The organism is Sphingopyxis sp. SCN 67-31 (genome assembly GCF_001725095.1).
Window position 1 is genome coordinate 1 of record NZ_MEFH01000052.1, and the last position, 57,180, is coordinate 57,180.

At 68.6% G+C, this 57,180-nt stretch carries 50 protein-coding genes (1 of these 50 only partly in view); 41 read left to right on the forward strand and 9 right to left on the reverse strand.

Annotation, left to right across the window (positions count from 1 at the left end):
- Positions 1–236: 236 nt before the first annotated feature.
- Positions 237–683: a VOC family protein gene (locus ABS88_RS07185; RefSeq protein WP_067112222.1), complete on the reverse strand. Its 447-nt coding sequence runs from the start codon at positions 681–683 to the stop codon at positions 237–239.
- A 28-nt stretch (positions 684–711) separates the two neighbouring features.
- Positions 712–1,515: an aspartate dehydrogenase gene (locus ABS88_RS07190; RefSeq protein ID WP_076076787.1), complete on the reverse strand. Its 804-nt coding sequence runs from the start codon at positions 1,513–1,515 to the stop codon at positions 712–714.
- 266 nt (positions 1,516–1,781) lie between these two features.
- Here ABS88_RS07190 and ABS88_RS07195 point away from each other — a divergent pair, with 266 nt between their 5' ends.
- The 13 genes from ABS88_RS07195 to ahpF all read left to right on the forward strand — a co-directional run bounded on the left by ABS88_RS07195 (position 1,782) and on the right by ahpF (position 13,436).
- Positions 1,782–2,609 carry a sulfite exporter TauE/SafE family protein gene (locus ABS88_RS07195; RefSeq protein WP_286749521.1) on the forward strand — a complete coding sequence of 276 codons (828 nt, stop codon included), beginning with the start codon at positions 1,782–1,784 and terminating at the stop codon, positions 2,607–2,609.
- A gap of 129 nt (positions 2,610–2,738) precedes the next feature.
- Positions 2,739–3,653 (forward strand): fumarylacetoacetate hydrolase family protein, encoded by a 915-nt coding sequence (locus ABS88_RS07200; protein WP_076076785.1) that lies wholly within the window; start codon positions 2,739–2,741, stop codon positions 3,651–3,653.
- Positions 3,650–4,702, forward strand: a complete 1,053-nt coding sequence (locus ABS88_RS07205; RefSeq protein ID WP_076076782.1) for an ABC transporter substrate-binding protein — start codon at positions 3,650–3,652, stop codon at positions 4,700–4,702. The genes ABS88_RS07200 and ABS88_RS07205 overlap by 4 nt, the downstream gene beginning before the upstream one ends.
- Positions 4,699–5,256: a VOC family protein gene (locus ABS88_RS07210; protein WP_076076779.1), complete on the forward strand. Its 558-nt coding sequence runs from the start codon at positions 4,699–4,701 to the stop codon at positions 5,254–5,256. The genes ABS88_RS07205 and ABS88_RS07210 overlap by 4 nt, the downstream gene beginning before the upstream one ends.
- Positions 5,253–6,008 (forward strand): ABC transporter permease, encoded by a 756-nt coding sequence (locus ABS88_RS07215; protein WP_076076777.1) that lies wholly within the window; start codon positions 5,253–5,255, stop codon positions 6,006–6,008. The genes ABS88_RS07210 and ABS88_RS07215 overlap by 4 nt, the downstream gene beginning before the upstream one ends.
- Positions 5,975–6,754: an ABC transporter ATP-binding protein gene (locus ABS88_RS07220; protein WP_255211505.1), complete on the forward strand. Its 780-nt coding sequence runs from the start codon at positions 5,975–5,977 to the stop codon at positions 6,752–6,754. The genes ABS88_RS07215 and ABS88_RS07220 overlap by 34 nt, the downstream gene beginning before the upstream one ends.
- Positions 6,754–7,581 carry an alpha/beta fold hydrolase gene (locus tag ABS88_RS07225; protein ID WP_076076774.1) on the forward strand — a complete coding sequence of 276 codons (828 nt, stop codon included), beginning with the start codon at positions 6,754–6,756 and terminating at the stop codon, positions 7,579–7,581. Before ABS88_RS07220 ends, ABS88_RS07225 begins: the two co-directional genes overlap by 1 nt.
- Entirely contained in the window at positions 7,578–9,050 is a 1,473-nt protein-coding gene (locus ABS88_RS07230) for a 2-hydroxymuconic semialdehyde dehydrogenase (RefSeq protein WP_076076771.1), read from the forward strand. Before ABS88_RS07225 ends, ABS88_RS07230 begins: the two co-directional genes overlap by 4 nt.
- A 9-nt stretch (positions 9,051–9,059) precedes the next feature.
- On the forward strand, positions 9,060–9,839 hold the full coding sequence (locus ABS88_RS07235) for a 2-keto-4-pentenoate hydratase (protein ID WP_083675151.1): 780 nt from the start codon (positions 9,060–9,062) through the stop codon (positions 9,837–9,839).
- Positions 9,836–10,282: a RidA family protein gene (locus tag ABS88_RS07240; protein ID WP_067185885.1), complete on the forward strand. Its 447-nt coding sequence runs from the start codon at positions 9,836–9,838 to the stop codon at positions 10,280–10,282. The genes ABS88_RS07235 and ABS88_RS07240 overlap by 4 nt, the downstream gene beginning before the upstream one ends.
- 5 nt (positions 10,283–10,287) lie before the next feature.
- Entirely contained in the window at positions 10,288–10,830 is a 543-nt protein-coding gene (locus ABS88_RS07245; RefSeq protein WP_076076770.1) for a 3-hydroxyanthranilate 3,4-dioxygenase, read from the forward strand.
- A 323-nt stretch (positions 10,831–11,153) separates the two neighbouring features.
- Positions 11,154–11,717 carry an alkyl hydroperoxide reductase subunit C gene (ahpC, locus tag ABS88_RS07250; protein ID WP_076076768.1) on the forward strand — a complete coding sequence of 188 codons (564 nt, stop codon included), beginning with the start codon at positions 11,154–11,156 and terminating at the stop codon, positions 11,715–11,717.
- Between the two features lie 135 nt (positions 11,718–11,852).
- Entirely contained in the window at positions 11,853–13,436 is a 1,584-nt protein-coding gene (gene ahpF / locus ABS88_RS07255) for an alkyl hydroperoxide reductase subunit F (RefSeq protein WP_076076767.1), read from the forward strand.
- 81 nt (positions 13,437–13,517) lie between these two features.
- Here the strand turns inward: ahpF and glpD are convergent, their stop codons facing one another.
- Complete coding sequence (glpD, locus tag ABS88_RS07260; protein WP_076076765.1) at positions 13,518–15,044, reverse strand: glycerol-3-phosphate dehydrogenase; 1,527 nt, start codon at positions 15,042–15,044, stop codon at positions 13,518–13,520.
- A gap of 412 nt (positions 15,045–15,456) precedes the next feature.
- Between glpD and zwf the strand changes: the two genes are divergently transcribed.
- From zwf to ABS88_RS07310, 10 genes are all read left to right on the forward strand, one after another.
- Positions 15,457–16,872, forward strand: coding sequence for a glucose-6-phosphate dehydrogenase (gene zwf, locus ABS88_RS07265; RefSeq protein WP_234002677.1), 1,416 nt, complete (start codon positions 15,457–15,459; stop codon positions 16,870–16,872).
- A gap of 195 nt (positions 16,873–17,067) precedes the next feature.
- Positions 17,068–18,909, forward strand: a complete 1,842-nt coding sequence (gene edd, locus ABS88_RS07270; RefSeq protein ID WP_104960371.1) for a phosphogluconate dehydratase — start codon at positions 17,068–17,070, stop codon at positions 18,907–18,909.
- 105 nt (positions 18,910–19,014) lie between these two features.
- Positions 19,015–19,635: a bifunctional 4-hydroxy-2-oxoglutarate aldolase/2-dehydro-3-deoxy-phosphogluconate aldolase gene (gene eda / locus ABS88_RS07275; RefSeq protein ID WP_104959848.1), complete on the forward strand. Its 621-nt coding sequence runs from the start codon at positions 19,015–19,017 to the stop codon at positions 19,633–19,635.
- 106 nt (positions 19,636–19,741) lie between these two features.
- Entirely contained in the window at positions 19,742–21,310 is a 1,569-nt protein-coding gene (locus ABS88_RS07280) for an HAD-IB family hydrolase (protein WP_104959847.1), read from the forward strand.
- Between the two features lie 127 nt (positions 21,311–21,437).
- Positions 21,438–23,792 carry a glycerol-3-phosphate 1-O-acyltransferase gene (locus ABS88_RS07285; RefSeq protein ID WP_076076761.1) on the forward strand — a complete coding sequence of 785 codons (2,355 nt, stop codon included), beginning with the start codon at positions 21,438–21,440 and terminating at the stop codon, positions 23,790–23,792.
- A 121-nt stretch (positions 23,793–23,913) separates the two neighbouring features.
- Positions 23,914–25,467: a wax ester/triacylglycerol synthase family O-acyltransferase gene (locus tag ABS88_RS07290; RefSeq protein ID WP_104959846.1), complete on the forward strand. Its 1,554-nt coding sequence runs from the start codon at positions 23,914–23,916 to the stop codon at positions 25,465–25,467.
- Between the two features lie 17 nt (positions 25,468–25,484).
- On the forward strand, positions 25,485–26,933 hold the full coding sequence (locus tag ABS88_RS07295) for a DUF3336 domain-containing protein (protein ID WP_076076759.1): 1,449 nt from the start codon (positions 25,485–25,487) through the stop codon (positions 26,931–26,933).
- A 1-nt stretch (position 26,934) separates the two neighbouring features.
- Positions 26,935–27,780, forward strand: a complete 846-nt coding sequence (locus ABS88_RS07300) for an alpha/beta hydrolase (protein ID WP_104959845.1) — start codon at positions 26,935–26,937, stop codon at positions 27,778–27,780.
- A 36-nt stretch (positions 27,781–27,816) separates the two neighbouring features.
- A complete protein-coding gene (locus tag ABS88_RS07305; RefSeq protein WP_104959844.1) occupies positions 27,817–28,749 on the forward strand; it encodes an alpha/beta fold hydrolase in 933 nt (310 codons plus the stop codon).
- Between the two features lie 43 nt (positions 28,750–28,792).
- Positions 28,793–29,794 (forward strand): NAD(P)H-dependent glycerol-3-phosphate dehydrogenase, encoded by a 1,002-nt coding sequence (locus tag ABS88_RS07310; RefSeq protein WP_067185864.1) that lies wholly within the window; start codon positions 28,793–28,795, stop codon positions 29,792–29,794.
- Positions 29,795–30,031: 237 nt separating this feature from the next.
- On the opposite strand, the gene ABS88_RS07315 is transcribed toward ABS88_RS07310, so the two are convergent.
- The gene (locus ABS88_RS07315) at positions 30,032–30,598 is read right to left on the reverse strand and encodes a TlpA family protein disulfide reductase (RefSeq protein WP_076078106.1); all 567 of its coding nucleotides are present in this window, start codon (positions 30,596–30,598) and stop codon (positions 30,032–30,034) included.
- A gap of 58 nt (positions 30,599–30,656) precedes the next feature.
- On the opposite strand from ABS88_RS07315, the gene argH reads away from it, so the two are divergent.
- The 16 genes from argH to ABS88_RS07395 all read left to right on the forward strand — a co-directional run bounded on the left by argH (position 30,657) and on the right by ABS88_RS07395 (position 50,235).
- Positions 30,657–32,027, forward strand: coding sequence for an argininosuccinate lyase (gene argH, locus ABS88_RS07320; RefSeq protein ID WP_067111807.1), 1,371 nt, complete (start codon positions 30,657–30,659; stop codon positions 32,025–32,027).
- Between the two features lies 1 nt (position 32,028).
- The gene (locus ABS88_RS07325) at positions 32,029–32,292 is read left to right on the forward strand and encodes a hypothetical protein (RefSeq protein ID WP_067111811.1); all 264 of its coding nucleotides are present in this window, start codon (positions 32,029–32,031) and stop codon (positions 32,290–32,292) included.
- 134 nt (positions 32,293–32,426) lie between these two features.
- Positions 32,427–33,686, forward strand: a complete 1,260-nt coding sequence (lysA, locus tag ABS88_RS07330) for a diaminopimelate decarboxylase (RefSeq protein WP_067111813.1) — start codon at positions 32,427–32,429, stop codon at positions 33,684–33,686.
- Positions 33,687–33,844: 158 nt separating this feature from the next.
- Positions 33,845–34,612 (forward strand): precorrin-2 dehydrogenase/sirohydrochlorin ferrochelatase family protein, encoded by a 768-nt coding sequence (locus tag ABS88_RS07335; protein ID WP_076076751.1) that lies wholly within the window; start codon positions 33,845–33,847, stop codon positions 34,610–34,612.
- Between the two features lie 94 nt (positions 34,613–34,706).
- Positions 34,707–34,853, forward strand: a complete 147-nt coding sequence (locus ABS88_RS07340; RefSeq protein ID WP_156483142.1) for a hypothetical protein — start codon at positions 34,707–34,709, stop codon at positions 34,851–34,853.
- Between the two features lie 68 nt (positions 34,854–34,921).
- Positions 34,922–35,923, forward strand: coding sequence for a hypothetical protein (locus tag ABS88_RS07345; RefSeq protein WP_286749529.1), 1,002 nt, complete (start codon positions 34,922–34,924; stop codon positions 35,921–35,923).
- Between the two features lie 80 nt (positions 35,924–36,003).
- Entirely contained in the window at positions 36,004–36,888 is an 885-nt protein-coding gene (locus tag ABS88_RS07350; RefSeq protein ID WP_076076746.1) for a hypothetical protein, read from the forward strand.
- A 114-nt stretch (positions 36,889–37,002) separates the two neighbouring features.
- Positions 37,003–38,826, forward strand: a complete 1,824-nt coding sequence (gene lepA / locus ABS88_RS07355; protein ID WP_076076743.1) for a translation elongation factor 4 — start codon at positions 37,003–37,005, stop codon at positions 38,824–38,826.
- A 62-nt stretch (positions 38,827–38,888) separates the two neighbouring features.
- Complete coding sequence (locus tag ABS88_RS07360; protein WP_067110287.1) at positions 38,889–39,503, forward strand: GNAT family N-acetyltransferase; 615 nt, start codon at positions 38,889–38,891, stop codon at positions 39,501–39,503.
- A 50-nt stretch (positions 39,504–39,553) separates the two neighbouring features.
- Complete coding sequence (locus ABS88_RS07365) at positions 39,554–40,933, forward strand: amidohydrolase family protein (protein WP_076076741.1); 1,380 nt, start codon at positions 39,554–39,556, stop codon at positions 40,931–40,933.
- A complete protein-coding gene (locus tag ABS88_RS07370) occupies positions 40,923–42,047 on the forward strand; it encodes a dipeptidase (RefSeq protein ID WP_286749530.1) in 1,125 nt (374 codons plus the stop codon). The genes ABS88_RS07365 and ABS88_RS07370 overlap by 11 nt, the downstream gene beginning before the upstream one ends.
- A 377-nt stretch (positions 42,048–42,424) precedes the next feature.
- A complete protein-coding gene (locus ABS88_RS07375) occupies positions 42,425–44,593 on the forward strand; it encodes a TonB-dependent receptor (protein WP_076076735.1) in 2,169 nt (722 codons plus the stop codon).
- Positions 44,594–44,615: 22 nt separating this feature from the next.
- Positions 44,616–45,980 (forward strand): MFS transporter, encoded by a 1,365-nt coding sequence (locus tag ABS88_RS07380; RefSeq protein WP_104959842.1) that lies wholly within the window; start codon positions 44,616–44,618, stop codon positions 45,978–45,980.
- Positions 45,967–47,682 (forward strand): thiamine pyrophosphate-binding protein, encoded by a 1,716-nt coding sequence (locus tag ABS88_RS07385; RefSeq protein WP_076076729.1) that lies wholly within the window; start codon positions 45,967–45,969, stop codon positions 47,680–47,682. Before ABS88_RS07380 ends, ABS88_RS07385 begins: the two co-directional genes overlap by 14 nt.
- A 5-nt stretch (positions 47,683–47,687) precedes the next feature.
- Positions 47,688–49,181: a class I adenylate-forming enzyme family protein gene (locus ABS88_RS07390; protein WP_104959841.1), complete on the forward strand. Its 1,494-nt coding sequence runs from the start codon at positions 47,688–47,690 to the stop codon at positions 49,179–49,181.
- Positions 49,182–49,200: 19 nt separating this feature from the next.
- Positions 49,201–50,235 (forward strand): LLM class flavin-dependent oxidoreductase, encoded by a 1,035-nt coding sequence (locus ABS88_RS07395; RefSeq protein WP_076076726.1) that lies wholly within the window; start codon positions 49,201–49,203, stop codon positions 50,233–50,235.
- Between the two features lie 27 nt (positions 50,236–50,262).
- Here ABS88_RS07395 and ABS88_RS07400 read toward each other — a convergent pair whose 3' ends face one another.
- Genes ABS88_RS07400 through ABS88_RS07420 form a run of 5 tightly spaced genes read right to left on the reverse strand, consistent with a single transcriptional unit; the run spans position 50,263 to position 55,869 of the window.
- Entirely contained in the window at positions 50,263–51,351 is a 1,089-nt protein-coding gene (locus ABS88_RS07400; protein WP_076076725.1) for a zinc-binding dehydrogenase, read from the reverse strand.
- A complete protein-coding gene (locus ABS88_RS07405; protein ID WP_169799686.1) occupies positions 51,348–52,616 on the reverse strand; it encodes a cytochrome P450 in 1,269 nt (422 codons plus the stop codon). Before ABS88_RS07405 ends, ABS88_RS07400 begins: the two co-directional genes overlap by 4 nt.
- 42 nt (positions 52,617–52,658) lie before the next feature.
- On the reverse strand, positions 52,659–53,432 hold the full coding sequence (locus ABS88_RS07410) for an SDR family NAD(P)-dependent oxidoreductase (RefSeq protein ID WP_076076723.1): 774 nt from the start codon (positions 53,430–53,432) through the stop codon (positions 52,659–52,661).
- The gene (locus tag ABS88_RS07415) at positions 53,432–54,220 is read right to left on the reverse strand and encodes an alpha/beta fold hydrolase (protein WP_083675148.1); all 789 of its coding nucleotides are present in this window, start codon (positions 54,218–54,220) and stop codon (positions 53,432–53,434) included. The genes ABS88_RS07410 and ABS88_RS07415 overlap by 1 nt, the downstream gene beginning before the upstream one ends.
- A complete protein-coding gene (locus tag ABS88_RS07420; RefSeq protein WP_076076722.1) occupies positions 54,217–55,869 on the reverse strand; it encodes an FAD-dependent oxidoreductase in 1,653 nt (550 codons plus the stop codon). The genes ABS88_RS07415 and ABS88_RS07420 overlap by 4 nt, the downstream gene beginning before the upstream one ends.
- 145 nt (positions 55,870–56,014) lie before the next feature.
- Here ABS88_RS07420 and ABS88_RS07425 point away from each other — a divergent pair, with 145 nt between their 5' ends.
- Entirely contained in the window at positions 56,015–56,512 is a 498-nt protein-coding gene (locus ABS88_RS07425; RefSeq protein WP_234002466.1) for a flavin reductase family protein, read from the forward strand.
- Between the two features lie 171 nt (positions 56,513–56,683).
- Positions 56,684–57,180, forward strand: partial view of a FadR/GntR family transcriptional regulator gene (locus ABS88_RS07430; RefSeq protein ID WP_076078102.1) — the 5' portion only. Its footprint extends 250 nt past the window's final position; the window shows 497 of its 747 coding nt (coding positions 1–497); it begins with the start codon at positions 56,684–56,686; the stop codon falls past the right edge of the window.

A 57,180-nucleotide genomic window follows, 5' to 3' on the forward strand; every position in this document is an offset into this window, starting at 1 on the left:
TCCCGCAGGCGGGAGGGGCAGCGAGACTTACGAACTTGTTCGTTAGTCGCAGCGGGGTGGGCCTTTGCACCGTCGCTGCCCACCCCCAACCCCTCCCGCCTGCGGGAGGGGAGATGGACGGCAGCTTCCGGTCGAAACCGGCCGCTCGCGCACCGATTTTCCGAGCATGTTCGGCGCACGCAAAAGGGGCCGCCGGAGCATGGCTCCGGCGGCCTTCGCATTTCAGGGCAAGGACGTCACGCCGCGGGCGGAACACCCTTGTAGCTGTCGGTGCCGACCCAGCCGCGTTCGGACACGTCGACCATCACGCTTTCGGGGCCGGTCATCTTGTATTCGGCATTGTCCTTGGCGGGATTCTTGCCGAGGCCCTGCGCCAGGTTGACGTCGTGGCGCGGGGCATAGCCCGAATTCTCGAACCGCGCGACGACGTCGTTGATGTCGTCGCACTGGAAACCGATGTGATGCAGCCCGGTATAGCCTTCGGGGAACTCCATCCCCGCGGCGGGGCGGTTCTTGAAGCAGAGCAGCGCGATGTTGATATGGCCGTCGGTCACATAATAGCCGCGCGCGTTGCGGCTATCGACCTTGCCGGCGACGGTCCAGCCGAGGACGTCGGTGAAGAAGCCGACCGCATGATCGGGGTCGGCGGAAGCGATCGCCACATGGCGCAGGCGGGTGGTCATGTCTCGGGCCTTTCTGTTGGCAAGGAAATCAGGTGCCGATGCGGATCGGTGCGACGAGGTCGTTCAGCGCCGCGACGATGCTCTGCGCGGTGATGCGGCCGGTGCCGGGATTCTCGTCGGTCGGGATATTCTCGATTCCCAACTCCAGCCGCGCGCTGTCCGAATCGACGACGATGCGGTGCGTGTTGCGTTCGAGCGCGGGATCGGCCCAGATTTCGAGCCGGGTGCGTTCGGGGCCGACGCCCGCCATGCCGAGCGCGGCTGCGACGTTGACGTTGGCGGGAAAGGCGATCGCGCCCTCGCGCGCGCTGCCCTCGAAGATCTTGAGCGGTTCGGTGATCGCGGTGAGGTCGATCCTGTTGCGCACGACATGCTCGGCCTTGATCAGCGACTTGACCGGCTTGCGCGTTACCATCGTGACCGAGTGGATCGTGCCGACCGCCGCCGCGCGCACCGCGTCGAGCCCGAGCAGCGCGCCGGTCGCCAGGATCAGCCGCCCGCCGTGCGCGCGCGCGACGTCGGCGGCCTCGGGCCATTGCATCAGCGCCGCGCCGCTGACCGTGACCAGCGTCTTGCCGGCGCGCAGCGTGGTTTCGGCGATCTCGCGGAAGGCCGCGGTCGGGGCGCTGTCGATGACGACGTCGGACAGCGCGACCAGTTCGTGCGTGTCGACGATGGGAACCGGCGTCTTCAGCTGCGCCATCGCCGCTTCGGCGCGGCTGCGGTCGCCCGCCGAAACCGCCGCCAGTTTCAGCGGCAATTCGCTTGCTTCGATATGGCGCGCGACCACGCGGCCGATGGTGCCGAATCCGGCGATGCCGATGCTTTTCATGCCTGCCGCGCTAGGGCGGCGCTGCTATATAGGATAATATCCTTTGGCCGCCTTGATATCCTGAAAAGGATATAGAGCCCTGTGCTCTAACTATGCGCCATCTCAATCCGTTCGTGTCGAGCGAAGTCGAGACACCCATCGACCAAGCGCTATCCCGATGGATGTCTCGACTTCTATCTATTTTCGGTTATAGAAAAACTCATTTTCCATCTTTGACTGCATATCCCGGACCCCGCACAAGCATCGCCGATCTTTGGGGAGGACCGATGCACGCGCTTTTGAATCCGGAATTGCTGACGCTGGCGGCGATGATGCTGCTGACCGGGGCGGTCGGCGGCGTGATCGCGGGCATGCTGGGCGTCGGCGGCGGCATCGTTATCGTGCCGGTACTCGACCTCGTGCTCGCCGCGCTCGGCGTCGATCCGTCGGTGCGGATGCATGTCACGGTTGCGACCTCGCTGGCGACGATCATCCCGACCGCCATTTCCTCGCCGCGCGCGCACGAGGCGAAGGGCGCGGTCGATCATGTCCAGCTTCGCCGCTGGGGCATCGCTATCTTCCTCGGCGCGATCGCGGGGGTCGTCCTCGCCTCGCGCGTGTCGGGCGACGTGCTGTCGGCGGTGTTTGGCATCGTCGCGCTGCTCGTCGCGATCAAGATGCTGTTGCCTCTCGAAGGCCGGCACATCGCCGACGCGATGCCGGGCGGCGTCGGCGGCCAGCTCATCCCCTTCGGAATCGGCGGCGTGTCGAGCATGATGGGGATCGGCGGCGGCACGCTCAGCGTGCCAGTGATGACGCTGTTTGCCATCCCGATCCACCGCGCGGTCGGCACTGCCGCACTGTTCGGCCTGATGATCAGCGTGCCCGCGACCGTCGCCTTCGTCATTGCCGGCTGGAACGTCCCCGGCCTGCCGCCGGGCAGCCTCGGCTACGTCAACCTGATCGGGCTTGCGATCATCGGCCCGGCGACCTTTGTCACCGCGCCGCTGGGTGCGCGCATCGCGCACGCGCTGTCGAAGCGGCAGCTCAGCATCCTGTTCGGCCTGTTCCTCACCGTCGTCGCGGTGCGGATGCTGCTCCGGGCCTTCGGCTGAGATGCGATGCGCGCTGCCCCTGTTCGCCCGCTCGGTCGCCGCGCGGCTCTTGCGCGGATTGGCGCCGGTCTCGCGCTCGTCCGCGCCGGTCCCGCGCTCGCCGGCGCTTTTGGAAAGAAAGAGAAACGCATGACCTGGTTCGCCCTTGCCACCCGCGCCGCCGCCGAAGGGCCGCGCCCGACGATCCAGGTCGGCGGCGCCTTTCACGACCTGCACGATGCCGCGGCGACGCATGGCTTCGCGGCCGTCGCGGGCGACGTCACCGCGATCGTCCGCGACTGGGAGGCGCGGCGTGAGGGGCTGTTCGCGCTCGCCCGCGCGCTCGAAGGCGCCACCGGCGGAATCGGCGCACCGACGCTCGCCGCCCCGTTCGAGCCGCGCCGCATCTTCGCCGCCGCGTCCAACTTCATCGAGCACGCCGAGGAGATGCAGACCAAGCTCGCCGCCAAGGCCGAGAGCGAACCCTATATCTTCCTCAAGACGATCGAAAGCGTCGTCGGTCCCGGCGATACCGTCACCGTGCCGCCGCAGGTGTCGCGCCCCGACTGGGAGGTCGAACTCGGCGTCGTTCTCGGCCGGTCGGGCAAGAATGTCCCAGTCGATGCCGCGCACGATCTGATCGCCGGCTATACGATCGTCAACGACGTGTCGGCGCGCGACCGGACGCGGCGCAGTGACTTTCCCTTTTCGCACGACTGGTTCCGCGGCAAGAGCTTCGACAGCTTCACGCCGCTTGGCCCGGTGTTCGTGCCGCGCGACTGCCTCGGCGATCCGCACGCCATCCGCCTTGGCCTCAAGGTCAATGGCGAGGCGATGCAGGACGGCAACACGTCCGAGATGATCTTCAACATCTACGAACAGATCGCCTATCTCTCGACGGTCCTCGAACTCAGGGCGGGCGACCTGATCGCCTCCGGCACCCCCGCCGGGGTCGGCATGGGGCGCGGCGTGTTCCTGAAGGACGGCGACGTGATGGACGCGTGGGTCGATGGGATCGGCGAACTGCGCAACCCCGTCTCCGCGCCGCATCTGCCGCGCGCATGACCGAAAGAGTTGCCTTCTCGCGCCGCGCGCTGATCGTGCCGCTGCTCGTCGTCGCGGGCATCGCGGCGCTGACCCTGTGGAGCGCGTTCGGCGGTATGGCGCCGCGCACAGCGCCGCAGGACGAGGGCGCGCGGCCGGTCCGCTTCAACATGGCGTGGCTGCCGCAGGGCAGCATGGCGGGCATCTTCGTCGCGATCGACAGGGGTTATTTCGCTGACGCGGGGCTGGACGTCGAGCCCGTCCGCGGGTTCGGCGGGATGCGGACCGCGAACGAACTCGATCAGGGCATGTTCGAATTCGCCTATCTCGACCCGCTGTCGGTTGCGCTGAGCCGTGCCAAGAGCGGCAGGGTGCGGATGATCGGCGGCATCAACATGCGGCTTCCCGCCGGCGCCTGCTTCGTGCGCGAGCGCCACCGCGTCGAACGGCCCGCCGACCTTGCCGGCCTGCGCTTCGGGGCGGGGCAGAGTTCGGCGATCCAGGCGCTGTTGCCCGCGTGGCTCCGCGACAATGGCGTCGATCCCGCCCGCGTCGAGCAAATCCAGCTCGACCCCGCGATCGTCGTCTCCTCGCTGGTCGAGGGGCGGATCGACGCCGCCGAATGCTGGCTCGGCAATTCGATGGCGCTGTTCGACAAGGCGGCGAAGGCGAAGGGTGTCACCGTCGGCCGCATCGCCTATGCCGATTTCGGGCTCGACGTCTACGGCAGCGGCTTCGCGGCGCACGATACGCTGATCGAAAAGGACCCTGAGCTGGTGCGCGCCTTCCTGAAGGCCGCCTATCGCGGCTATGCCGACGCGGCGCGCGACCCGAAAGCCGCGCTGGCGATCATCCGCAAATCCTATCCGCTGCTCGACGAGGCCGTCACCGAACGCCAGATCCGCGAGACCGCCGAACTGATGGCGGCCGAGGGTGGCTCGCACCGCCTTCGCCCCGAAAAGATCGAGCGCACTGTCGCCACTCTGCAGGCGAGCGGCCAGCTTCGGGATTTCGACCAGAGCGCGCAGCTCTTCACCAATGCTTTCGTGCCCATGGGGAAACAGCCATGACCGATCCCGCTTTCTATCGCCCGCGCCCGACGCGGCTCGGCCATCTCGTGCTCAAGGTGCGCGACATCGACCGCAGCCTTGCCTTTTACACCGAAGTCGTCGGGCTGGAGGTGTCCGACTGGATTGACCACAACATGGTCTTTCTGCGCGCGGGCACCGATCATCACGATCTCGCGCTGCTCCAGCTTCCGCCCGGCCATACCGGCATCCCGGACGGTCATTATCCGGCGGTCGAGCATTTCTCCTATCGCCTCGAAACGATCGCGGAGATGGAGGCGGTCGCGGCGATGCTGGTCGCGCGTGGCATCCCGATCGACCGCGGCATCGGCAAGCACGGGCCGGGGGCGAACAGCTTCCTCGTCTTCCGCGATCCCGACGGCAACAATGTCGAATTCTATACCGACATGACGCAGATCGACGCCGACCATCCCCATACGGCGTCGGTGTGGAACGGGAAGGACCTGGAGACCTTCGACCGCTGGCACCTCGACCGCTTTCTGGTGCCGCCCCCGGCGCGCATTCAGGCGCTGCTCGACAAGGACGACGGCGCATGACGCGCGCGCCGTTCGGCCGCGATGCCGCGATCAGCGCGGGCTTCTTCCTCGCGCTGGGGCTGGCGTGGGAGTTCGGCGTGCGCTGGTCGGGGGTCGCCTCCTACCTGCTGCCGCCGCCGAGCGCGATCCTGGGCGAACTGTGGGATTCGCGCGGGCCGATCCTGGCGCAGAGCCTCGTCACGCTGACCGAGGTGTTCTGGGGCTTCCTCATCGCGGTGGCGCTGGGCGTGCCGATCGCGGCGCTGATTCATTTCTCGCGCACCGCGAAGCGCACCGTCTATCCGCTGTTCGTCGCGCTCCAGTCGATCCCGAAGATCGGCCTCGCGCCGCTGATCGTCGTCTGGTTCGGCTATGGGCTGGCGTCGAAGCTGATGATGGCGTTCCTCTTCGCCTTCTTCCCGATCATCATTGCGACATTGGGCGGGCTCGCCAGCACGCCCGCGCATCTGGAGGAGCATTTCCGGGCGCTGCGTGCGACGCCGATGCAGGGCTTCTGGCGGCTGCGCGTCCCCGCGGCGCTGCCGAGCTTCCTCGACGGGTGCAAGGTCGCGATGCCGCTCGCGGTGATCGGCGCCGTCGTGGGCGAGTTCGTCGGGTCGAACGACGGGCTCGGCAACCTGATCCTCACTGCCTCGGGCTCCGGCCACACGACGCTGACCTTCGCGGCGCTGATCGCCGTCACGGTGCTGTCGCTGCTTCTCTTCTACGGCGTCGCCTATTGGGAACGCTTCATCTGGTGGCGGGCGGCATGAGCGCGGTGATTTCCCTCTCGGGCGCGGGCAAGCTGTTCGGCGGTCGCCGTGTTCTCGAAAACGTCAGCGCGGAGATCGGCGCGTCGGAGTTCGTCTCGATCCTTGGCCCCTCGGGTTGCGGCAAGAGCACGCTACTGCGGCTGATCGCAGGCCTCGTTCCCTTCGAGGAAGGACATATCCGCTTCAACGGCGCGGATGTCACGGCACCGTCGGCGGATATGGGCTTCGTGTTCCAGACGTCGAACCTGCTGCCGTGGCTCAATGTCCGCGACAATCTGCTGCTCGGCGTCGACCTCGACCCGGCGGCGAAGCGTCCCGACGCGGCGGCGCTGGCCGATCTGGTCGAGACGCTGGGCCTGACGGGGTTCGAAGACAGCCATCCGCATCAGTTATCGGGTGGGATGCGCCACCGCGTCGCGATCGGCCAGGCGCTCGCGCGCGGGCCGCAGGTGCTGCTGATGGACGAACCCTTCGGCGCGCTCGACGCCTTGACCCGCGACCGGCTCAACATGGAACTGCTGCGCATCTGGCAGCGCGACCGCAAGACGGTGGTGCTGGTCACGCACAGCATAGCGGAGGCCGTGCTGCTGTCCGATCGCGTGCTGGTGATGTCGGAACGGCCGGGGACTATCGTCGAGGATGTCCGCATCGACCTGCCGCGCCCGCGCGACCCCAGCGTCACGCGCGAGAACCCGGCGTTCGGCGACTATGTCGTGCGGCTCAGCAAATTGATGGGAGTAGCGTGATGGACAGCGGAGTGCTGGCGACTGCGGGCGCCGAACTCTATTGGCAGGCGCAGGGCGAAGGACCGGCCGTCGTGCTGGCGCACGGCATCGGCGGCAATCACGCGATCTGGTATCGGCAACTCGACGCGCTGTCGCGCTCGAACCGCGTCATCGCCTTCGACCATCGCGGCTTCGGCCTGTCGCGCGATATCGACGGGCGCGGGCGCGATGCCTTTGTCGATGACCTGACCGCGCTGCTCGACCATCTGGGCGAAACCCGGGTCGCGCTCGTCGGCCAGTCGATGGGGGCGGGGACCTGCATCGGCTTCGCGCACCGCGCGCCCGAACGCGTCGCGGCGCTGGCGGTCTGCGACAGCCTGCACGGCATCGAAGAGAGTGCCGGGGTCAAGGCGCTCATGGACGCCGCGCGCGCGAAGACCGCCGCTATGGACCAGATCGAGCGCGTGCTGGGCGCGAGCGCGCCGCGCGAACTGGCGGTGCTCTATCGCCAGATCGCGAGCTTCAACGCCGTCGACCGCCACAGCCTGACCGGCAAGTTTGCGGCCCGGCCCGCCGCCGATCTGGGCGGCAAAGGCTTTCCCGTGCTGTTCCTGTGCGGTTTCGACGACATCCTCTTTCCCGTCGAGGCGATGCGGCTGGTGCAGGCCGATGTGCCTGGCTCCTTCCTCGTCGAGATCAACGACGCCGGCCATTCGGCTTTCCTCGAACAGCCGGTGCAGTTCAACGACACGATATTGTCGCTGCTCCAGATGGCGGGCCATGTCGGCCAGTCCGGCCCCGCGCACAGCAACGCCGCCGGTTATGTGCCGGTAGGAGGCGCGGCATGAGCGCCTATCCCTTCGCCGACCGGCCGGTCCTGAACTATGTCGACGGCGCCTTCGTCGAGGGTGACGGCTGGTTCGACAATGTGAATCCCGTGGACGGCAGCGTCGCGGGCCGCGTGTCGCTCGCCAGCCGCGACCTCGTGGGCCGCGCCGTTGCCGCGGGCCGCGCAGCGCTCAAGGGGCCGTGGGGCAGGATGTCGCAGGCCGAGCGCTGCAAGCTGCTCATCCGCATCGCCGAAGGGATCGAGGCGCGCTTCGACGAGTTCGCGGCGGCCGAGATCGCCGACACCGGCAAGTCGCTGCATCAGGCGCGGACGATCGACATTCCGCGCGGTGCCGCCAATTTCCGTGCCTTCGCCGCGCTCGCCGAAGCACGCGCGATGCCGAGTTTCCGCACCGACCTGCCCGACGGGCGCAGCGCGATCAACTATGCGATCGCGCGCCCGCTCGGCGTCGTCGCGATCGTCTCGCCGTGGAACCTGCCGCTGCTGCTGATGACGTGGAAGGTCGCGCCCGCCCTCGCCTGCGGCAATGTCGTCGTCGTCAAGCCGAGCGAGGAGACCCCCTCGACCGCAACCCTGCTCGCTGAGGTGATGGACGCGGCGGGCGTGCCGCCGGGGGTGTTCAACCTCGTCCACGGCTTCGGCGCCGACTCGACGGGCGAGTGGCTGACCGCCAATCCCGCCATCGACGCGATCACCTTCACCGGCGAATCGGCGACGGGCGGTGCGATCATGCGCGTCGCGGCGGCGGGCGTGAAGCCGGTCTCCTTCGAACTGGGCGGCAAGAACGCCGCGCTGGTCTTCGCCGACTGCGATTTCGACGAGGCCGTCGCGGGGGCGGTGCGGTCGGTCTTTTCCAACTGCGGGCAGGTGTGCCTGTGCACCGAGCGCATTTATGTCGAGCGCCCGATCTTTGACCGCTTCGTGAAAGCGCTGGCGGAACGCGCGGAAGCTTTGACCGTCGGCGATCCGTGGTCGGGCGCCGACATGGGGCCGCTGATCTCGCACGGCCACCGCGAAAAGGTGCTCTCCTATTATGCGCTCGCGCGTGAGGAAGGCGCGATGGTGGTGACCGGCGGCGGCGTGCCCGACCTCGACGGCGCGCTTGCGGGCGGCGCCTTCGTTCAGCCGACGATCCTCACCGGTCTCGGGCAGGAGGCGCGCTGCGTGCGCGAGGAGATTTTCGGCCCCGTCTGCCACATCGCGCCGTTCGACAGCGAGGAGGAAGCCGTCGAACTCGCCAACGATACCGACTATGGCCTTGCCGCCGCGATCTGGACGCGCGACGTGGGCCGCGCGCACCGCGTCGCGGCGCAGATGGAAACGGGCATCGTCTGGGTCAACGAATGGTTCCTGCGCGACCTGCGCACGCCGTTCGGCGGCATGAAGCTGTCGGGTATCGGGCGCGAGGGCGGCGAGCACTCGCTGAACTTCTATTCCGAGCCGACCAACATCTGCGTGAAACTGTAAGGGACCGAAATGGTGGACATCAGTGCAATCGCCGCGAGGCTCGACGCCGCCGCGCAAAGGGCGGAAGCGATCCCGCAGATCACGGGCGAGACGGGCGAACTGCCGCTCGCCGACGCCTATGCCATCCAGCGCGCCGCGATCGACCATCGGCTGGCGCGCGGGGCGACGCTCGTCGGCATGAAGATGGGATTCACCAGCGAGGCGAAGATGGCGCAGATGGGCCTCAAGGACCAGATTTGGGGCCGGCTCACCTCCGACATGGTCGTCGTGAACGGCGGCGCGATCGATCGCGCGCGCTTCATCCACCCTCGCGTCGAGCCCGAGGTGGCGGTGCGCCTGAAGGCGCCGCTGGCGGGCGAGGTGACGCGCGAAGAGGCGCTCGCGGCGGTCGATGCGGTCGCGGCGGCGCTCGAGATCATCGACAGCCGTTACGAGAATTTCCGCTTCGCGCTGGGCGATGTGGTCGCGGACAATGCGTCGTCGTCGGCCTTCGTGGTCGGCCCGTGGCTCGCCGCCGACACCGACGTTTCGGACGTTGCAATGGAGATGCGTGTCGACGGCGAAATTGCCGAGACGGGAACCAGCGCCGCGATCCTTGGCGACCCGATCCGCTCGCTGGTCGCGGCGGCGCGGCTTGCGGGCGCGGCGGGCCTCACGCTTCAGCCCGGCTGGACCGTGATGCTCGGCGGCGCGACGGCGGCGGCGGCGATCGGCGAGGCGCGCACCGTGTCGCTCGACGCCGGGCATCTCGGCCGCGTCGGCTTCACCATCGAAGGAGGCGCGGCATGAGCGGCAGCGCCCAAAATGGAGGGGGCAGGGTGATCCCCGGCAAGGCGCGCCCGCGCGGCCGCTTTCCGCATTATCGCCGCGCGGGCGATTTCGTCTTCGTCTCGGGCACCAGTTCGCGCCGCGCCGACAACAGCTTCGCCGGCGCTTCGGCCGATGAATATGGCACCGTCAGCCTCGATATCGCCGAACAGACGCGCGCGGTGATCGAGAATATCGGCGCGATCCTCGCCGACGCGGGCGGCTCGCTCGCCGACGTCGTCGACGTGACGAGCTTCCTCGTCAACATGAACGACTTCGGCGGCTACAATGCTGTCTACGCTGAATATTTCGACGAAGCGGGCCCCGCGCGCACCACCGTCGCGGTCCACCAGCTTCCCCACCCGCATCTGCTGATCGAGATCAAGGCGACCGCCTTCATCCCGCGCGCTTCGACACAAGGATGACGCCCATGCTGACCTATGGCCTGCCCTTCAACTTCCAACAGTGGATCGAGGATCATCGTGACGTGCTGAAACCCCCGGTCGGCAACGCGCAGATCTGGGAGGATGCCGACTTCATCGTCACCGTGGTCGGTGGTCCGAACCAGCGCACCGACTATCATGTCGATCCGCTCGAGGAGTTCTTCTACCAGCTCGAAGGCGACATGAACCTGCGCCTGTGGACCGAGGACGGCCCGAAGGACATGCCGATCCGCGAGGGCGACATCTTCCTGCTCCCCGCCTATGTTCCGCACTCGCCGCAGCGCCCCGTCGCGGGCAGCGTCGGTCTCGTCATCGAACGCAAGCGCCCCGACGGCCTGCTCGACGCCTTCCAATGGTATTGCGACGATTGCGGCCACATCGTCCACCGGGTCGAGGTTCAGCTCCAGAGCATCGTGCGCGACCTGCCGCCGCTGTTCGAGGCTTTCTATGCCAGCGAGGAACTGCGCACCTGCGGCCATTGCGGCACGGTCCATCCGGGCAGGCACGCGCCGGCAGCGGACGCCGGCTGAGCCGATCCTCAAATCCATCCACCGGGGAGGACGACCGGTAAGATTCCATACTCCAGGATTCCGAATGACTTGGATTGGCCCACTTCGTCATTGCGAGCGGAGCGAAGCAATCTAGGGCGGTCTACGCTACTCTGGATTACCGCGCGGCTTCGCCGCTCGCAATGACGATTCCAGCCAGTATCGCCACGCGCTAACCGCCTTTTTGAAAAAGCAAGCGGCTATTGATCGATAAACTCGATCAGCGTCGGGGGGAATTCCAATTTCCGTTCGCGCGCGCCGGGCGCTAGACAGGGGCCTTCCGAACAACCCAGCAGGAGGCTCTCATGTCCGTTCTCAATACCACGCTCAAGCCCTTCAAGGCCACCGCCTACAAGGATGGCAAGTTTGTCGACATCAGCGACGAGGATGTGAAGGGCAAGTGGGCGGTCTTCTTCTTCTATCCGGCCGACTTCACTTTCGTCTGCCCGACCGAACTCGAGGACCTTGCCGACATCTACCCGACCCTCCAGCAGATGGGTGTCGAGGTCTATTCGGTGTCGACCGACACGCATTTCTGCCACAAGGCGTGGCATGACACCTCGCCGGCGATCGGCAAGATCAATTATTATATGGTCGGCGACCAGAACCACAGCATCTCGAACAACTTCGAGGTTCTGCGCCAGGGCGTCGGCCTCGCCGATCGCGGCACCTTCGTCCTCGATCCGCAGGGCGAAATCCAGCTCCTCGAAATCACTCCCGAGGGCGTGGGCCGCAACGCCGCCGAACTGCTGCGCAAGATCAAGGCGCTGCAATATTGGGTCAGCCACCCCGGCGAAGTCTGCCCGGCGAAGTGGGAAGAGGGCGAGGCCACGCTGGCTCCCTCGCTCGACCTCGTCGGCAAGATCTAAGCCCAAAACAACGCCGTGTGTCCCCGCGGAAGCGGCGACCCGGAGCGTCTGGCCGCAATGCTGGCATGGCTTTGCTCCGGGCTCCCGCTTTCGTGGGAGCACATGGATGTTTTTCAGATTACAGGAACTCTCTCCATGCTCGATGCATCGCTCAAGCAGCAGCTTCAGGCCTATATGGCCAACATCCGCGAACCGATCGAACTGCTCTCGTCGCTCGACGACGGCCCGAAGTCGGCCGAGCTGGCGGGCCTGCTCGACGAGATCGCGTCGCTGTCGGACAAGGTCAGCGTGGCGCGCACCGACGATGACGCGCGCCGTCCGAGCTTCCTGATCCGCCGCGTCGGCGCGCCCGATGTGGCGGTGCGTTTCGCCGGCATCCCGCTCGGCCATGAATTCACCTCGCTTGTCCTTGCGCTGCTGCAGGTCGGCGGCCATCCGTCCAAGGCCGCGCCCGAACTGCTCGACCAGGTCCGCGGGCTCGACGGCGACTATCATTTCGAAACCTATTTCTCGCTGTCGTGCCAGAACTGTCCCGACATCGTGCAGGCGCTCAACCTGATGAGCGTCCTCAACCCGCGCATCACGCACACCGCGATCGACGGCGCGCTGTTCCAGGGCGAGGTCGAGGCACGCCAGGTGATGGCGGTGCCGACGATCTTCCTGAACGGCGAGACCTTCGGCCAGGGCCGCATGGAACTGGAACAGATTCTCGCAAAGCTCGACAGCGGCGCCGAGGCGAAGGCCGCTGAGAGGATCGCCGCAAAAGACCCGTTCGACGTCCTAGTCATCGGCGGCGGCCCCGCGGGCGCCGCGGCGGCCATCTACGCCGCGCGCAAGGGCATCCGCACCGGCATCGCCGCCGAACGCTTCGGCGGACAGGTGCTCGACACGATGGCGATCGAGAATTTCATCTCGGTCACGCACACCGAGGGGCCGAAGCTCGCCGCGCAACTGGAACAGCACGTCAAGGAATATGACGTCGACATCATGAACCTCCAGCGCGCCGAGGAACTGATCCCGGCGAAGCGCGAGGGCGGGCTGCATGAGGTGCGGCTGGCGAACGGCGCGTCGCTGAAGGCGCGCACCGTGATCCTGTCGACCGGCGCGCGCTGGCGCCAGATGGGCGTGCCCGGCGAGGACGAGTATCGCAACAAGGGCGTCGCCTATTGCCCGCATTGCGACGGGCCGCTCTACAAGGGCAAGCGCGTCGCGGTGATCGGCGGCGGCAATTCGGGGGTCGAGGCGGCGATCGACCTCGCCGGGATCGTCGCGCATGTGACGCTGATCGAGTTCGACGCCGAACTGCGCGCCGACGCCGTGCTCCAGCGCAAGCTCGCGAGCCTGCCCAACGTGCGGATCATCACCTCGGCCCTGACCACCGAGGTGCTCGGCGATGGCGGCAAGGTGACGGGCCTGTCGTACAAGGACCGCAACAAGGACACGCTGCACCAGGTCGAACTGGAGGGCATCTTCGTCCAGATCGGCCTTGTCCCCAACACCGAATGGCTGTCGGGCGCGATCAGCCTGTCGCGGCGCGGCGAGATCGAGGTCGACCATCGCGGCGAGACGAGCCAGCCTGGCATCTTCGCGGCGGGCGACTGCACCACCGTGCCCTACAAGCAGATCGTCATCGCCATGGGCGAAGGGTCGAAGGCGGCGCTGTCGGCGTTCGACTACATGATCCGCCTGCCCGCCGAAGCGGAGGTCGAGGTCGCCTGATACGACGCGGAGGCGGCTCGTCTCCCTGTAGGCACTCTTCGTCATTGCGAGCTGCAAAGCCGCTCGCAATGACGAAACGAGTCAATCCACAAGCATCGAAGCTGCGCCGCGCCTCGCATCGAGCCACGCCGCGAGGCGGATCACTTCGTCCTCGCTGAACAACAGCCCCAGCTTGCTGCGCCGCCACAGGATGTCGGGGGGGGATTGGGCCCACTCTTTTGCGCACATCCACTCACATTCGGCCGCCGACAGGCCGTGGGCGATTTCGCCGCCCAGCGCGTCCCAGTCGCCCGCGTCGCCCAGCCAGCGGCGCGCGTCGGTGCCGTAGGCGCGGGTGATGCGCTCGACCGTCGCGGCGGGCAGGAAGGGGTGCGCGAGCTTATATTCCGCGGCCAGCGCCGCCGCGCCGTCGGTCGCGAAATCGCCGCCGGGCAGCGGCGCCGTGCCGGTCCAGCGCCGGCCCGACAGCGCCCCGACATGCGCGGCGAGTTCGTCGACCGCATGTTCGGCGACATGGCGATAGCTGGTGATCTTGCCGCCATAGATGGTGAGCAAAGGCGCGCCCTCGTCGCAATCGAGGTCGATACGATAACCGCGCGTCGCCGCCTCGGGGCGGCCCGATCCGTCCTCGACCAGCGGCCGCACCCCCGAATAGGTCCAAACGACGTCGGCGGGGGTGATCGCGGTGCGAAAATAGAGGTTCGCGCCCTCGCACAGATAGGCGACCTCCTCGGCGCTCGCATGGACGTCGGCCAGCGACCCGTCATGGTCCTGGTCGGTGGTGCCGATCAGCGTGAAATCGCGCTCATAGGGAATGGCGAAGAAGATGCGCCCGTCGGGAAGCTGGAAGAAATAGGCATAGGGATGGTCGAACAGCTTCGGCACGACGATATGCGACCCGCGCACCAGCCGCATCCGGTAATCGGGCGGGGCCGAGGCGCGGTGCAGCACGTCGAGCACCGCCGGCCCGGCAGCGTTGACCAGACTGCGCCCGGTGAAGCGATAGGCGCGCCCGCCTTCGCCCGTCGCCTCGACCACCCACAGGCCGTTCTCGACGCGCATCAGGTCGGCGTGCATCCGCGTGCGGACCCGCGCCCCCCGGTCGGTCGCGTCGCGCGCGTTGAGCAGCACCAGCCGCGCATCGTCGACCCAGCCGTCCGAATATTCGAAGCCATGCACATATTGCGGCTGGAGCGGCGCGCCCGCCGCGTGCCGTCGCAGGTCGACCGAGCGCGTCGCGGGAAGTTTCCGGCGCCCGCCGATATGGTCGTAGAGGAACAGGCCGAGCCGCAGCAGCCAGCGCGGGCGCAGCCCGTCGCGATAGGGCAGCACGAAGCGCAGCGGCCGGATGACGTGCGGCGCGATGCCCCACAATATCTCGCGTTCCTTCAGCGCCTCGCGTACCAGGCCGAATTCATAATGCTCCAAATAGCGCAGCCCGCCGTGGATCAGCTTGGTCGAGGCCGACGAGGTGCCCTGCGCAAGGTCCCCCGCCTCCAGCAGCAGCACCCGCGCGCCGCGCCCGGCCGCATCGCGCGCGACCCCGGCGCCGTTGATCCCGCCGCCGATCACGATGACATCATAGGGCGGCGGCACGGGGTCGGTCATGCATCGGGTCTTAGAGGGGATGGCGGCCGTGTTGAACCCTTTTCCACCCTCCTCTTCAGAGGTGGGCTTGGAACATGATCGGCTCGCTTGCAAAGCCGCGTGCTCCCGCGCAGGCGGGAGCCCAGAGCGGGGAGAGCCAAGGTCGGCGCCACATCGCTCCGGGTCCCCGCCTGCGCGGGGACACGGCGTGGTTATCCAAACAGGATCAATGCCTTAGAGTCTATCCCGTTAGCGTGCATCAAACCCCTTGCCCGAACAGGACGGACTCCAAGGGCTGGCCGACCTATGCTGCGTTGCATTCCCCGGACGCATCCGCCATTTGCGTGGGGGCACAGGATCAAGGGGATAGCGCGTGAACGTCAAGGTCGAGACATTGGTGCTGTTCGGCGCGACCGGCGACCTTGCCCACCGGATGCTTTTCCCCTCGCTCTACAACCTCCATGAGGACGGGCTGCTCGCCGATACGCTGACGATCGTCGGGTCGGGGCGCACGCGGCTGGACCGTGCCGCCTTCCACACCCAGGTGCGCGAGGCGCTGGCCGATCACCTGCCCGGGGATCGCCTCGACGCCGCGGCCCTCGACGGCTTTCTCGCGCGCATCGACTATTGCGCGGTCGATGCCGGCGCGGGCAGCGGCTACGACGATCTCGCCGCGCTGCTCGGCGAGCGGATGGCGCGGCCGATCGGCGTCTATCTGTCGACTCCGCCGTCGATGTTCGGCGCCATCGCGCAGGGACTCGCCGCCGCGGGCATCGCCTGCGCCGAATGCCGGATCGCGATGGAAAAGCCGATCGGCCATGACCTCGCCTCGTCGCGCGCGGTCAACGAACAGGTCGCCAGCGCCTTTGCCGAGGATCACGTCTTTCGCATCGACCATTATCTGGGCAAGGAAACGGTGCAGAACCTGCTCGCGCTGCGCTTCGCCAACATGCTGTTCGAGCCGCTGTGGAACGCGCAGGCGATCGACCATGTCCAGATCACCGTCGCGGAGACGGTCGGGCTCGAAGGCCGCGTTTCCTATTACGACGGCGTCGGCGCGCTACGCGACATGGTGCAGAACCATATGCTCCAGCTTCTCGCGATCATCGCGATGGAACCGCCCGCGAGCGTGTCGGCGACCGCGGTGCGCGACGAGAAGGTCAAGCTGCTCCGCTCGCTGCGCCGGATGAGCGCCGCCGACGTCAAGGCGCACAGCGTCAAGGGACAATATGCGAGCGGCGCAGTCGACGGCGTCGCGGTCAAGGGCTATGCCGACGAACTCGGCCATGCGTCGAACACCGAAACCTTCGTGGCGCTGAAAGCGTTCATCGACAATTGGCGGTGGAAGGGGGTGCCCTTCTATCTGCGCACCGGCAAGCGGATGCCGAAGCGCCAGTCGGAGGTGCTGATCCAGTTCAAGCCGGTGCCGCACAATATCTTCGCGCGGGTCGGTGCGGCCGGAAGGGGCGGCGATCTCGACGCGAACATGATGATCATCAACCTGCAGCCCGAGGAGAATATCCGCGTGACGGTGATGGCGAAGCAGCCCGGCCTCGACCGCGACGGCGTGAAGCTGAAGGAGGTGACGCTCGACGTGTCGCTTTCGCACAGCTTCGCCGGCGAACGACGGCGCATCGCCTATGAACGGCTGCTGCTCGACTTCATCGAGGGCGACCAGACGCTGTTCGTCCGCCGCGACGAGGTCGAGGCGCAGTGGGAATGGATCGACGCGATCCGTGACGCATGGGACGCCGTGGACCTCGCGCCGCAGGCCTACACCGCCGGAAGCTGGGGACCGTCGAGCGCGATCGCGTTGATCGAACGCGACGGGGCAAGCTGGCATGATTGAGCCGCATCCTTCCCTTCTCCCCTTGGGGGAGAAGGATACGAAGCCTTGTCGCGCAGCGACTAGGCGGAGTTGGATGAGGGTCTCCGCCGTTGCTTTTGTCGCCGCCGTTCACACCCTCACCCAGCTTCGACTAGGCAGCAAGCTGCCAAGCCTGCGCATCCCTCTCCCCCAAGGGGAGAGGGGATTGGAATGTTCATGACTGACCTCCACCCCGCCGTCGCCGCCGTCACCGACCGCATCGTCCGCCGCAGCGCCGAACGCCGCGCCGCCTATCTCGCGCTGATGCAGCGCCAGCGCGACGCGGGGACGAATCGCGGTGCGCTGTCGTGCAGCAACCTTGCGCACGGCTTCGCCGCGGCGGAGCAGGACAAGTCGGCGATCCGTGGCGGCGCGGCGATGAACATCGGCATCGTCAGCGCCTATAACGACATGCTGTCGGCGCATCAGCCCTATGGCCGCTATCCCGAACAGATCAAGGTGTTCGCGCGCGAGGCCGGCGCGACCGCGCAGGTCGCGGGCGGCGTTCCCGCGATGTGCGACGGGGTGACGCAGGGGCAGGCGGGGATGGAGCTGTCGCTGTTCAGCCGCGACGTCATCGCGCAGGGCACCGCGGTCGCGCTCAGCCACGCGATGTTCGAGGGCGCGCTGCTGCTCGGCATCTGCGACAAGATCGTCCCCGGCCTGCTGATCGGCGCGCTGCGCTTCGGCCATCTGCCGGTGATCCTCGTCCCCGCGGGACCGATGCCCTCGGGGCTCGCAAACCGGGAAAAGCAGCGCGTGCGCCAGCTCTATGCCGAGGGCAAGGCGAGCCGCGACGCGCTGCTGGAGGCGGAGGCCGCATCCTATCACGCCCCGGGCACCTGCACCTTCTACGGCACCGCGAACAGCAACCAGATGATGATGGAGATGATGGGACTGCACGTCCCCGCCGCCGCCTTCGTCCATCCGGGCACGAAGCTGCGACAGGCGCTGACGCGCGCCGCGACCCACCGGCTGACGCGGATCGGCTGGAACGGCGACGATTATCGTCCGCTGGCGCGCTGCGTCGACGAAAAGGCGATCGTCAACGCGATCGTCGGCCTGCTCGCGACCGGCGGTTCGACCAACCATGCGATCCACCTGCCCGCGATCGCGCGCGCCGCCGGCATCGTCATCGACTGGCAGGATTTCGACGAGCTGAGCCATGCGGTGCCGCTGCTCGCGCGCGTCTATCCGAACGGCGCGGGCGACGTGAACCATTTCCACGACGCGGGCGGGACCGGCTTCGTCGTCCGCGAACTGCTGGGCGCGGGCCTGCTGCACGGCGACGTGCTGACCGTCGGCGGCACGCTCGCCGATTATGCGTCGGAGCCCGTGCTGGCGGACGAGGAACTGCACTGGCAGGCCGCCCCGGCCGAGAGTCGCGACGACGCGATGCTGCGCCCGGTCGCGGCGCCCTTCTCGCCCGACGGGGGCATGCGCCTGCTCGCGGGCAACCTCGGCCGCGCGATCATCAAGACCAGCGCGGTGGCGGAGGATCGCTGGACGATCGAGGCGCCGTGCCGCATCTTCGACGATCAGGACCGGGTGCTCGCCGCGTTCAAGGCGGGCGAGCTCGACCGCGACGTCGTCGTCGTCGTGCGGTTCCAGGGGCCGCGCGCCAACGGCATGCCCGAACTGCACAAGCTGACCCCGGCGCTCGGCGTCCTGCAGGATCGGGGCCACCGCGTCGCGCTGCTCACCGACGGCCGCATGTCGGGGGCGAGCGGCAAGGTGCCCGCCGCGATCCATTTGTCGCCGGAGGCGCTGCCCGGCTTCGACGGGGTCAGCGGGCCGCTCGCCCGTCTGAAGGATGGCGACATCGTGCGTGTCTGCGCGGTGAAGGGTGAAGTGACGGCGCTGGTCGACGAAGCCGAATGGGCCTCGCGCCCCCCCGCCGTGCCGCCGCCGCCCGCGCTGGGTGTCGGGCGCGAACTGTTCGCGCTGTTCCGCCTCCACGCCGACGAAGCCGAAAGGGGTGGCTCGGCGATCCTGGCGGCGATGGAGACCGTCGTCTAAATTCCAAAACCCCGTTTGTCCTGAGCTTGTCGAAGGACCGCTCTTTTCTTTAACGGGTCCAGAAAGAACGGCCCTTCGACAAGCTCAGGGCGAACGGAGATTGAAATGACCGATCGCAGCATCGCGCAGATCATGCGGCTCGCCCCCGTCATCCCGGTGATCGTCATCGACCGGGTCGCGGACGCCGTGCCGCTGGCCGAGGCGCTCGTCGCCGGCGGCCTGCCGGCGCTCGAGGTGACGCTGCGCACCCCCGCGGCGCTCGACGCGCTCACCGCGATGAAGGCGGTGAAGGGCGCGGTCGTCGGCGCGGGCACCGTGCTCGACCCTGCGATGCTGGCCGGCGCGATCGGTGTCGGCGCCGAATTTATCGTCTCGCCCGGCCTCACCGAACCGCTCGGCCGGGCGGCGGTCGCGAGCGGCATTCCCTTCCTCCCCGGCGTGGCGAGTGCGGGCGATATCATGCGCGGGCTCGACCTCGGCCTGTCGCATTTCAAATTCTTCCCCGCCGCGACCAGCGGCGGCATCCCGGCGCTGAAGGCGCTCGCCGCGCCCTTCGGTATGGCGCGCTTCTGCCCGACCGGCGGCATCACCGCCGCGAGCGCGCCCGAATGGCTGGCGCTCGACCCGGTGCCGTGCGTCGGCGGCAGCTGGGTCGTGCCGCCGGGCCCGCTCGACCCCGCACGGGTCGAGGCGCTCGCGCGCGAAGCGGCGGCGCTCCGTCCCTGACCCTCGTCCCGGCTTTCGTCAGAGCGGCGAATCGGGCGCATTGATTAACCCCGTCTTTGCTGTCATCGTGCGACGAAAGGCGGCGCGACAGCCGCTGGTGGGGGAGATGCGCGTGCCGAGGCCGCAGCCGCATTTGGAAGAAGTCCTCGCGTCCGAACCCGGACCGCATATCGCCGCGCTCTTCGATTTCGACGGAACGATCATCGCCGGCTATTCGGCGACCGCGATGCTGCGCGAGAAGTTCCAGCGCCGCGAGATGTCGGTCGAGGAGATCGCCGAGACCGCGAACGTCATCGCGCAGCACAGCCTCGGCAACATCGGCTTTTCGGGCGTGATGTCGGCCGCCGCCAGGTTCATGAAGGGGGTCGACGAGGACAGCTTCGTCGAATTCGGCGAAGAGCTCTACAAGAAGCATATCGCGCGCAAGATCTATCCCGAAACCCGCGCGATCATCGAGGCGCATCAGGCGAAGGGGCACCGCGTCGCGATCGTCTCGTCGGCGACCATCTACCAGATCGCGCCGACCGCGCGCGACCTTGGCATCGCGGACATCAAATGCTCGTCCTACGAGATAGAGGACGGGGTCTTCACCGGTGAGATCATCCGCCCGCTGTGCTTCGGCGAGGGCAAGGTGCTGGCGGCCGAGGAACTGGCCGCCGAATATGGCCTCGATCTCGACCGGAGCTATTTCTATTCGGACAGCGACGACGACATCGAACTGCTCGAACGCGTCGGCAAGCCGCGTCCGCTCAACCCGAACCTCAAGCTCAAGGCGATCGCCGAGGAGCGCGGCTGGCCGGTCCAGCGCTTCGCCAGCCGCGGCACGCCGTCGTGGGTCGATTATACCCGCACCCTCTATGCGACCGGCTCGCTCGTCGGCGCCTTCGCCGCGGGATTGCCGATCTGGGCGCTGACCCGTTCGCAGCGCGAGGCGGCGAATTTCTCGATCGGCCTGTTCGGCGATTTCGCGACCGCGATCACCGGCGTCGAGCTGGAGGTGGAGGACGAAAAACACCTCTGGTCGGCGCGACCCTGCGTCTTCATCTTCAATCACCAGAGCAAGGCGGACGTGATGATCCTCGCCAAGCTCATCCGCCGCGACATGGGCGGAGTGGGAAAGAAGGAGATCAAGGATATCCCCATATTGGGGAAGCTGATGGAATGGGGCGGCACCGTCTTCGTCGACCGCGCCGACGGCAAGAGCGCGATCAAGGCGATGGAGCCGCTGGTCGACGCGATCCGGATCGAGGGCAAGTCGATCTGCATCGCGCCGGAGGGCACGCGCACGCTGACCCCGAAGCTCGGCGCGTTCAAGAAGGGCGCCTTTCACCTCGCGATGCAGGCGGGGGTGCCGATCGTCCCGATCGTCATCCACAACGCCACCGACGTCGCGCCCAAGAACGAGTTCGTGATGCGCCCCGCGACGGTGCGCGTCACCGTGCTGCCGCCGGTCGATACGTCGAAGTGGAGCGTCAAGACGCTGAACGCACATGTCCGCGACGTCCGCAACCTGTTCCTGCGCACGCTGGGGCAGGATGAGGAGGAAGAAGGCGGGGCGGCAGAGGCGACGCCGCCGAAGAAGAACGCGCGCAAGGTCGCAGCCGCGAAGAAGGTGGCACCAAGGAAAAAGCCGACAACGAAGAAATCCTCCCCTCGAAAGGGAAGGACAGCCTAGGGCATGAATCACCTCGTCATTGCGAGCGTAGCGAAGCCATCTCCAGCCGTCGGACCTGGATCGTCTTTGCGAACCGGAGATTGTTTCGGCGCCGCGCTTCTCGCAATGATGGGAGAGGGGTGAGGCCGTGGCCGACGGAACGCCCCGCGCGCCCGTCGCTTCGCAGGCCTCGGCGGCCGACCGCCTCTATATCATCGATGCCCGCAACCGGGTGGAGCGGCGCATCCTGCTCGACTGGGTCCACGCGACCGCCGGGGATCTGGGGGGCGAAGGCGCGCCGCGCTGGGTCAGTCTGGCGATCGCCGACGGCGACGAGGCGCTCGACCTCGATCCCCTTCGCGCCGGGCTGGCAGGCGGTCCGGCGCGCGAGGTGGTGCCGCTGCGCGTCGCGTGGCGCATCCCCGGCTTCGACCGCGACCGCGCGCTCAAATTCCGCCATCTGATCTTCGGCGACCCGCGCCAGCCGGGGCCGCTGCGCGCGCGCTTCATCCTGTGGCGCGACCGGCGCCGCGCGCAGATACTGGTCGGCGAGGCGGCGACGCAGGGCGCGCTCCAGGCGCGTTTTCTGTCGCAGACCGGCGGCGGCGACGGGTGCGAATCGGGCGGCGCCGAGTTCGCGGGCTTCGTCGCGCGGCAGGCGGGACTCGCGCTCGACGTCGCCGAACGCGGCATCCGCGGCAGCCGCTACAAGGTGCCGCGCTTCGTCGCCGACAGCCTGCGCACCAGCCCGCAATTCCGCGCCGCGCTCGCCGACCTCGCGCAGCAGCTCGGCCGTCCCGTCGCCGACCTCTATCGCGAGGCACGGCCGCTGATGAAGGAGGTGATCGCCACCCCCGGCGCGCTGTTCCTCGATCTGCGCGCGCGGCTCGATCGCATGATGTTCGGCGGCTACGCGCCCGAAATGGAGGTCGACGCGGCCGAACTGGCGAAGCTGCGCTCGGTGCTGCGCGAACATCCGACCTGCATCCTGTTCACGCACAAGACCTATATCGACGGCGCGACGCCCAGCCGCCTGACCTATGAAAACGACATGCCGATGCTCCACAGTTTCGGCGGCGCCAACCTCGACTTCGCGGTGATGGGCACCTTCTTCCGCCGCTCGGGGATCATCTTCATCCGTCGCAGTTTTCAGGACCAGCCGGTCTACAAGCTGGTCCTGCGCCACTATATCGCGTGGCTTCTCGCCAAGCGCTTCCCGCTGTCCTGGGCTTTCGAGGGGACGCGGTCGCGGCTCGGCAAGCTGATGCCGCCCAAATATGGGCTGATGAAATATGTCCTCGACGCGGCGCATGCGACGGGGACGCGCGGCGTCCATTTCGTTCCCTTCGTCACCAGCTTCGACCTGATCCGCGACGTCGAGGAATATGCCGCCGAACAGGCCGGGCGCGTCAAGAAGCCCGAATCGCTCAGTTGGTTCCTCGGCTATCTGAAAAGCCTGAAGCAGCCGTCCGGCCGTATCCGGATCGACCTTGGCGATCCAATCGTGATCGACGCGGCGCCCGGGCCGGACGACAAGCGCGCGCTCGAGACCATCGCCTTCGCTGTCGCGGTCGAGGCGAACCGGGTGACGCCGCTGACCGTGACATCGGTGATGTGCCTGATGCTGCTGGGCGCCGCACCGCGCGGCGCGACCGCCGGAGAGGTGCTGGCGGGCATCGCCGCCGTCACCGCCTGGGCGCGGGCGCGCGGCATCCGCCTCAGCAAGGAGCTTGAAACCGGCGACGAGGCGGCGCTTTCGGCCACCGTCGACACGCTCGTCGCCAGCGGCCTCCTTGCCCGCTACGAGGCGGGGAGCGAGAATGTCTATTCGATCGACCCCGCCCGGCATCCGATGGCGAGCTATTACCGCAACATCATCGCGCACCACTTCCTCGACCGTGCGATGATCGAACTGGCGCTGTTCCAGCTCCGCGATGCCGACAGCCGCGATTCGACCGAGGCTTTCTGGGCCCGGGTCGACCGGCTGCGCGATCTGTTCAAGTTCGAATTCTTCTATCCGCCGCGCGACGAGCATCGCGCCGCGATCGAGGCCGAACTCGCGCGCATCGACCCCGCCTGGGCGAAGCGGCTGGCGAACGGCGACCGCGGCGTCGCGCAGCTCATCCGGCGCTGCCAGCCACTGGTCGGCCACGCGATCCTGCTGCCTTTCGCCGAAGCCTATTCGGTCGTCTCCGACATTCTCGCCCGCGCCCGTCCGGGCGACACGGTCGATGAAAAGGCGCTGATCGATACCGCCCTCGCCGAAGGCCGGCAGGCCTGGCTGCTGCGCCGGATCAGCAGCCAGGCGGCGATCGGCAAGCTGCTTTTCGCCAACGGCCTCTCGCTGATGCGCCACATGGGACTGGCTGGCCCCGCCACCCCCGACAGCCTCGGCGCGCGCCGCGCGCTGCTCGCGGAACTGCGCGGTCTCGCCAACGTCATGGAATCGATGCGCCTCGCGACGCTGGCGCTCGCCGACCGGCTGCCGGCTGCGGGAGAATGACGGTGGGTTATTCAACTTCGTCATTGCGAGCGGAGCGAAGCCATCCAGAGCGGTTTACGCGGGCTCTGGATTGCCGCGTCGCCTTCGGCTCCTCGCAATGACGATGGTTTAGGAGGAAGTGATGCTTAAGCAACTCAGCGCGCAGGACGCCCAGTTCCTCTACACGCAGACCGCGAACAATCTGACGCATATCATGGGGGTCTATATCTACGACCCCTCGACCGCGCCGGGCGGCTTCGTGCGATTCAAGGACATCATCCGCCACGTCGAATCCCGCGTCGACACCTCGCCGCTGTTCAAGCGCCGGCTGCACCGGCTGCCCTTCGACCTCGACCATCCCTATTGGGTCGAGGATGAGCACTTCGACATAGAAGCGCACATCAGCCACGCACGCCTGCCCGAGCCCGGCGACTGGCGCCAGTTCTGCATCGCGGTCGCGCGCTATCATTCGAAGCCGATGGACATGAACCGGCCGCTCTGGGACATCTACGTGATCGAGGGGCTCGACCGCATCCCCGGCATCCCGAAGGGCAGCTTCGCGATGCTGCACCGCGTCCATCATGCCGCGGTCGACGGCGCATCGGGCGCCCACGCCTTCATCGCGATGAGCGACATCGACGCGAAGGGCACCCCCGCGATCGCCGAGCCGCCGCCGGTCGAGGACCTCGGCCAGGCGCCGTCGGGGGCGGAGGCGGCGGCGCGCGCGTGGGCGGCATCGCTGCAATCGCCGGTCAAGTTCATGAACGCGCTGATGAAGATGTCACCGGCGATCATGGCCTCGGCGCGCAAGTCGATCAGCGAGGGCGGGATGGCCGCGGGCGTCCCCGAAACGCGCTTCAACGTCGCGGTCGGCCCGCACAAGATGTTCGACGGCACCACCGTCGCGCTCGCCGATGTCGGGGCGGTGCGCCGCAAGGTGCCCGGCGCGACGGTCAACGACGTCGTCATCGCGACCGTCGGCGGCGCGCTTCGCAAATATCTGGACCGGCACGGCGAACTGCCGAAGGAAAGCCTCGTCGCGGTCGCGCCGATCAACCTGCGCGGCAAGGAGAAGGCGGCGGGAAAGGCCTCGACCCCGGGCAACCAGGTTTCGGCGATGAGCGTTCCGGTGCGAACCGACATCGCCGATCCGCTCGAACGGCTCGCCGCGATCCGCGACTATACGGTTGAGGCGAAGGAGGCGAAGGCCGGGGTCAGCGCGCGACTGATGACCGACCTGTCGCAGCATATCCCCGGCGCGACGATGGCGGCGGTCGCGCGCATCGTGACCAGCGAGCGCTTCGCGGTGCGCGGCACCAACCTGTTCATCTCGAACGTCCCCGGCGCGCAGGTGCCGCTCTATCTCGCCGGGGCGCAGCTCGTGCAGCAGCACGGCCTCGCGCCGCTCGCCAACAACATGGGGCTGTTCATCGCGACGCCGAGCTACAACGGCCGCATCGCCTTCTCGATCATCTCCGAACGCGCGATTCTGCCCGACATCGCCTTCTTCCGCCAATGCATCGACGACAGCTTCGCCGAACTGATGGCGGCGGAGCCCGCGGCGGAGAAGCCGAAGGCCGCTACGGCAAGGCCGAAGGCGCCGGCGCGGCCCAGGGCAAAGGCCAAGGCCCCCGCGAAAGGCCGGGCGAAATCGGTTGCCAAAGGCAACGCGACCGGCAAGACTCGCAAGAAATAGCCGACGCAGGACCAGATATGCTCTTTACCCCGACGCTCAGTGCCGACCGTGACCTCGCGACCGCCGCCGATTATCGCCAATGGTCGCAGGCCGCGCAGGAGCATGACCGCAAGTCGGGGGCGCTGGCGTGGCGCAACGCCGACGAAAGCGGCAATTTCGACTATCGCGCGATCCGCGCCCGGCTCGAAAGGCTGCAGGCGCTGTCGGCGGCGAACGACGTAAAAGGGCTGCTCTTCGTCCTCAACGAGGGCATCCACGGCAACATCGACGGCATGGGGCACGAACGCCTCTATCAGAAATCGCGCTTCGGCACGAAGCGGCTGATCGAGGATTATATCGCCGCTGTCGTGTCCGCGCTCGACCGGATCGCCGCCTCGCGCGCGATCCCGCGCGACGAAAAGCGCGATTTCTTCCGCCGCGCTCAGCATTGCTACGGCCGCTCGGCGCTGCTGCTGTCGGGGTCGGGCGCCTTCCTCTATTTCCACGTCGGCGTCGTGCGCGCGCTGTGGTCGGAGGGCGTGCTGCCGAACATCCTCGCCGGGTCGAGCGGCGGCTCGATCGTCGCCGCGATCATCTGCACGCGCAAGGATGCGGAGATCGGGCCCTTCCTGGAAGGCGACAGCCTCGCCAACCCCGACCGCGACCCCGAACTGCGCCGGCTGGCCGCCGACGAGGTGCGCGACCGGCTCGCCGCACTGATCCCCGACCTGACCTTCCAGCAGGCGTTCGAGATCAGCGGCCGTCACCTCAACGTCTCGGTCGCGCCGGCCGAGAAACATCAGAACGGCCGCCTGCTCAACGCGATCACCGCGCCCAACGTGCTGATCCGCGAGGCGGTGCTCGCCTCGTGCGCGGTGCCGGGGGTGTTTCCGCCGGTGACGCTGATGGCGCGCGACGACCGGGGCGAGCGCGTGCCCTATCAGCCCGACCGGCGCTGGGTCGACGGGTCGGTGACGCACGATATTCCGACCAAGCGGCTCGAACGCCTCTATGGCGTCAACCACCATATCGTCAGCCAGGCGAACCCGCTCGCGCTGCCCTTTGCGACCGACACGCGCAAGCAGATGGCGCCGATCGAGGCGATCCAGCACGCGTCGATGATGACCTTCAAGGCGTGGCTCAACGCCAATATGGTGATCTTCCAGAAGCCGCTCGAACTGCTGCCGCCGCTCAACAGCCTCGCCAACATGGCGCGTTCGGTGATCAATCAGGAATATACCGGCGACATCAACATCATCCGCCCGCCCAAATTCTGGTCGCCGACCAAGATATTGAGCGACCTCGACCAGGCAGAGATCGACGAACTGATCGACACCGGCCAGCGCGCCGCCTGGCCGAAGATCGAGATGGTGCGCACCCAGACCGCGATCAGCCGCGCGCTCGATGCGATCCTCGCGCGGATCGACAAGAGCGGCGACGACGGTCCCGGCCATCGCGCCTCGGCGCTCAAGCAGCCGGTGCGCTGACATGGCGGCGGTGACGCTGCCGGCGGCGTCCGCGGCGGCGGGCGCCCGGCTGCACGTCACCGACTGGCTGCCCGCCGCACCGCCGAAGGCGGTCGTGCTGCTCGCCCACGGCTATGCCGAGCATGCGGGACGTTACGAGCATGTCGCGCGGCGGCTGAACGCCGCCGGCTATGCGGTCGAGGCCGTCGATCACTGGGGCCACGGCCGGTCGGACGGCGAGGGCGGTTTCGTGCCGCGCTTCTCCGCCTATCTCGACGGCATGACCGAACTGCTGGCGCGCGTCGAGGCAGAGCATCCGGGCGTGCCGCGCCTGCTCCTCGGCCACAGCATGGGCGGGCTGATCGCGACGCTGTTCCTGATCGAGCGGCAGGACGCGTTCGCCGCCGCCGCGCTCTCCGGCCCCGCGATCATGCCCGCCGCGCCGCCGTCGCGCGTCACGGTCGCGCTCAGCCGCTTCCTGTCGCGTTTCTTTCCGCGCCTCGGCGTGCTGGCGCTCGACGCGAACGGCGTCAGCCGCGATCCGGTGGTGGTGGCCGCCTATCTCGCCGATCCGCTCGTCTACACCGGCAAGATCGGCGCGCGGCTCGGCAAGGAACTGATGGACGCGATGGCGGCCGCGCAGGCGGGCGCCGCCCGGATCGCGCTGCCGATCCTGTTCCAGCACGGCGACGCCGACAGCCTCGCCGCACCCGAAGGCTCGCGCTATCTGTTCGATCATGTGTCGTCGGCGGACAAGCTGCTGAAAATCTATCCCGGCCTGTTCCACGAAATCTATAACGAGCCCGAACGCGACGCGGTGCTCGACGAGTTGATCGGCTGGTTCGACGCGCATGTGGGGGCTCGATAAGCCCTTTCCCCGCCCGGCAGGGGCCAAGGAGACGCCATGAAAATCCTTCTCATCCTCGTCTTCGCACCGCTGATCGCGCTGGCGCTGCTCTATTTCCTCTTTCCCGGCCGCCTCGTCGCGCTCGGCCGCTGGCTGCTGCGACGCCGCGGCGGCACGGTGCAGAAAAGCGTCACCGTCGAGGGCCGTGCCTGGCCCTATCTGGAGGGGGGCGACCCGGCGAAGCCGACGCTGCTGCTCGTCCACGGCTTTTCGGGGGACAAGGACAATTGGTCGTTCCTCGCGCCCTATCTGACGCGCGACTATCATGTCGTCGCGCCCGACCTGCCGGGCTTCGGAGAGAATGAGCGCAACCCGGCGCTCGCCTACGACATCGCGGCGCAGACCGCGCGGTTGAAGGCCTTCGCCGATGCGCTGGGCCTGGAGCGACCGCATATCGCGGGCAACAGCATGGGCGGGTGGATCGCGCTGCGCTATGCGCTCGACTATCCCGACGCGCTCGCCAGCCTGATCCTGCTCGACAATGCCGGGGTCAACGGCACGAACGAGAGCGACCTTCAGAAACAGGCCGCGAACGAAGATTACAACCCGCTCGTTCTCGCCAGTCTGGAGGACGCCGACCGGCTGGTGGCGATGGTCGTCCACAAGCCGCCCCATATCCCCCGGCGGCTCAAGCCTGTCCTCTACGCCGACGCGCTCCGCTACCGCGACCAGCTCGACGCCGCCTTCTGGGTGATCGCGACCGAGATGCGCGACCATCCGCTCAACGACCGCCTCGGCGAGGTGAAGGTGCCGACGCTCATCATCTGGGGCCGCCACGACCGGCTGATCGACGTGAGCTGCGTCGCCGAACTCGAACGCGGCATCGCGGGCAGCCGCAGCCATGTCTTCGAGCATGTCGGTCATGTCCCGATGGTCGAGGATCCCAAGGCGACCGCCGCGGTGATGCGGGAGTTTCTTGCCAAGCCCTGAAACGCGCGCCACTCTCTTCCCGAACAGGGGAGGGGAGAGGCACATGCGCCTGAAGGTGGGGCTGCTCGGCGGGGGAAGCTGGGGGACGACGGTCGCGTCGCTGGTGTCGCGCAACGCGCCGATCACCCTGTGGGCGCGCGACGCCGAAACGGTCGACGGCATCAACCGCGATCGCGAGAATCGCAAATATCTTCCCGGCATCAAGCTGCCCCCGGCGCTCCGCGCCACCGCCGATCTGGGCGAGGCGGTGGCGGGCGCCGACGTGCTGGTGATGGGCGTTCCCTCGCACAGCTTCCGCGCGGTGCTGGAGGAGGCGCGCCGGCATTTGCGCCCGTGGGTGCCGGTGATCAGCCTGACCAAGGGGCTCGAACTCGCGTCGGGCAAGCGGATGACCGAGCTGATCGAGGAGGTGCTGCCCGGTCACCCGGTCGGCGTCCTCACCGGTCCCAATCTGGCGCGCGAGATCATGAGCGGGCAGGCGGCGGCGAGCGTCCTGTCGATGGCGGACGAGATCGTCGTCCGCGCGCTCCAGCCCGTTTTCCATTCGGGTCTGTTCCGCGTCTACACCAACACCGACCTGCTGGGCTGCGAACTGGGCGGGGTGCTCAAGAATATCGTCGCGATCGCGGTCGGCATGGGCGACGGGCTGGGGGCGGGCGACAATACCCGCGCCGGGCTGATGACGCGCGGGCTGGCGGAGATCACGCGGCTGGGTGTCGCGATCGGCGGGCGGGCGGAAACCTTCGCCGGCCTCACCGGCATGGGCGACCTGATCGCCACCTGCACCAGCCCGCTGTCGCGCAACCGCCATGTCGGCGTCGAACTGGGCAAGGGGCGGCCGATCGACGCGATCATCGCCGACATGCACATGGTCGCAGAGGGTGTGAAGAGCGCGCCGACCGTCATGGCGCTCGCCGACCGCCACGGCATCGCAATGCCGATCGCGCGCGACGTGTCCGACGTGACGCAGGGTCGGCGGACCGCGATGGAGGTGTTCCGCGGCCTGCTGAAATCGACCGTCGGCGACGAGGCGCATCCGGGCTGACGGGCTTTTCGTCACCTGCGAGCGGCGAAGCCGCGCGGCAATCCAGAGTGCGCGGTGCCCCCCTCCCCCGGATTGCTTCGCTTCGCTCGCAATGACGCAAATCGGTCTAATCCGTGGAAGGTGTGTCCCCGCGCAGGCGGGGACCCAGAGCGGCATGGCGCCGGCCTTGGCTTCATCCGCCCTGGGCTCCCGCCTACGCGGGAGCGCCCGGCTTATTCAAACCCGGATGATCCCGTTTCACACCCCGCCCTCGGCCAGCAGCGCCTTCGCTTCCTGGCCCTGCCAGTCGATCGCGCCGATCACCCGCCACAGCTCGCGCCCCTGCGCGTCATAGAGGATCGAGGTCGGCAGCGCGCTGCCCGCCGCGTCGAGCAGGCCGTTCTGCGGGTCGACATAGGGTTGCAGTGCGTTCAGCTTCGCCTTCTGGAACCAGGGGGCGACGATCTCTGCGCCCTGCAGGTCTTGCGCGACCGCGATTACGGCCAGCCGGTCGCCGCGCTCCGCGGCCAGCGCGTCGAGCGTCGGCATCTCGGCGACGCACGGCGCACACCACGTCGCCCACAGGTTGACGAGCAGCGGACGCCCGCGGAACGCCGCCAGCGTCACCGGCGCGTCGTCGGGACCGCGGAAGGTCGCGGTCGGCGCCGCCTTGCCCGCCTGGCCGCGATCGACCTGATGCACGAAGTGCGCGGCGCCCGCCGCCGCTTCGCCTGCCGAAACATTTGCTTGCGGCGTCGCCGCTTGCTCCGCGCCGGGCTTTTCCCTATCGCAGCCCGCGACCGCCCCCGCGAGCAGCAGGGCGATCAGCACGGTTTTCGGATCTGGGACGCGGCGAATGGCGGATTCTCCCGATAAGAGCAGCATGTGGGGTGGCCGCTTCGGTGGCGGACCCGCCGCGGTCATGCAAGAGATAAACGCTTCGATCCCCGTCGACAAACGCTTGTGGGAAGAAGACATCGCCGCGAGCCGTGCGCACGCCGCGATGCTGGGCGCGCAGGGGATCATCGCCGCCGCCGACGCCGCGACGATCGACGCCGGGCTCGCCCAGATCGCCGGGGAATTCGCGGCGGGCGGCGTGCCGGTCGACCTCGCGCTCGAGGATATCCACATGACCGTCGAATCGCGGCTGAAGGAGCTGGTCGGCGAGCCCGCAGGGCGCCTCCACACCGCGCGCTCGCGCAACGATCAGGTCGCGACCGATTTCCGCCTGTGGGTCCGTACCGCCTGCGACCGTATCGACGCGGGACTGAAGGCGCTTCAGGCCGCGCTGCTCGCCCGCGCCGACGAGCATGCCGACAGCATCATGCCCGGCTTCACCCATTTGCAGGTCGCGCAGCCGGTGACGCTCGGCCACCATCTGCTCGCCTATGTCGCGATGTTCGGCCGCGACCGGGGCCGTTTTGCCGACGCGCGCGCGCGGCTCAACGAATCGCCGCTCGGCGCCGCCGCGCTCGCGGGCACCGGCTTCCCGGTCGATCGCCATGCCACCGCAGCCGCGCTCGGCTTCGATCGGCCGATGGCGAACAGCATCGACGCGGTGTCCGACCGCGACTTCGCGCTCGAATATTGCGCCGCCGCCTCGATCGCCGCGATCCACCTGTCGCGCCTTGCGGAGGAGGTGGTGATCTGGGCGAGCCAGCCCTTCGGCTTCGTGTCCTTGCCCGACGCCTGGTCGACCGGCAGTTCGATCATGCCGCAAAAGCGCAACCCCGACGCCGCCGAACTGGTGCGCGGCCGCGCCGGGATGCTGCTCGGCGCCTTCCAGCGGCTCGCGGTGATCGTCAAGGGGCTGCCGCTCACCTATTCGAAGGACCTTCAGGACGACAAGGAGACGGTGTTCGGCGCCTTCGACGCGCTCGCGCTGTCGCTTGCGGCGATGACCGGCATGGTCGAAACGCTCGCCTTCCGCACCGACCGGATGCGCGCGCTCGCCGCCTCGGGCTTCTCGACCGCGACCGACCTCGCCGACTGGCTGGTGCGCGAGGCGGGGGTGCCGTTCCGCGAAGCGCACCATATCGTTGGCGCCTGCGTGAAACGATCCGAGGAGCTCGGCGTTGAGCTTTCGGCGTTGCCGGCCGACGAAGCGGCGACGATCCATGCCGCGGTGACCCCGGCGGCGCTCGCTGCGCTCACCGTCGAGGCGTCGGTCGCCAGCCGCGCCAGCTATGGCGGCACCGCGCCCGAGCGGGTAAGAGAAGCCGTCGCGGCCGCCCGCGCCGCGCTGGAGGATTAGGATGACGGCACAGCGTTCCATCATCGCGGCCGCACTGGCCGGCGTCGCGCTTGCCGCGGCGCTTGGCGCGTGCGGCAAGAAGGAAGATTTGAAGCCGGTCGCCGGCCAGCCGCCCGCCGCCCTGCCGGTCGGGGCGACGCGGGCGCCCACCACGCAGGAGCTGACGACGCCTGACGCGCAGGCCAAACCCGCGCGCAGCGACGAACTTCTCAAACGCTCCGAACAACGCGAACCCGACGATTTCGACCTTCCGCCCCCGGGCTGAGTTCAGAATCTTCCCTTGCAGTCCGTTCGTGTCGAGCGAAGTCGAGACACCCATCGGCCTCGGGCCGTTCGTCGGGGGCATCTCGACTTCGCTCGATGCGAACGGGGAAGGGAAGCTACCCAAGGATCTTCCAGATGGACCATTTTCAATATCGTGACGGCGTCCTCCACGCCGAGGACATTCCCCTGCCGCGCATCGCCGAGGAGATCGGCACCCCCGTCTATGTCTATTCGCGCGCGACGCTCGAGCGCCATGCGCAGGTGTTCCGCGACGCGTTGAAGGACGTGCCGAAGAAGCACATCGCCTTCGCGATCAAGTGCAACCCCAACCTCGGCGTGCTGCGCGTCCTCGCGCGGCAGGGCTATGGCGCCGACGTCGTGTCGGGCGGCGAGCTCGAACGCGCGATCGCCGCGGGCATGGCGGCGGAGGACATCGTCTTTTCGGGCGTCGGCAAGACGCGCGCCGAGCTGGCGCTCGGGCTCGACCGCGGGATCGGCCAGTTCAACATCGAGCATGAAGCCGAAGGCGTCGCGCTGGCCCAGATCGCGCTGGCGAAGGAAATGACCGCGCGCGCGGTGCTGCGCGTCAACCCCGACGTCGACGCCGGCACCCACGCCAAGATTTCGACCGGCAAGGCCGAGAACAAGTTCGGCGTCGGCATCGACGTCGCGCCGGAGATATTCGGCCGACTCGCGGGCCTTCCGGGGCTTCAGATGCGCGGTATCGCGCTCCACATCGGCAGCCAGCTCACCAGCCTCGACCCGCTCGAAGCGGCGTTCGAGCGCGCCGGCCGCCTTGTTGCCGACCTGCGCGCGGCGGGGCACAGCATCACCCACGTCGACCTCGGCGGCGGTCTCGGCGTGCCCTATCGCCCCGACGACAATCCGCCGAGCCCGGCCGAATATGGCGCGATGGTCGCGCGCGTAACCAAGGACTGGGACGTCACCCTGCTGTTCGAGCCCGGCCGCGTGATTGCGGGCAACACCGGCGTGCTGCTGACCGAGGTGCTGTGGGTCAAGCCCGGCGCGACCAATCCCTTCGTGATCGTCGATGCCGCGATGAACGACCTTGCACGCCCGGCGCTCTACGATGCGTATCATGATTTCGTCGCGGTGAAGCCGACCGGGGACAAGATGACCGCGTCGATCGTCGGCCCGGTGTGCGAGACCGGCGACACCTTCGCGCGCGACCGGTTGGTCGACGCGGTGGAGGCGGGCGACCTCGCCGTCTTCCGCACCGCCGGCGCCTATGGCGCGACGATGGCCTCGACCTACAACAGCCGCAGCCTCGTGCCCGAGGTGCTGGTGGACGGCGACCGCTACATCGTCGTCGCCGACCGCATCGCCGCAGGGACGATCATGGCCGCCGAGCGCGTGCCGGACTGGATCGACTGATCCTCCCCGAAACGGGGAGGGGGATCATGCGCAGCATGGTGGAGGGGCACAGGCGGTCTGCCTTGCTGTCGAGAGGAAATATTTGGTCGCACCTGCCCCTCCACCACCTTCGGTGGTCCCCCTCCCCCTGCGGGGGAGGATTTGCTAGATAGTCCCCCATGCGCCAGCTCCCCATCTTCCTGAACCTTTCCGGCCGCACGGTCGTGCTGGTCGGGGAAGGCGAGGCGGCCGATGCCAAGGCGCGGCTGATCGCGCGCGCCGGGGGTCGGGTCGTCCCGGCTTGGGAAGCGGGCGCGACGATCGCTTTCGTTGCGCTCGAAGAAGGCGCCGAAACTGTTGCCGCCGACCTTCGCGCCCGCGGCCTGCTCGTCAATGTCGTCGACCGTCCCGATCTGTGCGACTTCACCACCCCCGCGATCGTCGACCGCGCGCCGGTCACCATCGCGGTCGGCACCGGCGGCGCTTCGGCGGGTCTCGCCAAGGCGGTGCGCCAGCGTATCGAGGCGCTGCTCCCCGCGCGTCTTGGCGCGCTCGCGGCTGCGCTCCACGCCGCGCGCGGCGCGATGAAGGCGCGCTGGCCCGCCGCCGCCGACCGCCGCCGCGCGATCGACGCCGCGCTGGCGCCGGGCGGCGCGCTCGACCCGCTCGATGCCGATGCGGCGGATCGGGTCGAGGCGTGGCTCGCGGTGCCGCAGGCCGCCGCTGCGCCGCGGCTCGAAACCATTCGCCTGACCGGCGCCGATCCCGACGAGCTGACGCTGCGCGCGGCGCGCCTGCTGGGCGAGGCCGACCATGTCTTTCACGACCCGGCGGTTCCGTCCGCCATCCTCGACCGCGCGCGCGCCGATGCCGTGCGCCACCCCGCCGACGCGCCGCCTGCCGCGCCGCCGCCGGGCCTGTCGCTGTGGATCGCCGCGGCGCCGTAAAACGCTACCTTAAAATAAGTTAACTGGCTCCCGCGGCCCGGTTTCCTAAGCCTTGTCGTGCGGCAGACGCGCCGCCTGCAACAGGGAGGGACATATGGGGGTAGAGGCCATCGACATCGACAGCATCCCGCTGCTCGACACCGCCGTCGGGCTGTTCGGATCGCTGGCGCCGATGCAATCGACGCCCGGATCGTCGGTGTTCGAAGTCACCGTCACCGTCGTCCTGATCATCTACGACTGAGCGCCTGCGCGCGGCGGCGCCGTCTTTCCCGCGCCGCCGCGCGCCCTTTCCGCATGGACCACGGCACGATGCCGCGCTCGCGGCACGATCATTTCCCGCGCCGCGACGAAGCGCGCCGCCGGCGCCGCCACGCCGCCGCGAGCGCACTCGACGCGGCGTGGCGCGCGGGCGACCTCGCCCCGGACGGCCTGCTCGCGGCGATGCGGGCGCAGGAGGCAGCGACGCCCGAAGCCGCGATCGCGGCGCTGGCCCCGTGGCTTGCCGACATCGACTGGCTGCGCGCGCGCCTCGGCGAGGCGCTGGGCCTGCTTGCCGCCGACGCTTTCGCGCGCCCGCCGCTGCGCCCGGTCGGCGGCGGCGCGCTCGGCGGGCTGCTGCTCGCCGAAGCGGGCGCGATCCGGCTGACGCTGCTGCTCCGCCCCTTCGATGCCGCCGCGCACGAAGGGGCGCCGACCGCGCTGTTCGTCCCCGGCCGTTCGGTGACGCGCATCCTCGCGGACGGCGGCGCGATGCTCCGCTTCCACCGCGTCGCGGTCAGCGCCGCAGAGGAAGCGGGCGCCTTCACCGCCGCCGGAGCGAGTCCTTGCCGTAGCACCGACCCGCGGCCGTTGCGCGCGGGGGAGACGATCCGGCTCGATTCGGCGCGCGAGACCTTCGGCCTCAGCGGCGGCAGCGGTGACGTGCTGATGCTCCAGCTTGCGATCCAGCCGCCGTCGCCCCTGCCGATCCGCGCCTATGACGTCGCGAGCGGCCGGCTCGCTCATGTCTCCGCCTCGCGCCGCGACAGCAGCTTTCGCCAGATGGCGCTCGCGCTGCTTCGTGCGATGCACCGCACCGACGCCGCGCCGCTCTTCGCCGCCGAAGCCGCCAGCGAGGATTTCGCCGCGCGCTGGAACGCGATGCGCGAACTGATCGCGCTCGACCCCGACGCCCCGCGCGCGCCGCTCGCGCGCATGGCCGCCGCCGACCCGCACCCGGAGGTCCGTGCCGCTGCCGCCGCGACGCTGGCACTCTATCCATCCCCTCCCGCAAGCGGGAGGGGCAGCGAGGCTCGCGAACTTGTTCGCTAGCCGCAGCGGGGTGGGTCGGTGCGCCGCGGAAAGCCCAGCCCCAACTCCTCCCGGAAGCGGGAGGCGAGCAGGAGAATATCATGCCGCGCCCGATCGTCCCGCCCGCCGCGCCCGAATATGATCTGGAGGAGGTGGCGGCGCGCCTCGACGAGGCCGGCGTCGATCTCGGTGACGAGGACAGCCTCGCCCGCTGCGCGGTGCTTCTCGCGGGTTTGGCGAACAACCGCGATTTCCTTGCCGATCGCGTGGTCGCCGAACTCAAGGCGAGCTACCGCGACCAACTCGAGGCGAACCGCTATTCGGCGCAGGTCTTCCTGCTCCATCGCAGCCGCTGCGGCTATTTCATCCGCGCCAACATGTGGCCGGCCGAGCGCGACGCCGCCTATGCCGCCAGCGGCGCCGCCGCCTTCGCCTACGGCCTGCCGCACGACCATAATTTCTCGTTCCTGACTGTCGGCTATTGGGGGCCGGGCTATATCAGCGACTATTATGATTATGACGCGGAGGCCGTCGACGGCCGCCTTGGTGAGCCGCTGAACCTGCGCTTCGTCGAGCGCAGCAGCCTGAGCGAAGGCACGATGATGCTCTACCGCGCCCACCGCGACATCCACAGCCAGCTCCCGCCCGAACGGCTGTCGGTCAGCCTCAACATCATGGACGAGGGCGAAGCCGTTCCGTGGCGCGACCAGTATATCGTCGATCTCGAAAGCGGCACCATCGCCCGCCGCCCGACGATTACCGCGGCGGAGATGCTGCTGCGCTGCGCGGTCCACCTGACCGACGAGGGCAAGGACATCGCCGACCATTTCGCCGCCGCACACCCCGTCCCCCGCGTCCGCGCCACCGCGCTCGCCGCACTGGCGGCGGTGAAGGAGGGCGGGGGCAGGGCGGCGGTGCTCGAACGCGGACTGCGCGATAAGGACGCGCGGGTGCGTGACGATTGCGCGCGCTGGCTGGCCGGATGATCCCCGCCGGACGACGGCCCGTAAAAGCCGCCTTTCCTATATTACCCTGCTATGCCGGCCTCCCGCCGTCACGCCTGCTGACAGCGCCCTCAACCCCTGCTAACGGGCGGCGCCATGACAACGCCCCTTTCGCATATCCGCAACTTCTCGATCATCGCGCACATCGACCATGGCAAGTCGACGCTCGCCGACCGGCTGATCCAGTTCACCGGCGGCCTCACCGAGCGCGAGATGTCGGCGCAGGTGCTCGACAATATGGACATCGAGAAGGAACGCGGCATCACCATCAAGGCGCAGACCGTGCGCCTGTCGTACAAGGCCCACGACGGCGAAACCTATCAGCTCAACCTGATGGACACGCCGGGCCACGTCGATTTCGCCTATGAGGTGTCGCGGTCGCTCGCCGCCTGCGAGGGCGCGCTGCTCGTCGTCGATGCGGCGCAGGGGGTGGAGGCGCAGACGCTCGCCAACGTCTACCAGTCGATCGAGCATGATCACGAGATCGTCCCGGTCATCAACAAGATCGACCTGCCCGCCGCCGACGTCGACAAGGTGAAGGCGGAGATCGAGGACATCATCGGGCTGCCCGCCGACGACGCGGTGCTCGCCAGCGCCAAATCGGGGATCGGCATCGAGGACGCGCTCGAGGCGATCGTCGCGAAGATTCCCCCGCCGAAGGGCGACCCCGCCGCGCCGCTGGTCGCAATGCTCGTCGACAGCTGGTACGACCCCTATCTGGGCGTCGTCATCCTCGTCCGCGTCGTCGACGGCGTGCTGAGGAAGGGCCAGCAGATCAAGTTCATGCAGGCGGGCACCACCCACCTGATCGACCGCGTCGGCTGCTTCACCCCGAAGCGGCAGGACCTGACCGAGATCGGTCCCGGCGAGATCGGTTTCATCACCGCGCAGATCAAGGACGTCGCGCAGGCGCGCGTCGGCGACACCGTCACCGACGCGAAGAAACCCGCCGCGGCGCCGCTGGCGGGGTTCAAGGAAGTGCAGCCGGTCGTTTTCTGCGGCCTCTTCCCCACCGACGCCAACGATTTCGAGAAGCTGCGCGAAAGCATCCAGAAGCTGCGCCTCAACGACGCGTCGTTCAGCTTCGAGATGGAGACGAGCGCCGCGCTGGGCTTCGGCTTCCGCTGCGGTTTCCTCGGCCTTCTGCACCTCGAGATCATCCAGGAGCGGCTGACCCGCGAATATGACCTCGACCTGATCACCACCGCGCCGTCGGTGGTCTACAAGCTCAAGCTCACCCGGTCGAAGGAAGGCGGCCCGACCGAGATGGAGCTGCACAACCCCGCCGACATGCCCGACCCGAACCGGATCGAGGAGATCGAGGAGCCGTGGATCGAGGCGGTGATCTACGTCCCCGACGAATATCTCGGCGCGATCCTCAAGCTGTGCCAGGACCGCCGCGGCATCCAGAAGAACCTCACTTACGTGGGCGGCCGCGCGCAGATCACCTACGAACTGCCGCTCAACGAGGTGGTGTTCGACTTCTACGACCGGCTGAAGAGCATTTCGCGCGGCTATGCCAGCTTCGACTATCACCAGATCGGCCACCGCCCCGGCGACCTCGTCAAGATGAGCATCCTCGTCAACAACGAGCCGGTCGACGCGCTGTCGATGATCGTCCATCGCGGCAGTGCCGAGGCGCGCGGACGCGGCATGTGCGAGCGGCTGAAGGACCTGATCCCGCGCCACATGTTCAAGATTCCGATCCAGGCGGCGATCGGCGGCAAGGTGATCGCCCGCGAAACCATCGCCGCGCTGCGCAAGGACGTGACCGCCAAATGCTATGGCGGCGACGCGACCCGCAAGAAGAAGCTCCTCGAAAAACAGAAGGAGGGGAAGAAGCGGATGCGCGAATATGGCAACGTCAACATCCCGCAGGAGGCGTTCATCGCCGCGCTGCGGATGGGCGACGACGCCTGAGGCTGGCCATCGCCGCCGCGGCGGGTTAGCTTCGCGCTTCCGCAGCGACGGAAGGACAGGCGATGGAGCAGGCCCGGGCAAGGCCGATCGACAATATCGTCGTGTGCAGCCGGCTCACCGACGGGACGGCGGTGTGTCTGCGCACGATCACGCCCGACGATGCCGACCTGCTGCGGCAGGGGATCGCGAAGCTGTCGGCGGAGGCGCGCTATCTGCGCTTCTTCTCGCCGGCGCCGACGATGCCCGACGCGGTGGTCGAACGGCTCGCCGACGTCGACGGGCACGATCACATCGCCTGGGGCGCCATCTGCACCGAATGCGAGGGCGAGCCGGCGATCGGCGCGGTGCACGCGGTGCGGCATCACAGCGACGGGCGCGTCGGCGAGTATTCGATCGCGGTGCTCGACGCCTTTCACGGGCTGGGGCTGGCGCGGATGATGACCGCGGCGCTGCTCGTCGACTGTCTCGCGGCCGGGCTGACGACGCTCGACATCCATATCCTGTCGCACAACCGCGCGGCGGCCCGGCTGATCACCGCGATGGGCGCGCGCCGCAAGCTCGAATCGGCGGGGGTCGCCGACTATGAACTCGACGTCGCGGCGGGGCTCGAATCGCTGCGGCAGGATCGGGATTTTCCAGGGGTGCAGGACGTGCTGCGCCAGCTCGGCGCGGCGTGATGCGCGCCCGGCAATTGCGGACAGCGGGCAATGGGGCTAGCGCCATCGCCATGTCTGCGTCGCTCCCGCGCCCGTTCGCCATCCCGGCTTTCCTCCGCTCGCTTGTCTTTGCGGCTTCGCTGTTGGCGGCCGTTCCGTCGAGTGCGGCCGAGGCGATACTCTATGCCGATATAACGATCATCGACGGAACCGGGGCGCCGGCGCGTCCCGGTCAGGACCTATTGATCGAGGGCGAGCGGATCGTCGCGATCGGCGCGCACGGTAGCCTGGGGGAGCGCGCGCGGACGGCGCGCACAGTTCCGCTGCCGGGCCGCTTCGTCATCCCGGGGCTGATCGACAGCCACGTCCATTTGGCGACGCCGCCGAACCGCGCGCGGGCGGAGGCGATCCTGCGCCGCCAGCTCTACGGCGGCGTCACCGCGGTGCGCGACATGGCGGACGACCTGCGCGCGGTGGGCGAACTGGCGCGCGCATCGCTGGTCGGCGAGATAGCGGCGCCCGACATCTATTATGCCGCGCTGATGGCGGGGCCGCCCTTCTTCGCCGATCCGCGCGTCCTCGCGGTGACGCGGGGGTTCGCGCCGGGCACCGCGCCGTGGATGCAGGCGATCGACACAAAGACCGACCTGCGTCTGGCCGTGGCGCTGGCACGCGGCACGGCGGCGACCGCGATCAAGATCTACGCCGACCTGTCCGCCGAGCGCGTCGCCGCCATCACCGCCGAGGCGCACCGCCAGAAGCTGATGATCTGGGCGCACAGCGCCATCTTTCCCGCCCGCCCGGCGCAGGTGATCGAGGCGGGCGCCGATGTCGTCAGCCATGTCTGCTACCTGGCCTATGAGGCGCAGCCGGTGATGCTCACCGCCTATGAGGATCGCACGCCGGTCGACGAGGCGCTGCTGGCCCCGACGGGCGACGATCCGGTGGTCGCCCGCCTCTATCGGACGATGCGCAAGCAAGGCACGATCCTCGACGCGACGGGCAGCCTGTTCGTCAAGTTCGAGGCCGAACGCAAGGCGGATCCGGGCAAGAAGCCGCTTCGCTGCAGCGGGGCGCGGACGATCGCGCTGACCCAGCAGGCGTGGCGGGCGGGCATTCCGATCTCGACCGGCACCGATTTCGTCAACCCCGCCGGCGATCCGTGGCCCGCAGTCCATGCCGAATTGCTTTACCTCGCCCACGACGTCGGCATGCCGCCGCTCGCGGTCATCCATTCGGCGACGCTCGTCGGTGCGCGTGCGGCGGGACAGGACAGCGACATGGGGTCGATCGAGGTGGGGAAGTTGGCGAACCTTGTCGTTCTTCGTGCAGATCCTCTCGCCGACATCGGCAATATCGGGAGCATCGAGATGACGGTGAAGCGCGGCCGGGAATTCCGTCGCGCCGATTATGTCGTCCCGACGGCCGCGGAGCTTGGCGATGACGATTGACCGGCGGGCGCTGCTGGCCGGCGCGGCGGGACTGGCGGCGGCCTCGCTGGGGCCGTCCGCGGTGCGCGCCGCGGCGGCGCCCGGCCGCGCGAACCGGCTGATCGTCAATGCGCTCGGCGGCCTTTCCGATCCCAATGTCGAGGGCGCCGACGATCCCTATTCGCCGCGCGTGCTGGCCGAAGCGCGCGAATCGGGCGTCACCGCGATCAACTGCACCTTCGGCTATGTCGCCGGTCCCGACGACCCGTTCGAGGCGAGCGTCCGCGACGTCGCCAAAGCCGACGCGCTGCTCCGCCGCCACCCGGCCGATCTGCTCAAGGTTTTCGGCGCCGCCGACATCCGCCGCGCCGGGGCCGAAAGGAAGATCGGCATCCTCTACGGCTTCCAGAACGGCGCGATGCTCGGCGAGGACGCGAGCCGCGTCGACCTGTTCGCCGACATGGGCGTCCGCATTTTCCAGCTCACCTACAATCCCGCCAACCGGCTCGGCGACGGCGCCATGGCGCCCGAGAATCGCGGCCTGACGCCCTTCGGACGGGAGGTCGTCGAGCGGCTCAACGCGCAGCGCATGATCGTCGACCTGTCGCACAGCGGCGAGCGCACCTGCCTGGAGGCGGCGCGGCTGTCGACGGCCCCCATCTCGATCAACCACACCGGCTGCCGCGCCGTGACCGACCTGCCGCGCAACAAGACCGATGCCGAACTGCGGCTGGTCGCCGAAAGGGACGGCTTCGTCGGCATCTATTTCATGCCGTTCCTCGCCCGGTCGGGCCGCGCCCGCGCCGCGGACGTCGTCGCGCATATCGACCATGCGGTGAACATCTGCGGAGAGGATCATGTCGGCATCGGCACCGACGGCACCGTGACCGCGATCGACGATCTCCACGCATATCAGGCCGTCCTCGCCAAGGAGATCGCCGAGCGCCGCGCCGCCGGGATCAGCGCCGCCGGCGAGCGGCCGGACACCTATCCCTTCGTCGTCGACCTGCGCGGACCCGGCCAGTTCTTCAGGCTGATCGACCTTCTGTCGGCCCATGGCTATTCGAGCGGCCGGATCGAGAAGATCATGGGACTCAATTTCCTGCGCCACGTGGAAACCGTCTGGGGCAGTTGACGGGCGCGGGCGTTCCCGTCCGATCCGACGGATCGCAAAGAGCGTACTGACGAAATGGCGAGACCGCGCTTCGCGGTGCGCGGCTGAAATCGCGGGCGGCCGTCGCGCGACCGATTCCGCAGATTACACCTCTTCGAGTTGAATTTGATTGGCCCGTCGCCGGGCCCGCCGGCGCTGCCTTTCCCTTGGGCAGGACGGCCGCATCGCCGGGGCCGTGAAGCCTCTCGAGCCGAAATTTCGTCGAGAGGCTTGATTTATCATAATCAGATAGATAATTCATAGGAAAATAACCGTTCGAACAACGAGCGGTCTTGGGGAGAGAAACGATGGCAAATATCTACCGAAAAAGGATTTTCTTGTGCTCGGCGGCTCTTTCCGTGGTCGCCGCGGCGAATCCCGTCGGCGCGCAAACCACCGCAACGAGCAACGCGAGTCATGTCGATTCGGGCGATGCGGAGATCATCATCACCGCTCAGAAGCGCGAGGAGCGGCTGGTCGACGTTCCCATTTCGCTGACCGCGCTCACCAGCGATCAACTGGCCGCGGCGGGCGTCACGCAATTCCACGACCTGTCGCAGGTGGCGCCGGGTTTCACCTCCGAACAATATGGCGATGCGCGGGCCGGGCGCATCATGCTGCGCGGGGTAACGTCGCAGCAGGATAACCCCGGCAAGCAGTCGTCGGTCGGCGTCTTCCTGGATGGCGTCTTTCTGGCCCGCTACGGCGCGGCGACGGGCGAACTCGCCGACATCGAGCGCGTCGAGATCCTGCGCGGTCCGCAGGGGACGCTGTTCGGCGCCAATACGGCGGCCGGGCTCGTCAATATCGTCACGCGGCGTCCGTCGCTGTCGGGCGTCGAAGGCTTCGTCGAGGGCGTTGCGGCCGAGCATGACGCGTTCGAACTGCGCGGAAGCGTGACCGGGCCGCTGGTCGAGGATCGACTCGGCATCAGCGTTTCGGCCTATCATGTGCGCCGGGGCGGCCTGACGCACAATGCGACCACCGGCCGTTCGGTCGACAATCTGCGCCGCAGCGGCGGCCGGGCGAAACTCTATTATCGCGGCGAGGGCTTCGATGTCCTTCTGTCGGGCGATTATCTGCGCGAACGGTCCGAATGCTGTTCGGCGATTCCCGTTGCCTGGACCCCCACGGCCAACGTCTTCGGTGTCCCGATCGTTTCGCTGATCCCCGCCGGATCGCCCTATTCGCGCCAGACGATCCAGAACAGCCGCAACCTCAACCCGAACAGCGGCGGCGGGGTTTCGGCGGAGATCAACGTCGATGTCGGGGATCATGTGCTGACGTCGGTGACGGCGTGGCGCCGCTGGGACGTCACGCCGATCAGCGATATCGATTCGCTGCCACTCCGCCTGCTCGACGATTTCTACATCGATCAGCGGCACGATCAGTTCAGCCAGGAATTGCGGATCGCTTCGCCCTCGGGACAGCGCGTCACCTATGTCGCGGGCCTCTATTATTTCGCGCGGCGATCCGACGATCTGGAAATATTGCAGCCGCGCGCCGACGCCGCGGCCGTCATCCTTCCGGGTCAGCGCGGCGACACCACCATCGCGTCGCGCCTGAACGACAAGAGCTATGCCGCCTTCGCGCACGTCGATTTCAACCTGACAGACCGTCTGACCCTGTCCGCCGGTGGCCGCTATACCCGCGAGGACCAGGACGTCGATTTCACCCAGACGTCGGGCAACGTCGCTTATGCTTCGCTGGGCAATCGCCAGCAGTCGCGGCGGGAGTCGCAGTTCACCTGGGTCGCCAACGCGCGCTACAGCCTGCAGCGCGACCTCAACCTCTATGCCAGCGTGGCGCGGGGGTTCAAGCCGGGCGGGTTCGACCTGACGCGCCTTCCGAATTTCAACAATTTCGAGTTCGACGCGGAAAAGAACACCAATTACGAAATCGGGCTGAAGGGCAATATCCTCGACCGCAAGCTGCGCTTTTCGGCCGCCCTGTTCTGGACCGATTACCAGAATTTTCAGGCGCAGGCCTTCGACGGCCTGAATCTGGTCACGCGCAATGCGGAGCTTTTCCGCATCAAGGGCGGCGAACTGGAGGTCACCGCCCTCCCCACCGAGGGGCTGACGCTGCAATTCCAGACATCCTACACCCATGCGCGTTACGTGGACTTCACCGACGGTTCGTGCGTTCCCGGCATCGCGCCGCCGTGCGACCTGTCGGGCAAGCGCCTGCCGAACGCACCCGAATGGACGCTGGGCGGATCGGCCGAATATCGTGCGCCGCTGACGGCGGCGCTGACCGGCTATGGCCGGATCGACGGCAGCCACAAGAGCAGCGTCTTTTATCAGCAGAACCTCGACCCCTATGCCTTTCAGGGGCCGCGGACGATCATCAACGCGCGGCTGGGCATCGAAACGGCGTCAGGGCTGACGCTCGAAGCCTTCGCGCGGAACCTGTTCAACGACAAATATGTGAATTTCGTCTACCCATCGCCGCTGTCGACCGGCCTGTACGTCGGCTACGTCGGCGATCCGCGCCAGTTTGGCGTCCGCGCCCGCTACAGCTTCTGACCTCGTGACGACTCTCTCCGTCATGGGCAGGGGAAGGGGGCAGAGGCCATGGGCGGCGGCCGGGGCACCGGTCGTCGTCCTGCTGCTCGGCCTGCTGTATATCGTTTCCTATCTCGACCGCCTGATCCTGGCGCTGCTGGTGGCGCCGGTGCGGGCCGAATTCGGCATCAGCGACACCGCCATCGCCCTGCTCGTCGGTCCGGTCTTCGCGCTGTTCGGCGGCGTGTTCGCCTTGCCGATGGGGTGGCTCGCCGACCGGGTCCGGCGCACCCGGCTGATCCTCGCCGGCGTCCTGTGCTGGACGACCGCGACGATCGCGACGGCCTTTGCGCCCAGCTTCGAAACGGTCGCGATCCTGCGCGTCGGGGTCGCGGTGGCGGAGGCCGTGCTGTTTCCGGCGGCGATCTCGATGATCGCCGACCTGTTCCCGCCCGACCGGCGCGCGGCCGCGACGAGCGTTTTCGTCGGCTTCGGCGTGTTCGGCGCCTTCGGTGCCTTCATGCTGGGCGGCGTCGCGGTGCAGCTGCTGGGCAGCGAGCCGGTCGCGATCGGCAGTCTGTTTCTGGCGCCATGGCGGGCGACGTTCGTCGTCGTGGCGCTGCCGGGCCTGCTGCTCGCCGCGCTGTTCGCCGCGGCGGTGCGCGAGCCGCCGCGCACCGCGTCGATCCGCGCGGCCGTGCCGGTCGATGCGGCGCCGACGTCGCCCGAGCGGGTTTTCGCGCGCCGGAACATGCCGCTGTTCGTCCTTCTGTTCGTCGCCTCCGCGCTTGGGCAGGCGATCGTGCTGGGGGTCAGTTCGTGGTTGCCCAGCCTGCTGGTCCGCGACTTCGGCTTCGAGGCGGGGCAGGCAGGAATCTGGTTCGGGCTGTCGGGCGTGACCGCGGCCCTCGCCGGACTGGCGGCCGCGCCGCGCATCGCCGGCCATTTTCGGTCGCGCGGCCGCATGGACGCGCTGCCGCTGATCTGCGCCGGGGCGATCGCGGTGGGGGCGGTGCCATTGCTCGCCGGTTTCGCGGCCCCGTCGGCGCCGATGCTGCTGCTGTTGCTCGCGGCCGGATATTTCTTTCTCGTGCCCTCGGGCACCTACGCCATCTTCGCGATCAACTGGACGGTGCCGTCGCGCGCGACCGGCCTGTTCGCCGCCGTCTACACGCTCGTCAATTCGCTGGTCGCGGTGGGTTGCGGGCCGATGGTCGTGGCCATGGTCTCCGACCGGCTGGGAGGCGGGGCCAATCTGTCGTCGGGAATGGTCGTGCTCGTCGTGGGCGCGGGGACGCTGTCCATCCTGCTGCTGCTCGCGGCGCTGCGCCCCTTTTCCCGCCTTTGCGAAACCATCGAACGGCCGGTTCCCGGTCCGTCTTCAAGGGGTCAATATGAAACAGAATGAAACCCAGCGCCAGTTCGGCGACGCCCTGATCGAATGCCTGGAGGCGGTCGGCGCCAGCGTGTGCTTCGGCGTGCCGGGCGGGCAGACCATTCCCCTTTATGCCGCCGCGCGCCGCCATGGGTTCCGCCACGTGATGATGCGCGACGAGCGCAATGCCGCCTGCGCCGCCGATGCCTATGCCCGTGTGTCGGGCCGGATCGGGGTGTGCGACGCGACGGTCGGTCCGGGGGCGACCAACCTGGTGTCGGGGCTGGCGGAGGCCTATGCCTCCGCGATCCCGGTCCTCGCGATCGTCGCCGACGTGAAGACCGAGCGCGAGCATCTGCGCGTGCGCGGCGTCGCCTCGCAGGCGATGGAGCAGCAGGCGATGCTGCAGGGCGTGACCAAGCGGGTCAGCCGCGTCCACGCGCCGGAGGGCTTGCCCGACGTCTTTGCCGAGGCAGTGCGCACCGCCGTGACCGGCCGCGCCGGCCCAGCGGTGCTCGAGATTCCGGAGGACATCTTCTTTGCGCCCGCCGCCGGCGAGGCCGTGGCCGCGGACCCCGAGGCGGGGCGCTGGCCGCGCTACGGCGCCGCGCCTCGGACCGAGGATGTCGCGCAGGCGGCCGAGCTGCTGACGCAGGCACAGCGTCCGCTGATCCTCGCCGGCGGCGGGGCGCTCAGCAGCCGCGAGGCGGCCGAGGTGGTCGCGCTGGCCGAGCAATGCTCGATCCCCGTCGTTACCTCGATCAACGGCAAGGGGGTCATCGACGAATATCATCCGCTGTCGCGCGGCGTCGTCGGCGTGTTCGGATCGGTCGAAGCCAGCGTGGCGCTGCGCCAGGCGGATGTGGTGCTGGTGCTGGGGTCGAAATTCGCCCAGTTCAATTCCTTCCTCTGGCGCCTGCCGTCGGCGCGGCAGACTCTGATCCATGTCGATAGCGACGGGGCCGAACTGGGGCGCGCGATTCCGGCGCGGCTGTCGATCTGCGCCGACGCGGGGCGCACCGCGCGCCGCCTGCGCGAGGCGCTGGGCGGCGCGGCGCCGCGCGCGGCATGGCAGACGGACCTTTCCGAATGCCCCGCGCAGCCGGGCACGGCCGAGGGCGATCCGCGCGTCGCGCCGGAGCAGGTGATCCTCGCGCTGTCCGACCTTGCGGACGAGGACTGCGTTCTGGTGTCGGACGCCAGCCTGGCGTCGGGGTGGACCGCTTCGCGCTATCGCGTGCGCGGCAGCGGGCGGCATTTCCTGGCGCCGCGCGGGCTGGCCGGGATCGGCTGGGCCGGGGGCGCCGCGATCGGCGCGGCGCTGGCGCTGGGCGACCGGCCGGGCGGGCGCGTGGTGGCGGTGTCGGGCGACGGCGCCACCTCCTATTGGATCGGCGAGGTCGAAACGGCGGTCCGGCACCGGCTGCCGATCGTCTTCGTCATCCTCAACAACGCCGGCTTCGGCTGGATCATGCAGGGCGAGAAGATGCTCGACATCGAGCCGCGCTCGACCTTCGGACCGGTCGATTTCGCGGCGATGGGGCGGGCGATGGGCGCGCGCGGCTATCGCGCCGAAACGCTCGAAGAGGCGCGGGCGGCGCTGCGCGAGGCGTGGCAGGGGGAGGGACCGGCGATCGTCGATATCCTGACCTCGGAGGACGCCTCGCCCAGCGTCGACTGGGGCAGCCTCGATCCGGCGGCGGCCTCGGCCTATGGCGCCTACGGGATGGGGTGACGGCGATGGACGATTTTCATCCCCTGCACATCCATTGGAAGCCGCGCCGGGATGGTGGCGCGCCTCTGATACGGGACGAGCAGCGCGCTTTGTCTTCGGCCGATTTCGCGGCCGAGGTCGCCGGTCTCGCGCTGCTGTTCGTGCAGAAGGGGGTCGGGCGCGGCGACGTGGTCGCGACGATGCTGCCGAACCGGATCGACATCGTCGTCGCGATGTTCGCGGCGTGGCGGATCGGCGCCGCCTTCATGCCGATCAACCCGGCGCTGACCAGCGCCGAAGCGCTGTATCAGGTCGCGGATTCGGGCAGCCGGCTGATCCTGGTCGACGCCGCCGCGCGCGACCGCCTGACGGGGACGACGGCGACGCTGCTGCCGGTCGATGCGCCGCCCGAGCGATCGGCGGCGGTCCTGCCCGACGCGGCGGTGGCGGCCGACGACACCGCGCTGCTCATCTACACCAGCGGCACGACAGGGCGGCCCAAGGGCGTGATGCTGAGCCATGGCAACATCGACGCGATGCTGCGCTCGATCCACGCCGCGCTGCGGCTCGATGGCGACCTGTCGCTGCTCGTGATGCCGCTGTTTCACGTCAACGCCCTGCTGGTCAGCATCCTGGCCCCGCTCGCGGCGGGCGGCGGCGCGTGCATCCTCGAACATTTCGACCGGCACAGCTTCTGGCAGAGCGTGCGCGACAGCGGCGCGAGCTATTTCTCGGGCGTGCCGGCGATGTATCTGCTGCTGACCGCCGAACGCGGCGCCATCGCGCCAGCGCCCCGGCTGCGCTTCGCCATCTGCGGCGCCGCGCCGATGCCCGCGCAGGCGATCGGGGCGTTCGAGGCGCGCTACGCCGTGCCGGTCCTCGAAGGGTACGGGCTGACCGAATCGACTGTCGGCGCGACCCTCAACCCCCTCGACGGCCCGCGCCGCCCCGGCAGCGTCGGCCGCGCGATGCCCGGCATCGAGGTCGCGATCGTCGGCGAGGACGGGGCGTTCTGTCCGCCCGATACGGTCGGCGAGGTCGCCGTCCGCGGCGGCAACGTGATGAAAGGCTATCTGCGCCGGCCGGAGGATAGCGCCGCGGTGCTGGTCGACGGCTGGCTGCGGACGGGCGACCTCGGCCGTCTGGACGGCGCGGGATGGCTGACGCTGGTCGGGCGCAAGAAGGACCTCATCATCCGGGGCGGGGAGAATATCTATCCGTCCGAAGTCGAAGAGGCGATCATGGCGACGCACCTCGTTGCCGAAGCCGCCGTGGTCGGCCGGCCCGACGCGGTGATGGGCGAGGTGCCCGTCGCCTTCGTCGTCGCGCCCGAGGGCGGCGATGCCGACGCCCTCGTCCCCGCGCTGCAGGCGGAGATCGAGAAGGCGCTAGCGCGGTTCAAGCGCCCGGTCGCCTATCATCTTCTGGACAGCCTGCCGCGCAATCCGATCGGCAAGATCGACAAGCCGGCGCTGCGACAGCGGCTCGAACAGGCCGCGCAGCCGGCGACCGCCCCCTAATCAGACAAAGGAGACGATCATGAAATTCGGACTTTTCGGCGGCGCCGCCCGCGGCGCGGACCAGTCGGGCGACAGCCAGTCCTATCGCAGTTTCGTCGATTATGTCGTCGGCGCGGAGGAACTGGGGTTCGATTCGCTGTTCCTGGTCGAGCATCATTTCACCGGGGCGGGCCAGCTCAGCGCCTCGATGACCCTGCTGTCCTATCTGGCGGGGCTGACGACCAGCATGCGCCTTGGCACCGGGGTCACGGTGCTGCCGTGGCACAACCCGGTGCTGATGGCGGAGCAGGCGGCGACGGTCGACGTGGTGTCGGACGGGCGGCTCGATTTCGGCATCGGCCGCGGCTATCGCCCCAACGAGTTCCACGGATTCATGGTCGATCCCGCGACCGCCCCGGCGCGCTTCAACGAGGCCATCGAACTGATCCTGAAAAGCTGGACGACGCGCGAACGCTGGTCGCACGACGGCGAATACTGGCACTATCGCGACATCCTCGTCGAACCGCAGCCGGTGCAGCAGCCGCATCCGCCGATCTGGGTCGCGGCCCAGAGCGAGGCTTCGGTGCGTCAGGCGGCGGCACGCGGGCAGTCGCTGATGCTCGACCAGTTCAGCGACACCCGAACCATCGGCGAGCGCATCGCCTGGTATCGCGACGAGCAGACCCGGCGCGGCGTGGCGTCGCGGCCGCACCAGATCGCGGTGACGCGCGGACTGCTGCTCGTCGACGACGAGGCGAAGCGGACCGGGGAAATCGAACGGCGGCTGAAAGCCATCGCGATGCTCGCCGCGACCGCGCGGGTGCCGGGCGAGGAAAGCGAAGCGCCGGTGGTGGGGTCGCAGATGCTCGATTCCTCGCGCGACGCGACCGAGGCCTCGACCGTGATCGGCACCCCCGAGGCATGCGTCGCCCGCCTGAAGGAACTGGAGGCGGTCGGCGTCGACTACGTGCTGTTCAACGATCCGTGGGGCGGCATCGAGCGGCTGCGCTTCTTTGCGAAAGAGGTGATGGGGGCGTTCGCGGCGCAGCCGGCCGAGGATCGGGCGATCGCCTGACGGGGACGCCCCGGTCGCCGGATCCTCTCACCGGCGGCCGGGGCGGATCACCGCGCGCAATATCTCTCCGCGCGACAAGGCGTCGAGCCCCGCGTTCACGTCGCCCAGCGCCAGCGTGCGGCTGACGAAGCTGGCAAGATCGAGCCGGCCGCTTTCGGCCAGCCGGACGAAGGTGGGAAAGTCGCGGCGGATGTTCGCCGAACCGAACAGCGCGCTCGACAGCCGCTGTTCGGACAGGAAGAAGGGCAGGGCGGCCAGATCGAACGTCGCGTCCGCCGGCGGCATGCCGACGATGACGATTTCCCCCGAACGGCGCGTGATCGCCTGCGCCTGCGCCACGGTGGCGGGGGCTGCGACCGCATCGATGGTCGCGTCGACGCCCAGTCCGCCGGTCGCGGCGCGGACGGCCTCGGCCGGATCGCCCGCCCCCGGATCGAGGACCAGCGTCGCGCCCCGGCGCCGGGCATCGTCGCGGCGCGCGGGATTGGGGTCGATGGCGACGATCGTCGCCGCACCCTTCAGGCCCGCGCCCAGGATGGCGGCGAGCCCGACGGTGCCGCAGCCGATGACCGCCAGCGACCCGCCGTGCGACAGCTGGGTCCGGTTGAGAACGGTCGACAGGCCGGTGGTGACGCCGCACCCGATCAGGGCCAGCGATTCGGGCGGCTGATCGGTATCGACCGCGACCAGCGATGCCCGGTCGACCACCATTTCCTCGGCAAAGGTGCCGAGTCCGAAAAGGCCGGTCGCGACCGATCCGTCGGCACGGCGCGCGCGGGGCACCGATCGCAGGTGAAGCGACTGGACGCAGATATGCGGGCGGCCGGAGGCGCACTGGATGCAGTGGCCACATGCCGGCGCCGACGAGCTGATGACCGTGTCGCCGGCCTTCAGCCCCGCGACATGGCTGCCGACGGCCAGCACGGTGCCGCTCGCTTCGTGTCCCATCAGCAGCGGCGACCCATAGCTGTGATCGCCGCGGCGCACGGCGACATCGGTCTGGCAGAGCGCGGTGGCGTCGACGCGGACATGCACGTCGGTCGGCCCGAGCGGCAGGCTTTCCACCTCTTCCAGCCGCAGCGCCTTGCCGGGCGCGACGAAGATCGCGGCCTTCATCCCCACATCGCCGGCACGCCGGTCGGCATGCGATACATCAGGCCGGTGATCTGCGGGGGCGGCTGGCTGTCATCGAACCGCAGGTGCGGAAGATGGTCGAGCAGGGCGTTCAGCGCCGCCGTCAGCTCCATCCGCGCTACCTGCGACCCGGCGCAATAATGAACCCCGGTCGAGAAGGACAGGGTGACGCGCGGGTTGCGGTCGGCGATGAAGCTGTCGGGATCCTCGAAACGCGCGGGGTCGCGGTTGGCGGCGCCGATGGCCGGCTCGACGATCGATCCCGCGGGAATCTCGACCCCGGCGACGACCATATCGCGCGTGGCGAGCCGGGGCGGCGCGAACAGCACCGGGCCGTTCCAGCGCAACAGTTCCTCGATGACGCGCGGAATCCGCTCGCGGTCGTGATAGAGGCGTTCGAGCAGTTCGGGCCGTTCGAGCAGCGTGACGAGCAGGATGCCGAGCGAGCGATAGGTGGTGCCCGCCCCCGCCGGCAGCAGGTTGTTGATCAGGCCGAGGAGGTGGCGCTCGCTGATCTTCTGCTGCACGCCGTCGAGCTCGATCTCGCGTTGCAGCAGCATGCTGACGATGTCGTCGCGCGGATTGCGGCGCCGATCCTCGATGATTCCGCGCATATACTCCTCCACCGCCAGCCGGGCATTGCGCGCCTCGTCGGGCGTCGCGGCCGCGATCTGGAGCATCGCGGCCCATTCGTGAAAGCGCTCGAGATCTTGCGGCCGGATACCGAGCACCATCGCGATGACATAGACGGGGAACTCGGCGCAATATTCGAAATAGAGGTCGGTGCGTCCCTTCGCCTTGAACCCTTCGATCAGATGGTCGAGGCGCGGCCGGACGAACCCGCGCCACAGGTCGAGACCGTGCCGGGTGAAGGCGGGCTGGACGAGGGCGCGGAACTTGCGATGCTCGGGATCGTCGGAGCCCATCAACGACACTTCACCGAAGACATATTCGGTCATCTTGCGGATGCCGGCATTCGAAAAACCGATATTGTCCTGCAATATCTGTTCGGTCACGTCATAGCCGACCGAGATGAAGCGCGGCGCGTCGGGCCAGACTTCGGCCATCGGGTCGGGCACGCCGAACAGGTCGAAGGTCGATCCGCGGTGGATCGGCCCCTGCCGGCGCAATTCGGCGAGCTTCGGATAGGGGTCGGCCACGCGTCCCGCTCCCGTTCGGCTTGTCGTGCGCCGTTCCCAGTCCTCGCGGCCGACGCCGGCCACCATGTCCATGTTAGTGTCTGTCATCATATCTTTCATTCATGTTGAAGCGGGAGAAAAGGCGGGGCGTCAGAAGGCGAGGCCGCCGCCGCCGTCGACGACGAGCGTCTGGCCGTTGACGAAGGACGCCGCCGGGCTGAGCAGGAACAGGATCGCGCGCGCCATGTCCTCCGCCTCGCCGAGCCGGCCCAGAGGCGTGCGCGCAAGAACGTCGCGGCCATAGGCGCCCGCGGTGATGTCGCCGAGGCGGGGGGTGCGGGTGATGCCGGGGGCAACGGCGTTGGCGCGATAGCGGCCGGCCGCGGACACGGCGTGCCAGCGGGTCATCCCGGCGATGGCGGCCTTGCCGGCGGGATACCAGCCATTCTCCGCCGCGCCGCCGCGCCCGGCAACCAGCGAGGGCGGCGGTCCCCCCGCGATCGCTCCCGCGACCGATGCGACATTGACCAGGCTGGCGTGTGCGGCCGGTTCGGGCAGCGCGGCCGCCCAGGCGGCGGTGACGCGCTGCACGCTGCCGGCCGTCTGCGCCAGGCCTTCCTCGATGGTCAGCGGCAGCGACGAAGGCGGTCCCGCATTGTTCACCAGATGCAGGATCGGACCATGTTCGACCGCGATCCGCGCCATGTGCGTCGCCACGGTTTCGGGTTCGCCGGTGTGGAAGACATGGGGGTGAAAGGCCGGGCCGAGGTCGAGGCCGTGCAGGCGGTCGGCGTCGATATCGACCCCGATCACCGTCAGTCCCGCTTCGCACAGCATTTGCGCCGTGGCGGCGCCGATACCGCTGGCGGTGCCGGTGACGATCACCGAACTGCCTGCCGGGAAACCGAGGAAATCGAAAGCCATCAGCAGTCTCCTTGCGCCTGCGCCGCGCGCTCCACGGCCGCGGCAAATGCGGCGGGCTGGTCGATCGACACGAAATGCCCGGCCCCCGGCACGATCTCGCTCGTCGCATGCGCGACGCAGTCGAGCGCGGCGGGGGCGCATTCGGCGGCGGGGCCCTTTTCGCCGAACAGGAAATGGGTGGGGACGGTCAGCGCCGCGAGCGTCGCCATGACGTCATGCGCGCGGATCGATTCCATCGCGGCGATCATCGCCCCGGCGCCCGCTCGGGTGCGGTCGCCGTTCCAGCGCGCCAGCAGGTCGGCGTCGAGCGGCGAGCAGAGGCGCGCCTGCACCGTGTCGAAATCCTGCCGCGGCGTGCCGAACATCCGGTCGACCAGCTGCCACGCCGCATCCCACCATGCGCGCGGGCGCACCTGCATCTCGACGAGCAGCAGCGCCTTCACGCGCTCCGGCGCCCGTGCCGCCAGCGCCGCCGCGACGAAGGCGCCGATCGAATTGCCGACCAGCACCGCGGGTCCGATGGCCTGACGCTCCAGTATCTCGCCCAGCACGGAGGCGCGTTCGTCGATCGACAGGGCCGCATCGGCTTCGTTCGATGCGCCGTGGCCGGGCATGTCCCAGCCGATCAGCGCGAAGCGGGGGGTGAGGAAGGGCAAGCTGCGTTCAAACTCGTGCACCGAATGGCCGTTGCCGTGCAGCAGCACGACCGGATCGCCGCTTCCGGCGCGATAGACGGTTATCGGGCCAGCCGATGTCGATTCGATGCTTTTCGTCCTGTCGCCGCTCATTCCGCGCCTCCCTGCGCCGCGTGGAGGGCCGCCCGCCGGCCGAAGAGCATGCCGGGCGCGATCGAGGCGCCGGCGCCCGGATAGCAGGGGCCGAAGATGCCGCTGGCATTGTTGCCCGCCGCATAGAGCCCCGCGATCGGGCGCAGCGCCGGGTCGAGCGCGCGGCCGTGCAGGTCGGTGCGCACCCCGCCCGCGGTGCCGACATCGCCCGGATAGAGCCGGACGGCATAGAAAGGCGGCTGTTCGACAGGCCCCAGATTGGGGTTCGGCCGGACCCGGCGGTCGCCGTAATAGCGGCTGATCGCCTTCGATCCGCGTCCATGGTCGTCGTCGCGGCCCGCGCGCGCGCCGGCGTTGAAACGGTCGAGGGTATCGCACAGCCGCTGGAGGGGAAGGCCCGTTCTTTCGGCCAGCTCGTCGACCGAACCAGCGCGGATCAGATAGCCGCTTTCGATCCAGCCCGACGGGGTGACCATCGGCGGCGCCATTCCGAACGCGTACCGGCTGCGATGCCGGCTTTCGAGGATCAGCCAGCTGTGATCGGTGCCCAGCGCGGCGTGGCGTGCGATCATCCGCTGGCCGACCTCCATATAGGGCCCGGCCTCGTCCATATAGCGCTCGCCCGCGACGTCGACGACCAGCGAATGCGGAAAGCAGCGATCCCAGACATGGACCATCGGACCGGCGGGCGTCTTGGTGCCCGGAACCCACCACGCCTGGTCCATCATCGCCATCTCGGCGCCCGCATTTGCCGCGGCACGGATGCCGTCGCCCATGTCGCCGGCCGGCGCCATGGTCGCATCGACGCCGACCGGCGCCTGATGGATCTGGCGCAGGCCCGCATGGCGGGCGAAGCCGCCAGTCGCCAGCAGGACGCCCCGGCGTGCGATCACCCGGACCCGCTTGCCGTCGCGGTCGAGCACCGCACCGGCGACGCGGTCCTCCTCGACGATCAGTTCGACGAGGGGCGTGCCGCGCCAGACGACGACGCCGCTTCGCCTTGCCGCCAGCAGCAGGCGGCCGATCAGCGCCTTGCCGCGGGTCGCGGTCCGGGCGCCGGTCAGCCGCGCCTTCGCCGATCGCGCCGCGACGCGCAGCGCCGCGCGCGCCGCGGCCAGCGAGCGTATGCCGAGCGCCATCGTCGACACCTCGACCGAATGGGCGGCCGAGAAGAGCGCCCCTGGCGCCAGCCATTCCTCTGCCTCGCCCAGCGCGCGCAGGTCGAGCGCGTCGCAATAGAGCGTGCGGCCCGCCTCGCGCCCGCCCGGCAGTTCCGCATAATAGTCCGACCAGCCGCGCGCGTGGCGCAGCGCGAGGCCCTGATCGTCGAGAAAACGGGCGAAGGCGGGGCTTTCACGAACGAATATCTTCATGCGCTCCCGGTCGACCTCGTCGCGGCCGGGCCCGACCAGCGCCTCCAGATAGCGCAGGCCGTCCTCGCACGAATCGGCGACGCCGGCGCGTTCGAGCACATGGCTCGCGGGCAGCCAGACCGTTCCCCCCGACAGCGCCGTGGCGCCGCCGAGCCACGCCTCCTTCTCTGCCAGCAGCACGTCGAGCCCCGCAAGGCGCGCGGCCAGCGCCCCGGTCAACCCGGCCGCGCCGCCGCCGAGCACCAGAAAATCGCAATGATGATCGCCCTCTCGCAAGACCTTCCCTTTTTTCTATTTACATATAAATTATACAACTGATTGTGGAAAGCAACCTTTTTGAGGCGCTTGCCGGGAAGCCGATGCGCGGCGTGCCTTCGGAAGGGATGGCACGTCGCGGACGGGATGGAAGAGGAGAGAGGATTTGACGAACGCCGTTCTGCCCGATGCGGGCGATATTGCCGGTGCGCTGAAACTGGGCATGCGCCGGCTCGCCAAGGCGGTGGTGGTCGTCACCGCGCATCGGGGCGATGTCCGGGCGGCGATGACCGCGACCGCGGTTTCGGAACTGTCGCTGGACCCGCCCTCGCTGCTGGTCTGCGCCAACCGCTCGGCGTCGATGTTCCCCCTGCTGAAGGACGGGGCCGATTTCTGCGTCAACATATTGGACGCCTCGCACCGGGCGATCGCCGACCGGTGCGCGGGCGGTGCGGCGGGCGATGCGCGCTTTGCGGAGGGCGACTGGCGGCAGGCGGCCAACGGCGGATGGGTGCTGGGCGACGCGCAGGCCAGTTTCGCCTGCGCTTTCGAACAGGCGCATTTCTATGGCACGCACGGCATCTTCATCGGCCGGGTGATCGATGTGCGGATCGCGGGAGAGGTCGGCCCGCTGATCTATGTCGACGGCGCTTTCCGGTCCTGATGCGGTGCGAGGAAATAGGGCCAGTTTCCCATTGGCTTTTCATTTCGTATAAATTATCAAACTGATTATGGAGATCAAGTCCATTGGATGACTTCCTCGGGGAGGATGGCTAAGAACGGAATGGAAAGCGGTCGCGAAGGGACGCGGGGCAAGGCGTTGAAGGGGCAGAAGATGACGGATGGGATGTCGCCCGTGCGAATTCCCAAGGCGGCGGAGATCATCGCGCAGGCCATCCGGCGACGGATCGTCCTGGGCGACCTGAAGGAGGGCGACCTGCTCCCCGCCGAAGCGGACCTGATGGCGCAGTTCGACGTCTCGCGCCCGACCTTGCGCGAAGCGATCCGCCTGCTCGAATCCGAAGGGCTGGTGCGCGTGCTTCGGGGCGCCAAGGGAGGCGTGCGAATCTGTCCGCCGCAGGAGGATTCGGCGGCCCGCACCCTGGGTTTCCTGCTTCAGTTCCGCGGCGCGACATTGGCCGAGGTGCTCGACGCCCGCTCGTTCATCGAGCCGCGTCTGGCGGCGGGGCTGGCGGCCTCGGCGACCGCCGACGATATCCAGACGCTGCGCGATCACCTGGCCCACGAGGCGGAGGTGATCGAGGATTTCGCGCGCTTCGGGCGCGCCACGGCCGACTTCCACCGGGTGCTGGTCGAACGTGCCGGCAACGT

Coding starts and splice junctions, on each gene's coding strand:
- ABS88_RS07185 (WP_067112222.1), bottom strand. CDS start 683: ATGACCACCCGCCTGCGCCATGTGGCGATCGCTTCCGCCGACCCCGAT.
- ABS88_RS07190 (WP_076076787.1), bottom strand. CDS start 1,515: ATGAAAAGCATCGGCATCGCCGGATTCGGCACCATCGGCCGCGTGGTC.
- ABS88_RS07195 (WP_286749521.1), top strand. CDS start 1,782: ATGCACGCGCTTTTGAATCCGGAATTGCTGACGCTGGCGGCGATGATG.
- ABS88_RS07200 (WP_076076785.1), top strand. CDS start 2,739: ATGACCTGGTTCGCCCTTGCCACCCGCGCCGCCGCCGAAGGGCCGCGC.
- ABS88_RS07205 (WP_076076782.1), top strand. CDS start 3,650: ATGACCGAAAGAGTTGCCTTCTCGCGCCGCGCGCTGATCGTGCCGCTG.
- ABS88_RS07210 (WP_076076779.1), top strand. CDS start 4,699: ATGACCGATCCCGCTTTCTATCGCCCGCGCCCGACGCGGCTCGGCCAT.
- ABS88_RS07215 (WP_076076777.1), top strand. CDS start 5,253: ATGACGCGCGCGCCGTTCGGCCGCGATGCCGCGATCAGCGCGGGCTTC.
- ABS88_RS07225 (WP_076076774.1), top strand. CDS start 6,754: ATGGACAGCGGAGTGCTGGCGACTGCGGGCGCCGAACTCTATTGGCAG.
- ABS88_RS07230 (WP_076076771.1), top strand. CDS start 7,578: ATGAGCGCCTATCCCTTCGCCGACCGGCCGGTCCTGAACTATGTCGAC.
- ABS88_RS07235 (WP_083675151.1), top strand. CDS start 9,060: ATGGTGGACATCAGTGCAATCGCCGCGAGGCTCGACGCCGCCGCGCAA.
- ABS88_RS07240 (WP_067185885.1), top strand. CDS start 9,836: ATGAGCGGCAGCGCCCAAAATGGAGGGGGCAGGGTGATCCCCGGCAAG.
- ABS88_RS07245 (WP_076076770.1), top strand. CDS start 10,288: ATGCTGACCTATGGCCTGCCCTTCAACTTCCAACAGTGGATCGAGGAT.
- ahpC (WP_076076768.1), top strand. CDS start 11,154: ATGTCCGTTCTCAATACCACGCTCAAGCCCTTCAAGGCCACCGCCTAC.
- ahpF (WP_076076767.1), top strand. CDS start 11,853: ATGCTCGATGCATCGCTCAAGCAGCAGCTTCAGGCCTATATGGCCAAC.
- glpD (WP_076076765.1), bottom strand. CDS start 15,044: ATGACCGACCCCGTGCCGCCGCCCTATGATGTCATCGTGATCGGCGGC.
- zwf (WP_234002677.1), top strand. CDS start 15,457: ATGCTTTTCCCCTCGCTCTACAACCTCCATGAGGACGGGCTGCTCGCC.
- edd (WP_104960371.1), top strand. CDS start 17,068: ATGACTGACCTCCACCCCGCCGTCGCCGCCGTCACCGACCGCATCGTC.
- eda (WP_104959848.1), top strand. CDS start 19,015: ATGACCGATCGCAGCATCGCGCAGATCATGCGGCTCGCCCCCGTCATC.
- ABS88_RS07280 (WP_104959847.1), top strand. CDS start 19,742: ATGCGCGTGCCGAGGCCGCAGCCGCATTTGGAAGAAGTCCTCGCGTCC.
- ABS88_RS07290 (WP_104959846.1), top strand. CDS start 23,914: ATGCTTAAGCAACTCAGCGCGCAGGACGCCCAGTTCCTCTACACGCAG.
- ABS88_RS07295 (WP_076076759.1), top strand. CDS start 25,485: ATGCTCTTTACCCCGACGCTCAGTGCCGACCGTGACCTCGCGACCGCC.
- ABS88_RS07300 (WP_104959845.1), top strand. CDS start 26,935: ATGGCGGCGGTGACGCTGCCGGCGGCGTCCGCGGCGGCGGGCGCCCGG.
- ABS88_RS07305 (WP_104959844.1), top strand. CDS start 27,817: ATGAAAATCCTTCTCATCCTCGTCTTCGCACCGCTGATCGCGCTGGCG.
- ABS88_RS07310 (WP_067185864.1), top strand. CDS start 28,793: ATGCGCCTGAAGGTGGGGCTGCTCGGCGGGGGAAGCTGGGGGACGACG.
- argH (WP_067111807.1), top strand. CDS start 30,657: ATGTGGGGTGGCCGCTTCGGTGGCGGACCCGCCGCGGTCATGCAAGAG.
- ABS88_RS07325 (WP_067111811.1), top strand. CDS start 32,029: ATGACGGCACAGCGTTCCATCATCGCGGCCGCACTGGCCGGCGTCGCG.
- lysA (WP_067111813.1), top strand. CDS start 32,427: ATGGACCATTTTCAATATCGTGACGGCGTCCTCCACGCCGAGGACATT.
- ABS88_RS07335 (WP_076076751.1), top strand. CDS start 33,845: ATGCGCCAGCTCCCCATCTTCCTGAACCTTTCCGGCCGCACGGTCGTG.
- ABS88_RS07340 (WP_156483142.1), top strand. CDS start 34,707: ATGGGGGTAGAGGCCATCGACATCGACAGCATCCCGCTGCTCGACACC.
- ABS88_RS07345 (WP_286749529.1), top strand. CDS start 34,922: ATGCCGCGCTCGCGGCACGATCATTTCCCGCGCCGCGACGAAGCGCGC.
- ABS88_RS07350 (WP_076076746.1), top strand. CDS start 36,004: ATGCCGCGCCCGATCGTCCCGCCCGCCGCGCCCGAATATGATCTGGAG.
- lepA (WP_076076743.1), top strand. CDS start 37,003: ATGACAACGCCCCTTTCGCATATCCGCAACTTCTCGATCATCGCGCAC.
- ABS88_RS07360 (WP_067110287.1), top strand. CDS start 38,889: ATGGAGCAGGCCCGGGCAAGGCCGATCGACAATATCGTCGTGTGCAGC.
- ABS88_RS07365 (WP_076076741.1), top strand. CDS start 39,554: ATGTCTGCGTCGCTCCCGCGCCCGTTCGCCATCCCGGCTTTCCTCCGC.
- ABS88_RS07370 (WP_286749530.1), top strand. CDS start 40,923: ATGACGATTGACCGGCGGGCGCTGCTGGCCGGCGCGGCGGGACTGGCG.
- ABS88_RS07380 (WP_104959842.1), top strand. CDS start 44,616: ATGGGCAGGGGAAGGGGGCAGAGGCCATGGGCGGCGGCCGGGGCACCG.
- ABS88_RS07385 (WP_076076729.1), top strand. CDS start 45,967: ATGAAACAGAATGAAACCCAGCGCCAGTTCGGCGACGCCCTGATCGAA.
- ABS88_RS07390 (WP_104959841.1), top strand. CDS start 47,688: ATGGACGATTTTCATCCCCTGCACATCCATTGGAAGCCGCGCCGGGAT.
- ABS88_RS07395 (WP_076076726.1), top strand. CDS start 49,201: ATGAAATTCGGACTTTTCGGCGGCGCCGCCCGCGGCGCGGACCAGTCG.
- ABS88_RS07400 (WP_076076725.1), bottom strand. CDS start 51,351: ATGAAGGCCGCGATCTTCGTCGCGCCCGGCAAGGCGCTGCGGCTGGAA.
- ABS88_RS07405 (WP_169799686.1), bottom strand. CDS start 52,616: ATGACAGACACTAACATGGACATGGTGGCCGGCGTCGGCCGCGAGGAC.
- ABS88_RS07410 (WP_076076723.1), bottom strand. CDS start 53,432: ATGGCTTTCGATTTCCTCGGTTTCCCGGCAGGCAGTTCGGTGATCGTC.
- ABS88_RS07415 (WP_083675148.1), bottom strand. CDS start 54,220: ATGAGCGGCGACAGGACGAAAAGCATCGAATCGACATCGGCTGGCCCG.